54 protein-coding genes, 2 tRNA genes and 1 pseudogene (2 of these 57 only partly in view) are annotated in these 56,742 nt (G+C 61.5%); 16 read left to right on the top strand and 41 right to left on the bottom strand.

Annotated elements, in window-relative coordinates:
* The 3 genes from B7Y43_RS06145 to B7Y43_RS06135 form a co-directional block, all read left to right on the top strand.
* Positions 1-1,696 carry the 3' portion of a glutamine-dependent NAD(+) synthetase gene (locus tag B7Y43_RS06145; protein ID WP_374130738.1) on the top strand. Its footprint begins 362 nt before the window's first position, so 1,696 of the gene's 2,058 nt are visible here — the last part of the coding sequence; its start codon lies beyond the left edge, outside the window; the stop codon is at positions 1,694-1,696.
* A gap of 176 nt (positions 1,697-1,872) precedes the next feature.
* Entirely contained in the window at positions 1,873-2,787 is a 915-nt protein-coding gene (locus B7Y43_RS06140; RefSeq protein WP_374130737.1) for a helix-turn-helix domain-containing protein, read from the top strand.
* A gap of 596 nt (positions 2,788-3,383) precedes the next feature.
* Positions 3,384-3,920: a helix-turn-helix domain-containing protein gene (locus B7Y43_RS06135; RefSeq protein ID WP_374130736.1), complete on the top strand. Its 537-nt coding sequence runs from the start codon at positions 3,384-3,386 to the stop codon at positions 3,918-3,920.
* A 75-nt stretch (positions 3,921-3,995) separates the two neighbouring features.
* Here B7Y43_RS06135 and B7Y43_RS06130 read toward each other — a convergent pair whose 3' ends face one another.
* Entirely contained in the window at positions 3,996-5,024 is a 1,029-nt protein-coding gene (locus tag B7Y43_RS06130) for an LLM class flavin-dependent oxidoreductase (RefSeq protein ID WP_374130735.1), read from the bottom strand.
* Complete coding sequence (locus B7Y43_RS06125) at positions 5,021-5,932, bottom strand: RimK family alpha-L-glutamate ligase (RefSeq protein WP_374130734.1); 912 nt, start codon at positions 5,930-5,932, stop codon at positions 5,021-5,023. Before B7Y43_RS06125 ends, B7Y43_RS06130 begins: the two co-directional genes overlap by 4 nt.
* 286 nt (positions 5,933-6,218) lie before the next feature.
* On the opposite strand from B7Y43_RS06125, the gene B7Y43_RS06120 reads away from it, so the two are divergent.
* Together B7Y43_RS06120 and B7Y43_RS06115 are read left to right on the top strand one after the other, a co-directional pair.
* Positions 6,219-7,367, top strand: coding sequence for a nucleotidyltransferase family protein (locus B7Y43_RS06120; protein WP_374130733.1), 1,149 nt, complete (start codon positions 6,219-6,221; stop codon positions 7,365-7,367).
* Positions 7,368-7,419: 52 nt separating this feature from the next.
* A complete protein-coding gene (locus B7Y43_RS06115) occupies positions 7,420-8,433 on the top strand; it encodes an NAD-dependent epimerase/dehydratase family protein (protein WP_374130732.1) in 1,014 nt (337 codons plus the stop codon).
* Positions 8,434-8,485: 52 nt separating this feature from the next.
* Here B7Y43_RS06115 and B7Y43_RS06110 read toward each other — a convergent pair.
* A tRNA-Arg gene (locus B7Y43_RS06110) sits at positions 8,486-8,562 on the bottom strand.
* 81 nt (positions 8,563-8,643) lie between these two features.
* Here B7Y43_RS06110 and B7Y43_RS06105 point away from each other — a divergent pair.
* Positions 8,644-9,138 (top strand): hypothetical protein, encoded by a 495-nt coding sequence (locus B7Y43_RS06105; protein WP_374130731.1) that lies wholly within the window; start codon positions 8,644-8,646, stop codon positions 9,136-9,138.
* A 1-nt stretch (position 9,139) separates the two neighbouring features.
* On the opposite strand, the gene B7Y43_RS06100 is transcribed toward B7Y43_RS06105, so the two are convergent.
* The 9 genes from B7Y43_RS06100 to B7Y43_RS06060 form a co-directional block, all read right to left on the bottom strand.
* A complete protein-coding gene (locus B7Y43_RS06100; protein ID WP_374130730.1) occupies positions 9,140-11,359 on the bottom strand; it encodes a fused MFS/spermidine synthase in 2,220 nt (739 codons plus the stop codon).
* A gap of 43 nt (positions 11,360-11,402) precedes the next feature.
* A complete protein-coding gene (locus tag B7Y43_RS06095) occupies positions 11,403-11,975 on the bottom strand; it encodes a GNAT family N-acetyltransferase (protein ID WP_374130729.1) in 573 nt (190 codons plus the stop codon).
* Positions 11,972-12,499 (bottom strand): GNAT family N-acetyltransferase, encoded by a 528-nt coding sequence (locus B7Y43_RS06090; RefSeq protein ID WP_374130728.1) that lies wholly within the window; start codon positions 12,497-12,499, stop codon positions 11,972-11,974. Before B7Y43_RS06090 ends, B7Y43_RS06095 begins: the two co-directional genes overlap by 4 nt.
* Before the next feature lie 15 nt (positions 12,500-12,514).
* On the bottom strand, positions 12,515-13,504 hold the full coding sequence (gene hemB, locus B7Y43_RS06085) for a porphobilinogen synthase (protein WP_374130727.1): 990 nt from the start codon (positions 13,502-13,504) through the stop codon (positions 12,515-12,517).
* A gap of 60 nt (positions 13,505-13,564) precedes the next feature.
* Positions 13,565-15,022: an MATE family efflux transporter gene (locus B7Y43_RS06080; RefSeq protein WP_374130726.1), complete on the bottom strand. Its 1,458-nt coding sequence runs from the start codon at positions 15,020-15,022 to the stop codon at positions 13,565-13,567.
* A gap of 2 nt (positions 15,023-15,024) precedes the next feature.
* Positions 15,025-18,141, bottom strand: a complete 3,117-nt coding sequence (locus B7Y43_RS06075) for a valine--tRNA ligase (protein ID WP_374130725.1) — start codon at positions 18,139-18,141, stop codon at positions 15,025-15,027.
* Between the two features lie 68 nt (positions 18,142-18,209).
* On the bottom strand, positions 18,210-18,719 hold the full coding sequence (locus tag B7Y43_RS06070) for a DUF2497 domain-containing protein (RefSeq protein WP_374130724.1): 510 nt from the start codon (positions 18,717-18,719) through the stop codon (positions 18,210-18,212).
* 30 nt (positions 18,720-18,749) lie between these two features.
* On the bottom strand, positions 18,750-20,237 hold the full coding sequence (locus B7Y43_RS06065) for a TolC family outer membrane protein (protein ID WP_374130723.1): 1,488 nt from the start codon (positions 20,235-20,237) through the stop codon (positions 18,750-18,752).
* 38 nt (positions 20,238-20,275) lie between these two features.
* Entirely contained in the window at positions 20,276-20,905 is a 630-nt protein-coding gene (locus B7Y43_RS06060; RefSeq protein WP_374130833.1) for a protein-L-isoaspartate O-methyltransferase, read from the bottom strand.
* Positions 20,906-21,416: 511 nt separating this feature from the next.
* Between B7Y43_RS06060 and B7Y43_RS06055 the strand changes: the two genes are divergently transcribed.
* A tRNA-Cys gene (locus B7Y43_RS06055) sits at positions 21,417-21,490 on the top strand.
* 116 nt (positions 21,491-21,606) lie between these two features.
* On the opposite strand, the gene B7Y43_RS06050 is transcribed toward B7Y43_RS06055, so the two are convergent.
* The 7 genes from B7Y43_RS06050 to B7Y43_RS06020 form a co-directional block, all read right to left on the bottom strand.
* The gene (locus B7Y43_RS06050) at positions 21,607-22,605 is read right to left on the bottom strand and encodes an AraC family transcriptional regulator (protein ID WP_374130722.1); all 999 of its coding nucleotides are present in this window, start codon (positions 22,603-22,605) and stop codon (positions 21,607-21,609) included.
* Between the two features lie 150 nt (positions 22,606-22,755).
* The gene (locus tag B7Y43_RS06045) at positions 22,756-23,148 is read right to left on the bottom strand and encodes a response regulator (RefSeq protein WP_374130721.1); all 393 of its coding nucleotides are present in this window, start codon (positions 23,146-23,148) and stop codon (positions 22,756-22,758) included.
* A 65-nt stretch (positions 23,149-23,213) separates the two neighbouring features.
* Positions 23,214-25,712: an ATP-binding protein gene (locus tag B7Y43_RS06040; protein WP_374130720.1), complete on the bottom strand. Its 2,499-nt coding sequence runs from the start codon at positions 25,710-25,712 to the stop codon at positions 23,214-23,216.
* Between the two features lie 100 nt (positions 25,713-25,812).
* Complete coding sequence (locus B7Y43_RS06035) at positions 25,813-27,219, bottom strand: EAL domain-containing protein (protein ID WP_374130719.1); 1,407 nt, start codon at positions 27,217-27,219, stop codon at positions 25,813-25,815.
* A gap of 452 nt (positions 27,220-27,671) precedes the next feature.
* Entirely contained in the window at positions 27,672-28,835 is a 1,164-nt protein-coding gene (gene argE, locus B7Y43_RS06030; protein WP_374130718.1) for an acetylornithine deacetylase, read from the bottom strand.
* Between the two features lie 37 nt (positions 28,836-28,872).
* Positions 28,873-30,357, bottom strand: a complete 1,485-nt coding sequence (locus tag B7Y43_RS06025) for a flavin-containing monooxygenase (protein ID WP_374130717.1) — start codon at positions 30,355-30,357, stop codon at positions 28,873-28,875.
* A 105-nt stretch (positions 30,358-30,462) separates the two neighbouring features.
* Positions 30,463-31,041: a TetR/AcrR family transcriptional regulator gene (locus B7Y43_RS06020; protein WP_374130716.1), complete on the bottom strand. Its 579-nt coding sequence runs from the start codon at positions 31,039-31,041 to the stop codon at positions 30,463-30,465.
* A gap of 118 nt (positions 31,042-31,159) precedes the next feature.
* Here B7Y43_RS06020 and B7Y43_RS06015 point away from each other — a divergent pair, with 118 nt between their 5' ends.
* Entirely contained in the window at positions 31,160-31,537 is a 378-nt protein-coding gene (locus tag B7Y43_RS06015; RefSeq protein WP_374130715.1) for a VOC family protein, read from the top strand.
* A gap of 103 nt (positions 31,538-31,640) precedes the next feature.
* On the opposite strand, the gene B7Y43_RS06010 is transcribed toward B7Y43_RS06015, so the two are convergent.
* Complete coding sequence (locus B7Y43_RS06010; protein ID WP_374130714.1) at positions 31,641-32,717, bottom strand: phytase; 1,077 nt, start codon at positions 32,715-32,717, stop codon at positions 31,641-31,643.
* 246 nt (positions 32,718-32,963) lie between these two features.
* Between B7Y43_RS06010 and B7Y43_RS06005 the strand changes: the two genes are divergently transcribed.
* The gene (locus B7Y43_RS06005; RefSeq protein ID WP_374130713.1) at positions 32,964-35,750 is read left to right on the top strand and encodes a TonB-dependent receptor; all 2,787 of its coding nucleotides are present in this window, start codon (positions 32,964-32,966) and stop codon (positions 35,748-35,750) included.
* 299 nt (positions 35,751-36,049) lie between these two features.
* Here the strand turns inward: B7Y43_RS06005 and B7Y43_RS06000 are convergent, their stop codons facing one another.
* The 5 genes from B7Y43_RS06000 to B7Y43_RS05980 form a co-directional block, all read right to left on the bottom strand.
* Positions 36,050-38,128 (bottom strand): malate synthase G, encoded by a 2,079-nt coding sequence (locus tag B7Y43_RS06000; RefSeq protein ID WP_374130712.1) that lies wholly within the window; start codon positions 38,126-38,128, stop codon positions 36,050-36,052.
* 73 nt (positions 38,129-38,201) lie between these two features.
* Positions 38,202-38,654: a MarR family winged helix-turn-helix transcriptional regulator gene (locus B7Y43_RS05995; RefSeq protein ID WP_374130711.1), complete on the bottom strand. Its 453-nt coding sequence runs from the start codon at positions 38,652-38,654 to the stop codon at positions 38,202-38,204.
* The gene (locus B7Y43_RS05990) at positions 38,651-39,301 is read right to left on the bottom strand and encodes a YoaK family protein (protein WP_374130710.1); all 651 of its coding nucleotides are present in this window, start codon (positions 39,299-39,301) and stop codon (positions 38,651-38,653) included. Before B7Y43_RS05990 ends, B7Y43_RS05995 begins: the two co-directional genes overlap by 4 nt.
* Before the next feature lie 70 nt (positions 39,302-39,371).
* On the bottom strand, positions 39,372-39,635 hold the full coding sequence (locus tag B7Y43_RS05985) for a hypothetical protein (protein WP_374130709.1): 264 nt from the start codon (positions 39,633-39,635) through the stop codon (positions 39,372-39,374).
* A gap of 69 nt (positions 39,636-39,704) precedes the next feature.
* Positions 39,705-40,058 carry a GIY-YIG nuclease family protein gene (locus B7Y43_RS05980; protein WP_374130708.1) on the bottom strand — a complete coding sequence of 118 codons (354 nt, stop codon included), beginning with the start codon at positions 40,056-40,058 and terminating at the stop codon, positions 39,705-39,707.
* A 282-nt stretch (positions 40,059-40,340) separates the two neighbouring features.
* Here B7Y43_RS05980 and B7Y43_RS05975 point away from each other — a divergent pair, with 282 nt between their 5' ends.
* The 6 genes from B7Y43_RS05975 (at position 40,341) to B7Y43_RS05950 (ending at position 46,021) form a co-directional block, all read left to right on the top strand.
* Positions 40,341-41,141, top strand: coding sequence for a hypothetical protein (locus B7Y43_RS05975; protein WP_374130707.1), 801 nt, complete (start codon positions 40,341-40,343; stop codon positions 41,139-41,141).
* 292 nt (positions 41,142-41,433) lie between these two features.
* On the top strand, positions 41,434-42,522 hold the full coding sequence (gene hppD, locus B7Y43_RS05970) for a 4-hydroxyphenylpyruvate dioxygenase family protein (RefSeq protein ID WP_374130706.1): 1,089 nt from the start codon (positions 41,434-41,436) through the stop codon (positions 42,520-42,522).
* 14 nt (positions 42,523-42,536) lie between these two features.
* On the top strand, positions 42,537-43,076 hold the full coding sequence (locus tag B7Y43_RS05965; RefSeq protein ID WP_374130705.1) for a hypothetical protein: 540 nt from the start codon (positions 42,537-42,539) through the stop codon (positions 43,074-43,076).
* Entirely contained in the window at positions 43,073-44,380 is a 1,308-nt protein-coding gene (hmgA, locus tag B7Y43_RS05960; protein ID WP_374130704.1) for a homogentisate 1,2-dioxygenase, read from the top strand. The genes B7Y43_RS05965 and hmgA overlap by 4 nt, the downstream gene beginning before the upstream one ends.
* Positions 44,381-44,469: 89 nt before the next feature.
* Positions 44,470-44,811 carry a YciI family protein gene (locus B7Y43_RS05955; RefSeq protein ID WP_374130703.1) on the top strand — a complete coding sequence of 114 codons (342 nt, stop codon included), beginning with the start codon at positions 44,470-44,472 and terminating at the stop codon, positions 44,809-44,811.
* Positions 44,804-46,021, top strand: a complete 1,218-nt coding sequence (locus tag B7Y43_RS05950; protein ID WP_374130702.1) for an RNA polymerase sigma factor — start codon at positions 44,804-44,806, stop codon at positions 46,019-46,021. Before B7Y43_RS05955 ends, B7Y43_RS05950 begins: the two co-directional genes overlap by 8 nt.
* Positions 46,022-46,027: 6 nt before the next feature.
* Here B7Y43_RS05950 and B7Y43_RS05945 read toward each other — a convergent pair whose 3' ends face one another.
* From B7Y43_RS05945 to B7Y43_RS05935, 3 genes are read right to left on the bottom strand one after another with little or no spacing between them, the layout of a single operon-like run.
* The gene (locus B7Y43_RS05945; RefSeq protein ID WP_374130832.1) at positions 46,028-47,434 is read right to left on the bottom strand and encodes a coniferyl aldehyde dehydrogenase; all 1,407 of its coding nucleotides are present in this window, start codon (positions 47,432-47,434) and stop codon (positions 46,028-46,030) included.
* A gap of 29 nt (positions 47,435-47,463) precedes the next feature.
* Complete coding sequence (locus B7Y43_RS05940) at positions 47,464-47,937, bottom strand: hypothetical protein (protein WP_374130701.1); 474 nt, start codon at positions 47,935-47,937, stop codon at positions 47,464-47,466.
* On the bottom strand, positions 47,934-48,686 hold the full coding sequence (locus B7Y43_RS05935; RefSeq protein WP_374130831.1) for an A24 family peptidase: 753 nt from the start codon (positions 48,684-48,686) through the stop codon (positions 47,934-47,936). Before B7Y43_RS05935 ends, B7Y43_RS05940 begins: the two co-directional genes overlap by 4 nt.
* 112 nt (positions 48,687-48,798) lie before the next feature.
* Here B7Y43_RS05935 and B7Y43_RS05930 point away from each other — a divergent pair, with 112 nt between their 5' ends.
* A complete protein-coding gene (locus B7Y43_RS05930; protein WP_374130700.1) occupies positions 48,799-49,986 on the top strand; it encodes an acetyl-CoA C-acyltransferase in 1,188 nt (395 codons plus the stop codon).
* On the opposite strand, the gene B7Y43_RS05925 is transcribed toward B7Y43_RS05930, so the two are convergent.
* The 13 genes and pseudogenes from B7Y43_RS05925 to B7Y43_RS05865 all read right to left on the bottom strand — a co-directional run.
* Positions 49,983-50,387, bottom strand: coding sequence for a VOC family protein (locus B7Y43_RS05925; protein WP_374130699.1), 405 nt, complete (start codon positions 50,385-50,387; stop codon positions 49,983-49,985). The genes B7Y43_RS05930 and B7Y43_RS05925 overlap by 4 nt on opposite strands.
* 40 nt (positions 50,388-50,427) lie before the next feature.
* A complete protein-coding gene (locus B7Y43_RS05920; RefSeq protein ID WP_374130698.1) occupies positions 50,428-51,240 on the bottom strand; it encodes an inositol monophosphatase family protein in 813 nt (270 codons plus the stop codon).
* Positions 51,241-51,356: 116 nt separating this feature from the next.
* Entirely contained in the window at positions 51,357-51,920 is a 564-nt protein-coding gene (gene efp / locus B7Y43_RS05915; protein ID WP_374130697.1) for an elongation factor P, read from the bottom strand.
* A 99-nt stretch (positions 51,921-52,019) separates the two neighbouring features.
* A complete protein-coding gene (locus B7Y43_RS05910) occupies positions 52,020-52,193 on the bottom strand; it encodes a type II toxin-antitoxin system RelE/ParE family toxin (RefSeq protein WP_374130696.1) in 174 nt (57 codons plus the stop codon).
* Positions 52,194-52,268: 75 nt separating this feature from the next.
* Positions 52,269-52,460 carry a stability determinant gene (locus tag B7Y43_RS05905; protein ID WP_374130695.1) on the bottom strand — a complete coding sequence of 64 codons (192 nt, stop codon included), beginning with the start codon at positions 52,458-52,460 and terminating at the stop codon, positions 52,269-52,271.
* 32 nt (positions 52,461-52,492) lie between these two features.
* On the bottom strand, positions 52,493-53,179 hold the full coding sequence (gene thiE, locus B7Y43_RS05900; RefSeq protein ID WP_374130694.1) for a thiamine phosphate synthase: 687 nt from the start codon (positions 53,177-53,179) through the stop codon (positions 52,493-52,495).
* Entirely contained in the window at positions 53,176-53,868 is a 693-nt protein-coding gene (locus B7Y43_RS05895; protein ID WP_374130693.1) for an O-methyltransferase, read from the bottom strand. Before B7Y43_RS05895 ends, thiE begins: the two co-directional genes overlap by 4 nt.
* On the bottom strand, positions 53,869-54,777 hold the full coding sequence (locus tag B7Y43_RS05890; RefSeq protein WP_374130692.1) for a class I fructose-bisphosphate aldolase: 909 nt from the start codon (positions 54,775-54,777) through the stop codon (positions 53,869-53,871). It abuts the gene before it with no gap.
* 97 nt (positions 54,778-54,874) lie between these two features.
* On the bottom strand, positions 54,875-55,069 hold the full coding sequence (locus tag B7Y43_RS05885; RefSeq protein WP_374130691.1) for a hypothetical protein: 195 nt from the start codon (positions 55,067-55,069) through the stop codon (positions 54,875-54,877).
* Positions 55,032-55,112 (bottom strand): annotated as a pseudogene (locus B7Y43_RS05880) (cold-shock protein); the annotation flags it as partial. The pseudogene B7Y43_RS05880 and the gene B7Y43_RS05885, both read right to left, overlap by 38 nt.
* A gap of 112 nt (positions 55,113-55,224) precedes the next feature.
* A complete protein-coding gene (locus B7Y43_RS05875; RefSeq protein WP_374130690.1) occupies positions 55,225-55,404 on the bottom strand; it encodes a hypothetical protein in 180 nt (59 codons plus the stop codon).
* 151 nt (positions 55,405-55,555) lie between these two features.
* A complete protein-coding gene (gene pgk / locus B7Y43_RS05870; RefSeq protein ID WP_374130830.1) occupies positions 55,556-56,716 on the bottom strand; it encodes a phosphoglycerate kinase in 1,161 nt (386 codons plus the stop codon).
* A gap of 23 nt (positions 56,717-56,739) precedes the next feature.
* On the bottom strand, positions 56,740-56,742 hold the 3' end of the coding sequence (locus B7Y43_RS05865) for an MOSC domain-containing protein (RefSeq protein WP_374130689.1). It continues 483 nt past the right edge of the window; only the last 3 of its 486 coding nucleotides appear in the window; its start codon lies off the right edge, out of view; it ends in the stop codon at positions 56,740-56,742.

Raw genomic sequence — 56,742 nt, 5'->3', positions numbered from 1 at the left:
CCTGGGCGTCGTGCCCAAGACTTTCCTCCCTAACTACCGCGAATTCTACGAAAAGCGCTGGTTCGCCAGCGGCGCGGGGTTGACGGGCATGGAGATCGACCTGGCCGGCCAGCGCGTGCCGTTTGGCACCGACCTGATTTTCGCCGCGAGCGACCTGCCGCATTTCGTCTTCCATGCCGAAATCTGCGAGGATTTCTGGTCGCCGACCCCGCCCTCCACCACCGGTGCGCTGGCGGGTGCCTATATCTGCTGCAACCTCTCCGCCTCCCCCATTCTGATCGGCAAGGCGCGCGACCGCGCGATGCTGGCGTCGGCACAATCCTCGCGCGCGATCTGCGCCTATGTCTTCTCCGCCTCCGGACCGGGCGAAAGCACCACCGATCTCGCCTGGGATGGGCAAAGTTTGATCTACGAAAATGGTGACCTGCTGAAGGAATCGCAGCGTTTCCGGTGCGAGGCCGACACGATCGTCGCCGATATCGACGTGGCGCGCCTCAGGATCGAGCGGATGCGCAACGGCACGTTCAACGATGCCGCACGGCTGGCGGGCGACCCGGAATATGAGTTCCGCCGCGTCACGTTCGAGCACAAACCCGATTTCGCCGATGTCGGCCTGCAGCGCGACCTGCGCCGCTTCCCCTTCGTGCCCAACACGCCCGAGCGGCTCGATGCCGATTGCTACGAAGCCTTCAATATCCAGGTCGAAGGGCTGATGAAGCGGATCGAGGCATCGCACGCCAAGCGGCTTGTCCTCGGGATTTCGGGCGGGCTCGATTCAACCCATGCGTTGATCGTTGCGGTCAAGGCGGTTGATCGGATGAAGATCCCGCGCGACCATATCCTGGCCTATACAATGCCGGGCTTTGCAACGAGCGACGGCACCAAGGCCAATGCCTGGGCGCTGATGCGCGCGCTGGGCGTTGCGGGCGACGAGATCGACATTCGGCCCGCCGCCAACCAGATGCTCGCCGATATGCACCACCCGCATGCACTGGGCGTGAAGCAATATGACGTGACCTTCGAAAATGTTCAGGCGGGGCTGCGCACCGATTATCTCTTCCGCCTCGCCAACCAGCATGATGGATTGGTCGTCGGCACAGGCGACTTATCCGAGCTCGCGCTTGGCTGGTGCACGTATGGCGTCGGCGATCACATGAGCCATTACGGCGTGAACGCGGGGGTGCCCAAGACGCTGATCCAGTATCTGATCCGCTGGACGATCGCGACCGACTTCTGGGACGCGGAAACCGAGCGGGTATTAGAGGCGATTCTCGCCACCGAAATCTCACCCGAGCTGGTGCCTGCAGGCGACGACGGCCTGATCCAGAGCACCGAAGCGCGGATCGGGCCCTATGAGCTCCACGATTTCTTCCTGCACTACACGATCCGCCAAGGCCTGCCCCCGTCCAAGATTGCGTTTCTGGCACACCACGCCTGGAAGGACGTCAACAAGGGTCGCTGGCCCCGCGGTTTCCCGGCCGGCGGGCGGCACAGCTATGATTTGCCGGTCATCAAGAAATGGCTCGAGGAATTTCTGTACCGCTTTTTCCAGACCAGCCAGTTCAAGCGCTCGGCGCTGCCCAATGGTCCCAAAGTATCCGGCGGCGGCGCGCTCTCCCCACGCGGCGACTGGCGCGCCCCCTCTGACGGCGTCGCAACGGTGTGGCTGGAGGAACTTCGCGCGAACTGCCCCTAATCGCTGCTACGTCGGCAAATTTGTAAAAGGTTGCGGTCAAGTGCCGCTGCGTGCCGTCCGGGGATTGCCCGCCACCCCGTTATTGGGCGAGACTAGCGCATCGTTGCCCTGGATTGGGCAAAGGCGTGGCGGTATACTCTGAAGCGGAGTCTTCTAGGGCCGCCGAGAGGATGGTGATGGTTCAACAAACTACCACAAGCTATCGATCGCAAACGGGCTATGCCCCGATTGATGCCGTCCGCTATGGTCAGGCCGCGCTGGTGGAGCCCCATCACCACAGCGAAACCGATATCTTGATGTATCGCATGTCGGGTGCGGCGGGCGCCACTGGGATGACCGAGGCTGTCCGCATCGGTGACGAGCCCGATCTTTTGTTCTTATCTCGCGGCACCGGTATGGCGGCTGAGGGCAAAGTCGCTGGTACCCGATTTACCCTGCAAGCAAATCGCGATCTGCGCGCAACCTTCGTTCCACGCGGGGTTGACACATCCGTCACCTTCGCCGCTTCTGCCTATTCAAGCAACCTGATGTTCCCCAGGAATTATTTGACCTCACTGCTGGAAGGCCGGAACCGAGACGGATTTCGGCCGATTACGTTCACCGACGAAAAGTGCATCATTCAGCTCTACCAGTTGCTCGAAGCAGAAATCATGGCGCCGGGGTTTGCCTCCCGCCTGGTCGTGGAAGGGCTAAGCCGCGCGATTGCAGCAAAGCTGATTGGCATTGATCCGACAGCCCTGCATCTTGAAGCCGATCGCATCCATCTACCGCCGTGGAAATTGCACCGTTTGCTCGAATTCATTGAAGGCAACCTGGACCGAGAAATTCATTTGAAGGAATTGGCTGACGTCGCGGGTCTGTCTGTGTTTCACTTCTCCCGTGTGTTCAAACACTCGACGGGCGCGTCGCCCTATCGCTACGTCTGTGAAAAGCGTTTGGAACGTGGCCGATCACTGTTGGCAAAAACCGAGCTGGGCATCGCTGAGCTCGCGTTAAGCTGTGGCTTTTCCAGCCAATCCCACTTTACGGCCGCGTTTACAAAAGCAATGGGCGTATCGCCGGGCCGTTTCCGCCGCGAACGCCGCCTTTAGCAATGCCGGGCCTGTGGCGTTCACGCGCATTTTCGGCCTATACTGAGTTTCCCTTTTTTTTGTCGAACATTGCGGTTTCAGTGAATCGCTCCACCTATCCGGGTTGATCGACCAAGCCGACAAGCCGACAATTACAGCGTTGGTTGGGGTGGATGGGCCTATTCGGAAGCATAATCCCACCAACATGGTCAGCGAGCGATTTGGAGGCGGGAGCTTCAATGGTCGAGCAAAATGGCAAGAAAAGCGGTGCCAGCGTCATGCCGCCGCCGGGCCGGGGGCAACCATATGTCCATACCCCAAGCCCAACCTTCCTAAATAGCGAGACAGGCATCACGCTGTTTCGCCTCCCTTGTGCCAATCAATCAAGCGAAAGGCAGATAGCCGAGCGGACCGAATCCAGCCCCGATATGCTGTTAATTTCCCGCGGATCGGGCACATCGGCGTTCGGAAAGATGGCCGGATCACCGTTCAGCGTTCCGGCAACCACTGCCGTCCGCGCAACCTTCACCCCACGAGGGACGGATAGCCACATTATCTACAGTCCCACGGCGCAAACCTTCGGGCTGTATTTTCCCGGCGATTATTTAAAGAATCTGATGACGGACGCTCAACAGCATTGCGCCTTTAACCCGCTCCTATTCCGGGAAGATGCGCAGCTTTGTCATCTGGCCCAGATCATCGAAGCAGAAATAGCAGGGCCTGGCTTTGCCTCGCCAATGGTGATCGAAGGAGTCAGTCGCGCCATCGCCGTGGTCCTGCTGCGCTTTGATCAAAGGCCAATTCTGGCAGAGGCCGAACGGATTAAATTGCCGCCATGGCGATTGCGACGCGTGCTCGATTACATCGATTGCCACCTGGAGGACGACGTCCGCCTGTGTAATCTGGCCGCAGTTGCCGGACTATCGACCTTTCATTTTGCCCGCGTGTTCAAGCAAGAAACCGGGGTAACCCCCTATAATTATGTCCGCGACCGCCGGATTGAGCGGAGCCGGGCCCTGCTGATCGAGGACAAGCTTGGTATCAGCGAGCTGGCGCTGGCGTGCGGCTTTGCAAGCCAGTCACACTTCACCGCAGCGTTCAGCAAGGCGGTTGGGACGTCACCAGGCCGATTCCGGCGCGAAAATCGGACTTAACGGCACGCAACGCCCCCCAGCCAACGCTCATTTATCGAAATCTTGCTATTTCTTGTCAGCGATACGTTGGCCGATTCAGGCAGCGACCAACTTCTTGCGCATAACCTGATCGGCAAAGCGCTCCATCTCTTCCGCTTGCGGGCTCATCTGAAGCAGCAGCAAGTCCAGCCCTGCCGCTTCATATTCCTCGATACGTTCCCGCAGTTGCTCGGGCGTGCCGATCAGGTTGGGGCGCAGGCCTCGGTTCGACACCGAATATTCCTGGATCTTCATCTCGCGCTCCAATTGGGTGCCCGATAGCCATTGATCGAAATTGTCATAGCCAGCCGGCAAATCATTCACCTCGGTGATCCGCTTGAGTTCGCGCTGCGCTTCCGCTTCGCTGTCACGGACGATGGCATAGGCAGCCATGCCATAGTGCATTGGCGGCTTGCCGACCGCCGCACGGCGTTCCGCCATATTCGCAATCTTGGGCGCGATATTCTCCACAGGGTCGCCGTGCATGACATAGGCGTCGCACTGATTGACGATCAGTGTTTTGGCTGCCTCGCTCTCGCCACCGGCATAGGTAACGGGTTTACGCACCGGCTTGGGGCTGCAGATCGCTTTGTCGGTCGAATAGAATTTACCCGAAAAATCAAATTCCTCTTCGGACCACAGCCCTTCGACGACATTCAGCCATTCGCTGGTCCGCGCATAGCGATCGTCATGTTGGTCAAACTGGAGGCCGTAGCGTTTTGCCTCGTCGGCCCACCAGGACGAAACCACATTGAGCGCGAGGCGGCCGCCTGCAATCTGATCGATATTGGCAGCGGCCTTGGCAAAGAGCGCGGGCTGGTGGAAATTGGGGCGGACGGCGACCATTAGCTCGAGCGTCTCGGTGACGGCGGCCACTGCGGCGGCGGTCGACCAGGCATCAAGCGTGGGGGCGCCGACTCCCTTGATGTCGTTCATGTTCAGCTCGGCGATGAGCGAGAGGTCATAACCCCATTGCTCGGACTTGATCGCGAGGTTCTTGGTATAGGCCCAGCTCGCGTCCATCTGCTCGTCGGCAACATTGCGCAGCCATCCACCGAAAACTGGCATCCAGTACCCGTATCTCATGCCCTTGCCTTTTCGATTGCGCGTTCCAGATAGTCGATCAGATTATCGTGCGGGTCCCAGCCGAGAACGTCGAGCGGTTTGGCCACAAAGTTCGATAACGCATTAATATCATAGAAGCGTGGTACGCCGTCACGGTCATCAATCATCACTTCGATTCCGCCGACATCAAGCCCCGCCGCGGCGGCGATCCGCTCCGCTGCCTCGATGATGGCGGGTGCCGGGTCAGCCTTGGTCATCACGATCGGCTTGCCATCGGCGACGCAAGCATCCGCGGGGCAAAGATCAAATTGTCCGCCACCGTCGATATCGAGTGCATAGAGATATTTGCGGTCAAGCGTCTCAATCCGCGTGATCCGGCCATCGCGCGCAGGCACATATTCCTGCACCATCAGCACGCCGTCGATGCTGGTCGGCAGGAACTTGTCGGCAACCGCCAACGCCAGGTCTTCAGGCGTTTCATAGCGCATGATGCCCGCGCCCGATCCGCCGATATTGGCCTTCACCACGATCGGGAAGCGGAGCGCCGCCGCGGCATTTGGGATATCGATCGCGCGGTGGACCACGCGCGTTGCTGGCACCGCATACCCAAGCGCCGAAATCACCGCCAATTGCCGCGCCTTGTTGGCATCGACCGCCAGCACATCGGCCCCATTGATGATCCGGGCGCCCTGCCCCGCCCAATGCGCGTAGAGCGCGGGGGTGTAGAAGATCGCATGATCGGCGCTGCGCAGAAAACTCGACATGGCAAGGCGGCTCAGCACGACCCGCGCGGGCGGTGGCGATCCGGCGGGGTCAAAGCTATGCCCCTCAATCCCCAATTTCACATAGTCGATCCCGCGCCGGTCTAGCGCGGCGAATAGGGGCTCGAACCATAAAGGATGTTCATAGAAAACGGCGAGATCGTGCATGGCTTCCATTCGTTGTGACCGGCCAAGTGTTACACTCTGGTCCGTTGCTTGCTCTACAATAGATTGTCACGCCCGCCAGTCCCCGCCCGATGATGAGACGCGGCGGCGACGCCATCGCACATGCCGACGCGCGATCTTTCCCAGCGACGCAACCAAACCAATGGCTTAATGTCACGGGCAGTAAGGGGAGGAAATACTGGAATCGCGATCAACAGCCCCGCTGCAGCGCGCTTCATCGCTTGATCCGGCGCGCGGGCTACGCGCTCTGTCGGCAGAAGAGCAGCTTGTGCTGGCCTGTTGCCGGCCCGTCGCTAGGCCCAATCGGCTGCCCGCAATCCAGGCGGCAGCGCGGGCGACGATTGATGCAGAGGTCTTACTGCGGCTTGCCACGACGCACCGCATCGAAGGGCTGGTCGAACTTGGACTGCGGGATGCCGGCGTGGTGTTACCGCCCGCAGCACAAATGACGCTTACCAAACGGGCCGACCGACGCAGAAAACAGCTGATGGCGCTTGCTGGCGAAGAAACGCGCTTGGCCAGCGCCTTTGCCGCCGCCGGGCTTGATTGCCTGTTCCTGAAGGGCGCAACGCTGGCGCTGCGAGCCCATGGCAGCTTGGCATGCAAATCGTCCAAAGACATTGATCTGCTGATCAATCCCGGTGCCATTGATGCTGCCGCGCAGCTGCTCCGCAGCCATGGCTATCGCCTCGCCCAGTTCGGTGGCACGCTGGATGACCGGGCGGCGAAACGCTGGCTGGCGGCGACCAAGGAAACATCCTGGATCAACGACGCGCGCCAGATTGAGCTGGAACTGCACATTACCCTTGCCGATGGCCCGAATTTGATGCCCGACATCGGCCTGCGCGCACCGCGCCAGCCGATCGAATTCGTGCCTGGCAAGCCAGTCGAAACGCTGGCTGATGCGGAACTGTTCACCTATCTTTGCGTGCACGGCACCGGCCATGGCTGGGAACGATTGAAATGGCTAGCCGATCTCGCCGCACTGATCGAAGCCGTGCCGATCCCGATCGAGCAGTTGCATCACCGGGCCATCGCCATGGGTGCCGGGCATTGTTCGGGGGTTGCGCTCTATCTGGCCGCAACCTTGCTGGGCACCAAGGTGCCGCCAGCCGTGATCAATGCCGTGTGCCGTGAGCCGTCAGCTCGGCGGCTCATCCGGATGGCGTTGGTCCTGATCCGCGCGGGCGCCGTTCGCCATGAAGAAAAGCGCCGACCGATCAACACCACTGGCGCCCTGCTCTTCGCCAAATACTGGTTTTTGCCCGGCAACCGCTACCGGACCGCCATGTTGTGGCACGATCTGACCTATCCGCATTCACGCGGCCACCTCGCCCTGCCGAAATGGGCACTGCCCGCCTATACCTTGGCCTGGGTTCCGGCGAGGATCTTGTCACGCCCATGGCGGCGACCTTAGCCTTCTGGCAACCTGCACCGCCTAGAGAGCCTGGAAGAGCAAAGGGCATTCAATGGCGACGACGGACAAGAAGATACTCGTAACCGGTTCGGCCGGATTCGTGGGCATGCATGTCGCCAAGGCATTGCTTGACCAGGGCCATCAAGTGCTCGGCATCGACAATTTCTCCGACTATTATGACGTGACGCTGAAAGAGCAGCGCAGCGCCGTGCTGGCGTCCTATGCAAATTTCCGGGTCGCGCGATTGTCGATCGACGACATGGCAAGCTTCGCCCCGGTGTGGGAGGATTTTGCGCCCGATATCGTCATTCATCTCGCCGCCCAGGCAGGCGTTCGCTATTCGATCGATCATCCCGAAACCTATGTCGCGTCGAATCTGGTCGGCAGCTTCAATGTGCTTGAGCTGGCACGCCGCACCCGACCGGCGCATCTGCTCGCCGCCTCAACCAGCTCGCTCTATGGCGGCAATACGGTGATGCCGTTCCGTGAGACCGATCAATGCGCTACCCCGCTCACCTTCTACGCTGCCACCAAGGGCGCGACCGAGCTGATGGGGCACAGCTATGCACATTTGTTCGGCGTGCCGATGACGTTCTTCCGCTTCTTCACGGTCTATGGCCCCTGGGGTCGGCCCGACATGGCGCTGTTCAAATTCACCCGGGCGATCATCAAGGGCGAGGCAATCGACGTCTATAATCGCGGCGAGATGGTCCGCGATTTCACTTATGTCGAGGATCTAGCCGAAGCAGTGGTGCGGCTGATGGCGGCCATTCCCGGCAGCGCCCCCGTCTCGCCAACGGACAGCCTGTCTGCCGTCGCCCCGTTTCGCGTGATCAATATCGGGCAAGGCGATCCGGTGAAATTGCTTGATTATATTGCCGCCATCGAGGCCGCAGTGGGGAAGCCAGCGATCATGAATCTATTGCCACTGCAACCTGGCGAAGTTCTGCGGACCGAAGCCTCAACCGATCTGCTGCACGCGTTGATCGGCTATACGCCGTCCACACCCGTGAGCCTCGGCGTACCGCAATTCGTCGCTTGGTACCGCGCGCACTACGGCTGTTAAGAGCCGCCGCCAGGCAACTCCCACCTGGCAAGAAATATCAGAAAAAGGAAAATGGTGCACCCGGAGCGATTCGAACGCCCGGCCCTCAGATTCGTAGTCTGATGCTCTATCCAGCTGAGCTACGGGTGCACGGAGGCGTGTCCATAGAGGGCAGATTCGGATTACGCAACCCCGTTGCGCACGCTTGTGCAGGCGCATAGAGCAAAGGTCATGAACCGCCCCATTCTTCTGATGTTGCTGCTCGCCCTTTCGGGCTGTGCATCGCCCACCGCCCGTTATCCATCGCTGCTCCCGCGCGCGATCGAGCTGCGGGACGATTCGGAGCCGGTGCGCACGGTTGCTGATGCCGCGCCGGACGCAGCGCTTGATACGAAAATTGCCGAACTGCAGGCCGCACTTGCCGAAAGCAACGCGACCTTTGCTGCTGCCCGCACGCGCGCAGAACCGTTGACCGAAGCGGCGCGCGGTGCCGCGATCGGCAGTGATGCCTGGTTGAACGCTCAACCAGCATTGTCAGGGCTAGACGGCGCGCGCGGGCAAACGCTGGCAACGCTGTCCGATATCGACCGGCTTGCGATTGAGCGCGCGCAGGCGGGGTTGCCGCCCTATCCGAAGCTTACCATGGCACTTGAAGCGGGTAGCGCCCAGGCCGAACGCCAGGCCGCTTCAATCACTGCCCTTCAAAGACAATTGCCCGACCAATAAGTTATTTGAGCAACGGCAGGATTGTCGAATAATCATCGGTCCACGGCGTAAAGCCGTGCCGACGGTCAAGCGGTTGCCATGGTCCGCCCAATGCCTTCAACCGATCAATCGATTCGGGGCTTCGCGACAATGCGACCCAGGCCGACACTGTCTCTCCCTCTTTGAGCTTCGGGCCGGGCAGGTAGGTCAACTTCACCGCCCGCCATTGGCCAGCATCGGCGGCCGCAGCGACGACCGGCTCCAGATCGAGGAAGCGATTCGAAACGTGCACCAGCAGCAAGCCGCCCGGCGCGAGCGCGCGATCATAGCTGGCAAACGCCTCCCGCGTCATCAAATGCATTGGCACTGAATCTGACGAAAAGGCATCAAGCGCGAGCAGATCGAGCGCATGCGGCGTGGCTGCCGCCAGATTGATCCGCGCATCGCCAATGGCAATCTCCGCCCCCGGCAGACAGCGCCGCAGGAAGCTGAACTGGCCGGTGTCGCGCGCGATGCGAACAATGGCCGGGTCAATCTCGTAGAAACGCCACGCCTGCCCGGCATGAGCATAGCAGGCCAATGTCCCCGCCCCCAGGCCAACAACGCCAATCCGCGCCTGTGGCCCGAACAGGCTATCCGCCGCGCGCATCGCCCGGCCAATGCCTGAGCCTGGCACATAATAAGTGGTTGGCGTCCGTTCACGCGCCGGCGATCCGATTAGCTGCATCCCGTGCACCGTCGTGCCGTGCGATAGCTGGCGAACCTTGGCATCACCGTTGATCGTATAGATGCCGAAATAGCTGCGCGTGCGCGCGTCGCCCTGCCAGCTGATCGTCGCCGCCTGAAAGCCGCCAAAGATCACCAGCGCCCCTGCCAGCACAATCGCAAAGGGCAAGCGGCGACCTAGCGCCACCAGGCCCAGTGCGACGATCGCAGCAAACACCGCGCCGCGTCCCTGCCCCGCCTGAAATGCCATCACATCGCGGGTCGCAAACACGATAAGCAAAGCGATCACGAGCGCCACTGCCAGCGTCAAAATCCGTTGCCGCTGTGCATCGCCCTCCCACATCCGCGCAAGCGGCGCGATCAACAGCGCCTGAGGCGCCAGTATGCCGGCCGCCAGGATCAGCAGCGGATATTCCCAGGTCCAGTCGAACAGTACCGGCGCCACCAGTGCGGCAAACACGCCACCAAGCACACCGCCCAGCGACATCATCAGATAGAATCCCGTCAGCCGATCAGGCGCCGGGCGCTTGCGATACATCGTCGTGTGCAGCGCGACCGAAATGGTGAACAGCAAGGTCAGCGCGACCCCCGCATTGAAATAGGGCATGCCCTGAAAGCCGCCGACCATGACGCCGCCGAACAACAGGATCTGGAGGGGCGCGAACCGGGTGATGACATCGGCGAGAAAACGGTTCTCGGCAAAAGCGATCGAGAAGCTGAGGAGATAGAGCCCGAGCGGGATCACCCATAGCAGCGGCATCGCGACAATGTCGGTAGTGATATAGGTCGTCGTCGCCAGCATCATGCCCGAGGGGACAAAGGCGAGCAGCACCCAATGGCCGATGGTTCGACGATCAGGCGCGGGCGAAGCGGTCGCTGCCACGGCGGTCGCCGACATTCGCGGCAAGGCAAGTCCGCAGCCCGCCACCAACAGGATGACGAGCACATAGCCCGCCGTCCACAGCCCGCTCTGCATTTTCAGCACCAGCGCGGGCTCTACCAGCAATGGATAGGCAATCAGCCCACCAAAGCTGCCGAGATTGGAGGCTGCATAGAGCGCATAGGGATCGCGCCCCGGATGGGCGGCGCTGAACCAGCGCTGCAGCAGGGGTGCTTGCGCCGACACCGCAAAGAACAGCGGCCCGATCGACAGGCCAAGCAGCCACGGCACCCATAGAGCAGGCTGGGCATCGGCGGGCAAATCCATTGCCATCAACCCAATCGGCAGCCAGAGGGCGGCGACCAGCAGCACACCCAAATGCACGACGGCCTGTCCCCGCGGTGCCAGCCGGCCCAGCGCATGGGCATAGCCATACCCCGCCAGCAGCAGCGCCTGATAGACGAGCATCGCCGAGTTCCATACCGCCGGCGCTCCACCCAGACGCGGCAGCGCCATTCGCGCGACCATCGGCTGGACGAGGAACAGCAGGAACGAGCCCGAAAGTATCGCCGCAAAGAACAAAGCGGGCGGCGCCCAGCGCTGGCGGTCAGCAGCGATAATCTGTGATTGGTACATATTTTCGAGCCCCCGACCGCCCGAAGGCGCGTGGCGACGGTATTCAGCCAATATGGTTAACAAACAGTCGATTATGGGCGCGATCGGCCGGACGATCGATCCGATAGGTGATATGGCGCTTCAGCGGACTATTATCCTCCACAGCGGGGTGATCAAAGTCCTGATCGATCATGCGCTGCATGCCCAGCCGTTCCATCAACCCCCAGCTGGCCGTATTGTCAGGGACGGTGATCGCAAAAATCGTCGGATCTGGCTTGTGCTCCCAGAACCAGTCAATCACCGCACTGGCCGCCTCGCGGGCATAGCCCTGACGCCAGGCAGATCGCGTCAGGCTCCAACCGATTTCGGGCATGTCGGCAATCGGCGTCGATTCCGGCCCAGGCTTGATACCGCACCACCCTAAAAACGCGCCATCCGCGCGCCCCTCGATTACCAGAAAACAGATGCCATAGCTTTCCAACGTCGCGGTCTGGCGCGTGACGACGTCGCGTGAATCTCCAATTGTCGGCGGCGCTCCCAGATAGCGAACCACGTCGGGATCACTGCACATCGCATGATGCGCTGCTGCATCGTCTTGGCACCAGCCGCGCAAGCGGAGCCGCTCTGTTTCTATCATGGCCGATCAATCGCATAAGTGACCATCGGCCGAAGCGGATCACCGACCGGAATCAGGGGATGATCATAATCGCCATCCGCGAGCCGGCGCATCCCCAGTCGCGCCATCATCCGCTGGCTCTTGATATTAATTGCCGAGGTAATCGCGACGATGCGCGGCGCGTCGAAATGCGCCCAGCCCCAATCGAGTGCCGCGATCATCGCTTCCAGCGCATAGCCCTGCCGCCAATGGGGCCGGTCAATGATCCAACCCGCCTCTATCTCACCCGCGATCGGGTTATGCGCATCGCCGCGCTTCAAGCCGCAGAAGCCAAGCATGGCGCCGTCTGAACGACGTTCGACCACCCAAAAGCCGAGCCCTTCATGCCGATAGCCATCATGCTTGGCGATCACCGCATCGCTCGCCGCTTCGTCCTTCACGGGCCCCAGCTCTGCCATCACCGCAGGATCTGCCCACATCGCGTGGAGTGCCGCCCGGTCGCGCGGCTCGGGAAGGCGAAGGATCAGCCGCTCGGTCGTAATCACGCCGCCGCGCCCGGATCAGCCGCCCATCAGGCGCGCCGCGTGGAGCGCGTGATAGGTCAGCACCCCAGAAACCCCTGCCCGCTTAAACGCCATCAGCGTTTCCAGCACCATCGGGTCGCGCTCCGCCGCGCCTGCAGCGACCGCTGCCTCGATCATCGCATATTCGCCCGACACTTGGTAAGCAAATACAGGAACTTCGAACGCCGCCTTCACGCGAACGATGATGTCGAGATACGGCAGGCCCGGCTTGACCATCACGCTGTCCGCGCCCTCATCAAGGTCAAGCTGCACCTCGCGCAGCGCCTCCTCGGCATTGGCGGGGTCCATTTGATAGGTCTTCTTGTCGGCCTTCAGCAGCCCGCGTGATCCCACCGCATCACGGAACGGCCCGTAAAAGGCGCTCGCATATTTGGCGGCATAGGACATGATTTGAACGTTGACATGCCCTTCGTCCTCCAGCGCGTCACGGATCAGGCCGATGCGCCCGTCCATCATGTCGCTGGGCGCGATGATGTCGGCGCCCGCCGCCGCCTGGTTGAGCGCCTGCGCCACCAGCACTTCGACAGTATCGTCGTTTAGCACATAGCCCTGGCTATCGACCAGCCCGTCGTGGCCATGTGCAGTGTACGGATCAAGCGCGACATCGGTCAGCACGCCGATATCGGGCACCGCGTCCTTGATCGCGCCGATCGCGCGGCACATCAGATTATCGGGGTTGAGTGCCTCTCGCCCATCCTCAGTGCGCAATTCGCGCGGCGTGTTGGGGAAGAGCGCGATGCAGGCAATGCCAGCGGCCTGCGCTTCCTTGGCACGCGCGACGATGCCGTCGACCGACCAGCGCGACACGCCGGGCAGGCTGGTAATCGGCTCCTCAACACCCTCTCCATCAGCAATGAAGAGTGGCCAGATCAGATCGGCGGGGGTCAGCACCGTCTCGGCATGGAGACGGCGGCTCCACGGGGCAGAACGGGTGCGGCGAAGGCGAAGCGCGGGATAATGGCTCATGGCCGGGGTTGTGGGCGATCAAACGTCGCTCGGCAAGAGGCCAATCATGCTCGCTGGCTGCTAGCCCGCCGGGTGCAACGTCGCTGCCGGTTCGCCCACCGCTTGCGCGTGCGCCTGCGCTGCATGATGCGGGGGCGGCACCACCAGCCTGCCCTTGCGCCATGTCCCATAGCGATAGAATAGCGCTGCCATCGCAAAGGTCGCGATCGAGCCGAGCGGGAAGGACAGCCACAGCGCATCGACGCCCAGCATCGGCTTCAGCGCCGTCGCAAAGCCGATCCGCACCGGGAACATCGCCACGAACAGGATGATCAGCGGCCCCAGCACCGCGCCGTTCGCGCGCACCACGCCAAAAAACACCATCGTCATCCCGAACAGCACGAAATTCCAGGTCGCCAGCAACTGGATATGCTGCGCAATCGGCAGCGCGGGGCTCTCGTCGCCCAGGAACAGCGCCATCACGGGCCGGTCAAACACTAGCAACGCCACGACCATTGTCGCGGTGATCGCGGTTGAGAACAACAGCCCCCAGCGCGTCGTCGATTCGACACGGTCCCATTTGTCTGCGCCGATATTCTGCGCCGCCATCGCACTCACCGCAGCCCCCACTGCCATGGCGGGCATCTGCACATAAGCCCAGAGCTGCAGCGTCACGCCGAATGCCGCGGTGGTATCCACGCCTTCCCGATTGACCAGCCCCAACATCGTGAGCCCGGCGAGCGCGATGACGATCATTTGCGCGCCGATCGGCACGCCCTTGGTGACGATCGCCCAGACCACCTCACGGCTCGGGAAAAGATAGCCAAGTTCCGGCCCGCGCAGCCGCAGCGTAAGGTCCTTCCAATAGATATAGCCTACCAGCCCCGCCACTGCGACGACATTGGCGATCAGCGTCGCGGTCGCCGATCCGGCAATCCCCATTTGCGGAAACGGCCCTAACCCGGCGATCAGCAGCGGGTTGAGGATCACGTCGAGTACCGATGCCAGCATCCCGAACCATAACGGCGTCATCGCATCGCCGGTGCCGCGCAGCCCCATCATCATCAGCACCATCAGCATCGACGACGGCAGCGACAGGAAGATGATCCTTAGATAAGTCAGCGCCAGCGGCATCGCCTCCCCGGGCGTCGCCAGCAAATGGAGGATCTGCGGTGCGAAGATCCAGCCGAGCCCGGCCACCACAATTGACGACCAGAAAATCAGCCCGACTGCCGATCCGAACGCGCGCCGCGCGCCATCGATATCGCGGCGGCCAAAACTCTGCCCGACCAGGATCGTCGCGGCCATGCCGAAGCCGAACACCGCAGCGAACATCAGGAACATGATGTTGTTGGCATTGGACGTCGCCGCGAGCGCACTTTCGCCCAGATACCGCCCGACCCAGACCGCGTTGATTGATCCATTCAGCGATTGCAGGATGTTCGACGCCAGCGTCGGCAGCGCGAACACGAGCAATGTCTTGCCGATCGGTCCAGTGGTGAGATCGCGTTGGCCTGGGCGGGCGGGAGGTTTAGCCATTCTTACCCCAACCGCGCCAAAGCCGCCGTCAACCGCTCGGCCTCAGCAGACTTCTCGGCATGGTCAGCCCGCGCCTTCTCGATCGCCTCGGGCTTGGCGCGTTCAACGAAACTGGGGTTGTTAAGGCGGGCGGCGAGGGAGTCGCGTTCCTTTTCGGCAGCAGCGATGCCCTTGGTCAGCCGCGCGCGTTCGGCGTCCAGATCGATCACGCCTTCGAGTGGGAGGACGAACGTCGCTTCATCGACAACAATTTGCGCCGCACCGCCAGCGGGGGCTTGCCCGATCACGCTATCTACGCGCGCCAAGCGCGCCAATGCCGCCCCCTGCTTCTCAAGCCGTGCCTGCGTATCTGAAGACGCATCGCGCACGTGCATCGCCATCCGCGTGCCCGGCGCGATCGTCAGCTCATTGCGCGCGGCCCGAATTTCGCTCACCAGCTTGACCAGCCAGTCGATCTCCTTGCTCGCCTCGGCATCGATCGCGCTCGCTTCGACCACCGGCCATTGCGCCACAATCAGCTCGCCATCGCGCGCGCCCATTTTCGACCACAGCTCTTCGGTGATGAAGGGCATGAACGGGTGGAGCACGACCAAAATCTGGTCGAGCACCCAGCCCGCGACCGCGCGCGTCTCGTCGGCGTGGCTAAGCCCCTCCCCTTCAGGGGAGGGGTTAGGGTGGGGGCTATCCTCAGCCTCGTCGGTCTCGGTGAGACTGACAGCCCCCACCCCCTGCCCCTCCCCTGAAGGGGAGGGGTTAGGAGTCAAAATCGGCTTGATCAGCTCCAGATACCAGTCGCAAAACTGGCTCCAGACGAACTGATAGATCGCATTCGCCGCGCCGTCGAAGCGCAGGTCAGCGAGCGCGGCATCCACCGCTTGCACCGCGCGGATCGTCTCGCCGATGATCCATTTGTTGACCGCCAGCGTAGACACCGGCGCCACGGGCGATGTGCTCGCGACAATGCCGTTGCCCTGCGCGAACCGCGCGGCGTTCCACAGCTTCGTCGCGAAGTTGCGATAGCCCTCGACGCGCTTCTCATCCATCTTGATGTCGCGGCCCTGGCTCTCCATCGCCGCCATGAAGAAGCGCAGGGCGTCCGCGCCATATTTGTCGATCAGGCCGAGCGGATCAACGGTATTGCCCTTGGACTTGGACATTTTCTGCCCATCCGCCGCGCGCACCAGCCCGTGCAGATAGAGTTTGCGGAAGGGCACATCGCCCATGAAGTGCATCCCCTGCATCATCATCCGTGCATCCCAGAAAAACAGGATGTCGAAGCCGGAGATCAGCACATCGTTGGGGTAGCGGCCGTTGAGGCTCTTAAGCCCCTCCCCTTCAGGGGAGGGGTTGGGGTGGGGGCTGTCCCCAAGCGCGTCGGTCTCGGTGAGACTGACAGTCCCCACCCCCACCCCCAACCCCTCCCCTGAAGGGGAGGGGCTTGTGCCGCCATCACCCGGCCACCCCATCGTCGCAAACGGCCAGAGCGCGGAGGAGAACCAGGTGTCGAGGACGTCTGGGTCGCGGCGAAGAAATAATGTCCTTACATTGCTTTGACGACCGCCAATATCCTCGCCGGGGCCAACTCTGCCAACGACCCGATTACCCAATCGAGAGTCTTCTGGTTCGATAAAATCAATTTCGAGATCAATGCCATCTTCGGATAAGTAATGACCTAGGGCAAGTCGACCGGCTTGTTCCTTGGTCTCTGCTACAAAGCATGTTTCGTCTGGCCCATACCAAACCGGAATCCGGTGCCCCCACCACAATTGCCGGCTCACACACCAGGGCTGGATATTTTCCATCCAGTTGAAGAATGTCTTTTCCCAGCTCTTGGGCACGATCTCGATCGCGCCTGAGCGGACCGCCTCGATCGGGGCCTTCGCCAAGGTCGCCGCGTCGACATACCATTGGTCGGTCAGCCACGGCTCGATCACCACGTTCGAGCGATCCCCAAACGGCGTCTGGATCGTGCGGGGTTCGGCGTCGTGCTCCACCCCTTCCTTGTCGATGTGCGGGACGAGGAAGCCATGCTCCTTCATCCACGCGACCGCCATTTCGCGCGCGCCGGGGATGCCGTCTTTCTTGAAGCGGTGGAGGCCGATAAAGGCATCCGGGATATCGCCGCACTGCACGACATTCGCCTTGGCATCGAACATGTTGAGCATGTCGCCCGCCTTAATCCCGGCGCGCTTGCCAACCTCGAAATCGTTGAAGTCGTGGCCCGGCGTGATCTTCACCACGCCCGAACCAAGCGCCGGATCGGCATGATCGTCCGCCACGATTTCCAGCAATCGCCCGGTAATCGGCTGGATCACGAATTTACCGATCACTGACTGATAACGCTCATCCACGGCGTTCACGGCAACGCGCATATCGGCCAGCATCGTCTCGGGCCGCGTCGTCGCCACCACCAGATGACCGGTGCCGTCGGGCAAAGTCACGCCATTCGCGAGCGGATAGCGGAAGTGCCAGAAGCTGCCCTTTACCTCGTGCGTCTCGACCTCAAGATCGCTGATCGCGGTGCCGAGGCCCGGGTCCCAGTTCACCAATCGCTTGTCGCGGTAGAGCAGGCGGGTGCCGTCTTCCTTCTTCGTGTTGTAGAGATCCACGAAGACCTTGATCACAGCTTTGCTGAAATGCGGGTCCATCGTAAATTGACCCTGATACTTACCATCCAGTCCGCGCTCGTTTGCACGGTAGTCCCACGCCATCGAGCAACCGAGCCGCCGCAGCTGGCCGGTAATCTCCCCGCCGCTCTCACGCTTCCAGTCCCAGACTTTTTCGACGAACGCCTCGCGCGTGTAATTGGTGCGCTTGTCCTGTTTGGCGGCGAGCTGCCGCTCGACCACCATCTGCGTCGCGATGCCGGCATGATCGGTGCCGACCACCCACAGCGCATCCTTGCCCTGCAGCCGGGCATGCCGCGTGAGAATATCCTGCAGCGTGTTGTCCAGCGCATGGCCGATATGCAGCGATCCCGTCACATTGGGTGGCGGGTTGACGATCGTCCACCGTTCCGCACCCGGCCGGTCGGGATGGAACAGGCCGTTCTCCTCCCAATGCGCGTACCAGCGTTGCTCGATTTCGGCGGGGTCGAATGTCTTGGGAAGCTCGCTCATGCCCCTGCCCTTAACTGGCAGTGGCGCGCTTCGCTAGCCTGATGCTGCGCTGCGTCAGACGGGAGCGCTCAGCGGCCCCGGGTAATGCGCGCGATTTCGCGGGCGACCATCTCTTCAACCATGCCGGGCAGCTTGGCATCGAGCCATTCCCGCAGCATCGGCCGCAACATTTCGCGGACAAGGCCTTCCAGCGTTTCAGGGGCCGGGGCTTCGGGTGCGGCAGCCGCAACAGGCTTTACGACCAAACGCGACAGCGTATCCAGCGATCCACGGCTTGCCTGGGCCGCACTTTCAGACAGAATCGAATCGGTCGACAAGGCAGCCTCCACGCGTTCGATCAACGTAGCGTCATCCTCAGCATCATCGGTCACCGGATTGCTGAGTTCCAGAATGTCCGCAGGATCGGCCAACCGGGCCCGCGACGACAGCGGCGATGCAACTGCTGGCGCGGGCTGCGGCGGGTTACGGGGCGCACGACGCGATCGCACGGCGCCGCCATTGTCGCCATCTTCCGCAATGATCCGCTTGATGGAGGAAAGAATGTCTTCCATCGACGGTTCGGCGCTAATGTCCCCCATGATTGCCGTCCCTTGCCTCAGTAATCGCCGTTAACGATCCTTTGGAGCCGTACCTGCGGGATTAGGGGTGGCACTGTCAACCGTGGGTGCGACAATTGCGGTTTGTGCGGGGGTCTTCGCCGTGCTGGTCGAGACAGCTTCTGCCGGGCGACCATATGTCCAGTCCAACAAGCTATTATGGACGCGATCGTAATTGGCGACCGGGTCATAAAGCGGGCCTGCATCAAGCCCCAGATCCTTCGCCTCTGCATGCCCCGTCGCGGCGAGCAGCGCGAACCCAGCAACATAGGCATCGCGCTGCGCCGTCACCAAGGTGACGCGCGAATTGAGCAATTCCTGTTCGGCGTTCAGAATTTCCAGGATCGTGCGGTTGCCGACGCTGTTTTCCGCCTTCACGCCTTCCAGCGCGAGCTTATTGGCCTCTACTGCGATCTCGGCTGACTTGATGACTTCAAGCGACGACTGCCAAACGGCAAAGGCCGATCGAACCTGCGCAACAACACCGCGCTCTGCTTCGGTGAGCTGTTCAAGCGCTTGGCTGCGCCGCGCCTGTGCCTGACGGACGCGCGCAGCCGGGCCGCCGCCCTGATAAAGCGGCAATGTCATCCGCAGGCCAAGCTGAGCCGTACGGTCAAACTGCGGGAATGAAACCCCTGAGATGCCGGCACCAAGCGTGCCTAGAAAATTGGTATATGTCCCTTGGACAAAGGCATCCACGCGCGGCAGCCGTTCAGATTTGGCAACACGAATATCATATTTGGTCGCATCGCGGGCTTTCTTGGCGGCGAGCAACGTCGGGTTGTCAGCCAGCGCGATTTCAACCGCCATATCGGGATCGCTCGGTAAACTGGGCAAGGGCGGCGGCGTCTGAAGCGTTCCGGGGGGCGATCCGACCAAACGAATGTAGGATTCACGACTGGAGATCAGCCGCGCCTCGGCACTTTGCAGCTGGCTGCGCGCCAGCGCCAGTCGCGCGTCCGACTGGGCGACATCGGTGCGGGTCAGGTCGCCGACCTGGAAGCGGTCCTTGGACGCCTGCAAATTGACTTCGAGGACACTGGCATTTTGCTGGTTGAGCCGTACGACGGATTCGTCGCGGATCACATCCATATAGGCGCCAACCACGCTGGTGAAGAGATCAGCTTCGGTCCCCCTGAGCGACGCCCGTCCCCCTTCCACCCGGGTATTGGCCGCCGCAATAGCATTCTTGATCGCTCCACCGGCATAAACCGGGACGGTGAAGCTGCCCTGCGTGTTGGTCAATCTCGACGGCGCGGTAAAGCTGGAGACGGACGTAACGAAGTTTTCGCTGTAAGTGCTTTGGAGCTGAACAGCCGGCAAACCGGGGGCACGTGCAAGCGGTACATTTTCGTCGAGCGCCCGAACATTGTCACGCTGCGCGGCAAGGGTCGGGTTCGTCTTATATGCCTCAACAAGCGCCTCTCGCAGCGTTTCAGCAGACGCTGGCATCGCCAGCGCAATCAGCGCCACCCCCGCCAAAATCCGAGACTTGACCATAGAAACATAAGGCAGAGAGACCATAACGAGAGGCTTCCTCAAAAAACAAAATCCTGGGGAACGGCGAAGCCTGGCAAGGCGACGCAATCAATATCCGCGAAATCGATCAGCCCAAAGCCTCCGGCACTGCGCTGGCCCATGGCAAGCCTAGTCACACCGCGATCGATAATGCCGCTCACCGCGCGCCCACCAATTGCCAATTGATCGATCAACGTCTGCGGCAATTTGGGCACTGCGCCATCAACAACCAGCACATCATAAGGAGCGCCATCGGCATAACCACGCTCAAGTGGCCCGTCGATGAGCTGAACGCGGGCATTGCCTTCCAAAGCCCGTCGCGCAATCGCCATCAATGCCGGATCGCATTCAACTGCGACGACGAAGGCCGCGATTTCAGCGAGCACAGCGGCTGTATAACCGCCTGCTGCGCCGATCAGCAGCACCCGATCGCTCGGGCTAACCGCCGCTTCATTCAGCAATCGCCCCGTCGCGATCAGCACATTCGCCGCGCGGCCAGCGCCGAGTGGCAGCGCGGTATCACGATAAGCCAGGCCCGCAATTGTTTCCGGTAGATAGGCTTCGCGCGGTACCCGGCCCATCGCCGACACCAGCCGCGCATCGCTGACCGAATTGGTGCGAAGCTGGTTCGACACCATTGCCTGGCGCATCGCCGCAAACTGGCCCTGATCAGCTATCGTCACCACACAACCCCCTTGGCACAACCGTTTTATATATGCAACACACCTTCGCCGCTGACCGGCTTGTATATCGGGCGAGCGCTACCGCCAAGCCGGAGTGGAATTTTACTCGAACACGGTTGGCCGCCCCTAATCATTGGCCCTTAATCATTGGCACAGAAGCAACCTTGTCGGCGCAATGACGGCAACCCAGAAAAAAAGGCCCCGCGCATAGACAGCGATTTTTGAACGTTTCGGATCAGACACAAAAGTGCCAATGCCCATTCTGGCCGAATTTGTCTATGATTTTACAGTGTTTTGTGGGAAGTTTTACAATTGGATTTCTCCGAACATTGCTTGCTTCGGTCGCCTGATTGTCTGGATTGCCGGGCGATCGGCAGCCGAAGAGCTGCAGAACAAAGCATGATCATCGACTTTCCAAGGGTTGGCGCGAAAACCCGATGTTGACGGCGTCGCAAAAACCCAGCAAACGCGCCGCCTTGGCCCGATGGCGGAGTGGTGACGCAGAGGACTGCAAATCCTTGCACCCGGGTTCGATTCCCGGTCGGGCCTCCATCCTTTTTGTTATCCGTCGTGACTGGCGCTCGCGCAAATTGGCTGCGCGGCCGCCAAGCAGCGCCGGCTGGCGTGGATTGGCAAGCAGCGCAAAGCCGATACCTGCTAAGGAAGAATCAGGCCTGCGCGAGATCCCCGTGCCGCGCCATAGTTTCGGACATCGGCTCGCGCCGTCGCGTTGTCGCACGACGTGCACCCTGTGCGATTGCGCGGCGGTAGGAACTGGGATCAGTCCCATAGCCATCGCGGAAGGCCCGGCTAAAATGGCTCCGGCTGGAAAAGCCGATATGCGCCGCGATAACCTTGACTGGCATATTGGTGGATCGCAGTAGCTCGGCTGCATGGTGCAACCGCGTCTTTGCGACAAACTCCATCGGGCTCATTGCAAAGGCGTGCGAAAACTCCCGCGCAAACGCCGATCGGCTCATCCCAGCGGTTGACGCCAGCGCTGCGACGCTATGACGCGATGCAGGCTTATCGAGCACCGCCGTCACTGCTTTGCCTAACCTGGGGTCTCGTAGCGTGCTGAGGAGGCTGGTTTCGTGTTCGCTGCGGCTGAAATGTTTGCGGAGAAGCAACAAAAGACAGGCTTTCATCAACGCACCGGTCAGCGCGCGCGAGCCAAGATCGGGCTGCGCCAATTCCGCCGCCATCAGCCCATAGCTTGCATTGACGATAGGCTCCGCCGCCAAATCTTCAACGATTGGCTTGCGAACTGTATCAAGTAAACCAAATGAACCAGAAATATTGGCGGTGATGAGCCCGCAAATAAAGCGCAAATCACCGTCACCGCCGCCAGTAGCGTCAAATCTTACCATGCCGTTATTTGACTGCGAACAATGATCCATCGCGACCAATTGCCGACCGGGGCAATCATCCGCACCAATAGTTTGAGCCATATGTGGCGGCACCAAGACAACGCTACCAGGCCCACAAATAATGGATGGTTGCCCGGGCACCATCAGATGCATCGTTCCTGATAGGATGTAATGAACTTCTATTTCATCACCGGGGCGTGCAACGAGTTGAATGCCACGATCAACTTCGCAAATCGCAAAAGCATCGACGGCAACATCCAATGTCATCAACAACCGATCGAGCATTCGTTCGGCCATGATATTACTCCTTACACAAATCTTTCTAGACGATGACACATAGACACAAGTCTGCTGTCACCGAAACTAGGTGCTCCCACGGAAGCACTATCGCAAGACGATAAGGCACCTAAGCCGCAGTTTGCAGCAATAATGCAATAATTTCGGCAATTAGCGGATAGCGCCGCCACCCTGGGCACCGCGCGCTAACAAGCGACCGATGGCATCAAACAGGGAGTCCATCGCCACCGGCTTGAACAGCACTTCATCGGCGCCGTCGCGCAGGCAACGGTCGCGCAGATCGACTGCCGTGTCGGCTGTGACGACAATCACGGGCAAGCCCGCTTTGGCGTCGGTACGGGCCCGAATATGGCGAATCGCCGTCATTCCATCCATGCCGGGCATCCGCAAATCCATCAGCACAATGTCATAATCATGCGCATCGATCAGTTGCAAACCTTCTTCAGCGCTGGGCGCGCCCGTCATGGTCGCCCCCGCCACGTCGAGCATGTCTTTGACAACGCGCCGGTTCATCGGATCGTCTTCGACGAACAGCACGTTCACGACCGCGTGCTCGCGGCAAAACCATCAATTTTGAGAGTATCGATCATGTCAGATGCCATATCGCGTCAAGCCGAACGCGATACAAGGCATTGCGTAACGGCAGCGTCAGAACCCTCATCAAACACATATTGTCCGGGCAATTGTCCAGATAATTGTCCAGACTGGGGATAGAGCAGCTCCACCAGCGCATCGCCGCCAATCGGCTTGGCGATAACCAAGGCGAGCCCAGTCGATTCGAGCCGCGTGCGTTCGGCGTCATCGGGCGATGGCCAAAGCAATGCGGCTTGCGTGCCCTTCACCAGGGCCACCGCAGCGACCAGGCGCAATGCCCGATCCATATCCGGTTCAGCGCGGATCGTCGCATCGTCGATCAAGACCTGTTTTGGTGCCTGGGCCGAAATCAACCTTACCGCCTCGTCCGCCGATGCAGCAAACGCCACCTCGCCCGCGCGCGGGGCCAGCAAAGCGCGCAACATGCTGCGCGAAATCGGGTTGCGATCGACAATCAGCAATGCAGGCCCAGGCATTTCGCCACCATCGTCAGCTGTCACTTCGGCGAGGATGAGCGGCAGCGATACGGCGAAGGTAGACCCCTCACCCGCGACGCTCGTAACCTGCACCTCTCCATCCATTGCCCGCGCAAGATTGCGACAAATTGACAGGCCAAGCCCGGTCCCACCAAATTTGCGCGTGGTGCCAGCATCGACCTGACGGAACGATTCAAAGATTACCTCCAGCTTGTCGGCCGGGATGCCAATACCGGTATCGCTGACGGCAATGGAGAGCCGGCCATCCTCGGTCGCCTCGGCGCGCAATGTAACGGATCCTTCGCTGGTGAATTTCAGCGCATTCGACAGCAGATTGAAAACAATCTGGCGTACCCGCGCGGCATCCCCAACTATCATCGCTGGACAGCGATCGAGTTCGACCATGAAGGCGATCCCGCGCGCGCGCGCCTGTTCTTCCCACAAGCGCGATACTTCCCGCAACGTGACGCGCAGGTCCATCGGCACCGCCTCTAGCGTCAGATTGCCCGTTTCCATCTTGGCGACGTCAAGAATATCGTCGACCAGCGCCCGCATCGTCAGCCCTGCGCCCTGCACGACGCTCAACCGATCGCGGGTAGCCGGTGCCAGTTCCTGATCGGCCAGCATCACCTGAGTCATCCCCAGAATGCCATTGAGCGGGGTGCGAATTTCATGGCTTGTGGTCGCCAGAAATTCGGTTTTGGCAGCCAGCGCCTTTTCAAGCGCGACATTGCTGGCACCGAGATCGACGTTGGCGGCCCGCACCTCGTTACGGCTACGTCTAATGGTCACCAACCCAAAGATCAGCATCGCCACGCCAACCGAAGACGCCAGCACGATGCCGATAAAGACAATCCGCTGCTGGCGCGCCCGCGCTTTTTCGAAAGCGACGCTTTGCATCGCTTCGCTTGCCTTTAGCATCGCAATCTTTGCGTCTTTGTTCGCATCGTCAAATCGCGCGGCCATCAATGCCGTGTTGGTCGACGCAGCGAGTTTGGCGGTTTGGTCATCGAGCCGCTTCAGCGCTTCGAGATGAACCAGGGCCAAGGCGGCACGCCCCATTTTGCTATAGGTGAGATACGCCGTTTCATGGGCATCGCGAAAAGAAAGACTGGTTTCCGCGAGGTTTACGCCAGTAAAAGTATGCGAGACGAGATCAGCGGCCTTGCCCAATTGCCCGCGCTGTAATGCCGCCTGGGCTGCAATCGCCAACATTTGATCAAGCCTGGCCTTGCCCTCCCCCTTTGACGTCAGCCGCAGGCCAAGCGCGATGGTTTTATCAGCCTCATCGAGTTGATTGGCCTTTAGCTGGGTACGCGCGATGTTGCGGAGAAAGAAGGTTTGCTGCGCAACGCTTTTCAGCTTGCGAACGATGGCAAGCCCGCGACGATATTCAGCGATCGCCTCGGCATAGCGACCATTTTGCACGAGATAATTGCCGCGATTGTTGAAGTTCGACACTTCAAGCCCGGCATCGCCCTTGTAGATTTCCGCTGATTGGGAATCATATTTCATTGCCGTTTCGAAATCGTCAGCCTCGCGATAGAGCGAAGCGATCTGCTGCAAGGCAATCGCCTGACTGCGCGTTTCGCCAAGCTCGCGGAAGATATTGTGGGCGGTTTGAAAGTCAGCAAGCGCGCTGCCGACCTTGGCGCGTAAAGTGTCTAATTGTCCGCGCGAAACCAGAATATCGGCATGCAATTTTGTCGATTTGCGCTCACCGACGATCGCGGCAAGTGCCATTTCGATCAGAGGCTCTGCTCGATCCACATCGTTTAGGCGAAGATGCGCCTCCCCCTGCAGCCAACGGGATTCAGCAAGACCAAGCACCCGGCGTTCATCAGCAGGGGTCGCCAAAAGCAGTTTCTCAGCCTTTTGGGCCTTAACGAGTGCTGCTGCTGGATCGCCCCGCATCTCATCCTTGGCGGCACCTAGGAGCGCTGTCGCAACCGGTGAGGCGGTCAATGTAGACGCGGACGCAGGTGCCATCACGGATGTCAGCAGCGCAGCGAGCACCAGCAAACCATGGCAAAGCATGATGCGCAGCCGATTTGCGGATTCGCCGCGCCCAAGTCGAACCCCAATCATCGGGCCGTTATCGCTCAAAGCCGTTAAACGAAACCTAAGGCCGCCTAATTCAGGCACTCTTCCAAAAACTCGCCGGGCGAAAGAAGGAAGCGCGCGGATCTGCTGCCGCAATCAAGTGCCGCTCCTCTTCCAGAAACTGCTGAAAGGCATCGATGGAGATTGGCCGGCTGATCAAGAAGCCCTGGACCATATCGCATCCCATCACGCTCAGCAGGGCCATTGCCGCCTGGGTTTCAACGCCCTCTGCAGTTACTTCCATGTCCAGCGCATGCGCCAGATCAATGGTCGATCGCACGATCAGGGGATCGCGGTTGCTGCTCGTCAACTGGGTGACGAACAGCTTGTCGATCTTCAATTCTTTAGCAGGCAGCTGTTTGAGATAGGCGAGCGAGGAGAGCCCTGCGCCATAATCGTCAATCGCCAACGTGATGCCGGTTTCGGCAAATACCTGAAGATGCGCGATGGCGGTCTCAGGATCCCGAATCACCGATGTCTCGGTAATTTCAAAGCCGATACGCGCGCCGCCCGACTGCACCATCTGGCAGGCGCGCGCCACAAAGGTGGAATCGCAGAGCAGCTGGCCGGAGATATTGATGAAGAGCAACAGATCATGCCCGGCGGCGGCCAGCATCTTTTGATCCGCAATGACCTGATCAAGCGTCCAAAGCGTCAACGGGCCGATCGCGTTGGATTCCTCCGCCGCTGGGATGAAGTCCCCGGGCAAAATCAAACCGCGCACGGGATGCTGCCAGCGCACCAGCGCTTCGGCACTGGATATTTCCTGCCGACGCAAATGGACCTTGGGCTGATATTGCAGGAACATCTCACCGCGATCGACGGCTTGTTTGAGGTCGCGAACCAGGCTGACACGATCAAAGGCAGGGGTCCCAAGCGAGAGATCGCGGATCGTCATTCGGTTATCATGGCGCGCCTCAGCCAGCGCCTGTTCGGCCTCTTCGACCAGCCGAACATCTTCAGCCGTTGCAATCGGTGCTGCGGCACCACCAAGGACCAGTTCGATCCGGTGCGGTTCACCGTCCAGATCAATGGCTTCGGCAAAGACGTGCTGCAATCGATCAAAAGCGTCCTGGACATCCTGAATATCGTCGCCGCCGAAGCCAAATTCCAGCGTGGTTCTGCCAACTACCGCCAGGCGCGCGTCAGGCAGATGTTCAGAAACCCGATCGGCAACATCCATGATCAGGCAATCCGCACGCGGCGCACCAAGATGCCGCCGCAAGGGCACGAAGTTCATGATTTCTGCAAAACACAGGAACCGCCAAGGGGCGATCATCGGTAAAGCGTCCGACAAATCGGCAGCCAAGTCGTCCAGGGCAGGCGGCAAGCTTTTGACAATGAACGGCATATCGAGCTGCAGCCCAATATCGCCCGACGCAGCGAGCCCAGACGCGGAGGCGGACGCAAAAAGCGATCGTCGCGTGAGGCGGTCATCCATGTGACCGAGGCCATGATCAGCAGCACGCATCATTCACCTTGGGTTGTACGGCTCAGCCTTGAAAGAAAGGTTAAGCGCCGCTTTCGGGCGCCAAAGCCGTTCAGCGATCTCCGCGCTTTGGCACCGTCGCATTGCATCATGGTTAAAAAAGTTTTAATAAAACAGCGCGTTCGTCATGGACGTAGTCTGGGAGACAAATGATGTTGGATCTTTTTGTATCGCTGTTCCACCAGGAAGAAATGAAGCCCTGGTAAACGCATAATCGGTCCGATTCCCTCATAACAAACTGATATTTCAGTAAAATTTGTTGGAATCGGGCCGATGACACCCGCCCAACAATTGGCAAGCGTTCAATTGTCGCGCTGGTGTACCAATTTGAAACGGTCTCCCGAATCGGGACATATTGCGATTCGTAAACCGCGTGTTTTACGCAGAAATCCCTCATTCAGCGCTTAGCGAAGCGCCTCAATCAGCCGCTCCATAAAGCCAGCGCCGCGCACCCATTGGGCGATTTCCAGATATTCATCAGGTTGATGCGCCTGCTCGATCGAGCCAGGTCCACAGATAATCGTCGAAAATCCCGCCTCCTGAAACTGCCCTGCTTCCGCGGCATATGGGACCATCCGGGGCGGGCCGTTGTCACCGGCCAAGCGGCGCGCCAAATGTTCGGCAGGGCTATCGGGATCAGGCACTAAACAGGGTGTCTTCGATCGCCGCACCACCGAAACGCCTGCGTCCCCAAATTGTGCCTTGATCCTGGCATCCTCGCTTGCGGCCAGGGCGAGAAATGGCGCAACGATCGCCTCCGGATTCTGCCCCGGTGGCGTGCGCAGATCGAACACAAAGCTGCATTTGCCCGCGAGAATGTTGACGGCGGTCCCGCCCTGAATCTGGCCGATCGTGAGCGTGGCGTGTGGCGGCACGAACCCGGATTGTGGATCGCCCTGTCGTTCAAGCTGATCGGCGATATCGGCGAGTTTCTGCATCAATCGCACCGCCACCATATTGGCCGACACACCCAGATGGGTGAGGCTGGAATGCGCTTCATGCCCGGTGACATTGACGATCCAGCTTGAAATGCCCTTATGGCCGGTAACAACCTCCATATTGGTGGGTTCACCGACGATGACCGCCATCGGCGCGGGCAGATTCCGCACGAGTTCGCGGATCATCGACGGGGCGCCGAGACAGCCGACCTCCTCGTCATAGGAAAAAGCGAGGTGAACCGGACGCTCGAGTCGCGCGGCAAGGATATCGGGGGCGGCTGCCAAAGCGAGCGCGAGAAACCCCTTCATGTCGCAGGTGCCGCGCCCATAAAATCGATCGCCACGCTGCGTCAGCGTCCAGGGATCGCTGGTCCAGTTCTGTCCATCGACCGGGACCACATCGGTATGGCCGGAAAGGACGACACCGCCCGCGGCCATTGGTCCCAGGGTCGCATACAAATTCGCCTTGGTTCCCTCCGCATTCATCACCCGATGCGACGCGATACCCAGACCACCCAGCAACGCCTCGACATGGCTGATCAGCGCAAGGTTTGACACACGCGACGTGGTATCAAAGGCGATGAGCTGTTCAAGGATGGCGGTTGCGCGCGTGACGAGGTCAGTGGTCATGCGCCTACCCTAGGCGACTGTGCGGTGCGCGCCAAATTTAGGCCGAAACCGGCTCCCGTCGCACCGCACCAACCGCCGCCTTTGGTTCAGGATTGGAAAACACCATCTCGTCATCCACCGACCCAAAGCGCAGCGCGGTCAAGTCTTTCAGATAATTCTGATGCACTTGCCAGGGTTGCTTGTCGCCCTGTTTGGGGAAACGTTCCATCGCGCGGGTGACATAGCCCGAGGTAAAATCAAGGAACGGCGCTGCCTCCAGATCGCCCGCGATGCGCGGCGTGGCTTGCCGCAGGCCCCGCTTTTTCATCGTATTGAGCAAGCGACAGACATAGGCGCAGGTCAGATCAGCCTTCAGCGTCCAGGAGGCATTGGTATAGCCGAAGGACGAGGCGAGATTGGGCATGTCGCTATACATCATGCCCTTATAATTGAATGTCTTGGCGAGATCGCGCGGTTGCCCGTCAACGGTGAAGGCGACGTCGCTCAGCAATTGCAGCTCCAGCCCGGTCGCGGTGACGATGATGTCAGCATCCAGCCGCTTGCCCGACGCCAGCGCCACGCCCGCGGTGTCGAAATGCGCGATCGTGTCAGTCACGACCGACGCGCTTCCCGCCTTGATTGCATCGAACAGGTCGGAATCGGGCACCAGGCACAGCCGCTGGTCCCAGACATTGTAGCGGGGTGTGAAATGCGCAGCGATCGTCTCGCTTGGCAAATGTTCACCGAGCATCGTCAGCACGCGCTGCTTGGCCCGGACCGGATGCTTGCGGGCCGCGTTGTAGAAATACATGCCGAACAACACGTTGCGCCAGCGCACCAGCGCATAAGCGAGCTTTGAGGGCAGCAATTTCCGCAGGCGATTGGCCAGCGCATCCTCTGACGGGCGCGAGACGACATATGTGGGCGAGCGTTGCAGCATCGTTACATGAGCGGCGGTCTGCGCCATTTCGGGCACGATCGTAACGGCGGTCGCGCCAGAGCCGATCACGACAACATTCTTGCCGGCATAATTGAGCGTGTCGGGCCAGAATTGCGGGTGGATGATCTGCCCGGCGAAATCGGTCGCGCCCGGAAAATCGGGCATATGGCCCTTGGCATAGTTGTAATAGCCCGAGCACATGAAGAGGAAATTGCAGCTATACTGTACCTCGCGCCCCTCGGTGACGGCGGTCACCGTCCAGCGCGCGTCTTCGGTCGACCAGCTTGCAGCGGAGACGTGGTGGTTGAAGCGGATATGCTTGTCGATGCCGTATTTGGCGGCGGTGCGCTTGACATAGTTCAGGATGTTCGGCCCGTCAGCAATCGCCTTCGCCTCGGTCCACGGCTCGAAAATATAGCCGAGCGTGTACATGTCCGAATCGGAACGAATACCGGGATAGCGAAACAGGTCCCAGGTGCCGCCCATGTCAGCGCGGCCTTCAAGGATCATATAGCTGCGGTCAGGGCTTTTGTCCTGCAGGTGATAGCCTGCCCCGACCCCGGAAATCCCGGCCCCCACCACGATTACGTCGACATGATCCATTGTGGCACCTCCTGTGCCCATACCTGATATTCGATTTTCCAGCAGGGTGCAAAGGGAAGCGACGTCAAACCTGCCGTTTCCTCGGTTATTGTGCTGCCAACCCTGCTATTGCGGCCACAACCCAATGCGGCCAAATTGCGTACTCATCGCATCAAAGCGCGAGACATCGCCCGCTCCCCTGGCGATCATCATCGCTCCTTCTAGCGCGGCGAACAATGCCATCGCGTGGTCCCGCATCACATCGCTATCGGTTGGCGCGCTGGCGGCGCGCCCGAGCATCGTGGCAAGCCAGGTCACATTGAGATCGATGAAGCGGCGTACTTCGGCTTTGACCTCGGGCGGAACAGCATCGGTTTCTGCGGCCAGCATGCCGCAAAGACACATCTTGCCATCCTGTTCCAGCGTAGCCCGGATCGTAGCGACATAAGCAGCAAGCGCCGCACGCGGATCCGGTCGCTTCTGGTCGATTGCATCAAAGTGCGCGACCAGTCGATCCGTATAGCGGCGCGCGACCGCCGCCGCCAAATGCCCCTTGGTCGGGAAATGATAATGCACGCTCGCGCTCTTGATCCCGACGGCCGAGGCCACGTCACGAAAACTGAGACCGTTATAGCCGACAGCCTGCATGATCTGCTGTGCAGCATCGAGAATAGATGAGGCGGTGGCCGCCGGAGCAATGGTCATTCAGATAATTCTACCTATCGTTAGATAGCCGTTGACGGGCTGGGACATTGAGGCCACAAAGGCCCGCCTATCTATCGATAGGTAACAAGCCCCGTAATTGCAACCAACAGGAGAGCCCATGTTTTTCCATGTCATGGTGGGTGCCACCGATCTTGAAGCCTCAAAGACATTCTATGATGCAACCCTTGCAACGCTCGATATCCCGAGCAAGGGACAGTTCCGCGCACAACCGCAAGCCTATATGTATGGCGATCCCGCAACTGGCCTGTTCTTCATCACTGACACGATCGACGGCAACCCGGCCACCCATGCCAATGGCGGCACGATCATGTTCAGCGCCAAATCCAAGGATGCCGTTGACGCGTGGTATGCCGCTGGCCTCGCCAATGGCGGCACGGCCGAAGACGCTCCTGCCCCGGCTGGTCTGCCGGGCGCGACCATCGCGCGTTTGCGCGACCCAACGGGCAACAAGATCGGCGTGATCACCTTCGCCTGATCCGCCACCTGGCGACGGTCGCGATCGGCGCGACCGTCGCTTGCGGCAAGCCGGATCTGCGCGCCTTCGAATAGCTGCGCGCGTACCGCATGAGGCCGATGGCTTATTTCAGCCGCAGCGCTGTCGCTATATCGGCCCAACGGACCAATTTGAAATTTTGCGCTTTCGGGGCGTTGTCGCCGTCTTGGGCGATCATCAGGCCGTGTCTGAAATCGCCGCCATAATTGGCAGTCGAAATTTCAATGCCGTCGGTTTCGCTGGTGCCGCCAATCGCGCCATTGGCCGTGATCCGGAAGCGACCGACATAGCGGTAATCGGGCAAGCGCCAGGCCGCATAGGCCGAATCGCCCTGGCTCGACGCGATCAGCCAGCCGCGATTGCGTCCCTTTGCGGCAATCGCTAGCCCCTCGACATCGGCGATCAGCTGCACGCCATCGACGCCGGCGAGCTTGATCGGCGTGATCGGCGCATCGGGCGCGGCACCAAAGCGCCAAATGCCGACATCCTCCTCCGCGACATAGAGCGCCGCGGTACGATCATCAGCCACACAGCCTTCTGATTGGGTGGCGAGCTTCATCGTGCGGACCGGGATGGCCGTTGCGGTGGCACCGGCGGTGTCGATCCGCAATTGGATGATAAGCCCGTCCTTGCCGACGACAAAGGCATAGAGCCTGCGGCCAGCGCGATAGAGGCACAAGCCATAGGGCTCCGCCATCGCGATCGGCACGCGCGCGATTTCGGTCAGCGTCGCGGCTTTGCCATCGAGCGCGAACAGCGCCAGCCGCCCGTCGCCGATGACGTTGCGGTCACTGGCCGCGACCAGGATCGCGCGCTTGCCAGCGATCATGACATTGCTGCGCAGATCGACATTGTTGACTCGCCCGGCGGCGATGGTCGAGCGGAGATGGCCATCAAGGCCATAGACGTTGAGCCCGGCCTTTTTGTCGGTTGCAACGATCAGGCTCTTTGCTGGATCGGCCGGGTTGCGCCAGATCGCAGGATCATCGGCGGCATCGTCGATACTGGCAACGGCATCGGTTTCGCGCAGCGCGGGAACCGAGCGGGTGAGGTCAGCGCCGCCTGTCTGCATGGCAGCTGCGGGTCCGGATCCCGCCAGCAGCATCGCCGCCAGCCCCGCCACCATCATCGCCGCCAGCGGCGTCCATCGCATACCCAGCATCACTTAATTCCCCCGCCCCCATGTCGCCCCCTTGGGTGGCGGTGATGGCAGCGCGATGACAGGCAAAGTGAAATGTTCGATCGAGCGCACCGCACCGCCCTTCAGCAACAACATGTTACAAATGATTCACCAAACGATCTTCCAGACGTCATTCAGGCGTAACCTGCCGACGCCAAGGGACCGCTGCGGTGCAACAACGGGCACCAGATCAATACAGAATCACACACGATCGTCGGGGGACTAATAATGTCGGGGAATACAGTTGGATCGCCGCTGGTGTCGGCGATGGCTTTGGCGTGGGCATCGGTTTTCCTGCCAGTTGCGGCACAGGCCCAACAAGCAGCTTCGCCCGAAAGCGCTGACGACATCATCGTCAATGGCGAGCGTCCGATTGCTGAATCGGAAGCCAGGGCACTGAAGATCCAGAGAAATTCTGATTCGCTGGTGACCGTGTTGTCGGCAGACTCCGTCGGCCGCCTGCCCGACCAGAACATCGCCCAGGCGGTCGGTCGTCTGCCGGGTGCTGCGGTTGAACGCGATCAGGGCCAGGCGCGCTATATCTCGCTGCGCGGTCAGCCGAATTACTGGACGACGCTGTCATTTGACGGAATCAACGTCGTCAGCCCCGAAGGCCGCGACGCACGCTTCGATTCGATCCCGTCGGCAATCGCATCGCAGGTCATCGTGTCCAAGGCCGTGACGCCGGAAATGCCCGGTGAAACGGTTTCGGGTAACGTCAACATCGTCACGCGGTCAGCGTTTGATTACGCTGGTGCACATGTGATCGGCAAAGCCGGGTTCGGCGTCGCCCAACTCGGGAGCCGCAACCAGTATGAGGCGTCACTGGTCGCTTCAGACCGGTTCAAGATCGGCGAAGGCGAGCTGGGCGTGCTGGTATCGGGCAGCTATTTCGAGCGTGGCCAGATCACCGACAATTTCGAAGTCGATTATGAGCGCGTTGCGCAGGATCAGCGTCCCGGCAACCAGTCCCGCTTTTGGGCGCATGAGGCCGAGAACAAGCTGTATCGCCTGACCCGCAAAAACTGGTCTCTCACGGGCCGGCTCGACTACAAGCCTGATTCGGACAACACCATTTCGCTGCGGTCGATCTACACGATCTTCACCGACGATGAGGCACGCGACAATTACCGCTTCGATCTCGACGATCGCCAGGGTGATCTGGTCGCCAATGCCGCCGCCTGCACGCCGACCTTCAATCCGACACCAACGACCAGCGGTTATGCCGATATCTGCATTGGCAACACCCCGCAGGTTGGGACCGTCTACGGCGTTGACATTCGCCAGCGCGCGACGCTGCGCGCCTTCCGGCAATCAATCTCCACCAGCACGCTGTCCGGTGATCATGACTTTGCCGATGGCTGGCACCTGATGTGGTTGGGCAACTATACCCAGTCGAGGGACGATCGCTCGGTCGTGGGTGAAGCGGCCTATGATAGCCCGACCACGCGCAACCTGCGCCCGACGATCAGCTATGATTTCAGCAATCCTAATCGTGGGGGCACTCAGCTGTTCACCACGACGCAGCTGACTGGCCCGACCCGCTTTCAGGCTGGTGCGCGGGTGACGGCAATCGACAGCTTCGCCAAGGCACCGGTTTCCTTCACCGTGCTCGACGCGGTGGACACGACTGACGCCTATACCGGCAAGCTGGTATTGTCGCGGGAAACCACTTTCCTGGGGAGCAACGCGACGTTCAAGGCGGGCTTCCAGTTCGATCAGCGGACCAAGGTCGCGAACGAAAACAACATCGTGCTCAACACGGCAGCACAATTTGCCACGATCGGCCTGCCCGCGAATTACAACCAGTTCTCTCTGGAACAGCCTTTTCTCGGCAAGATCCCATTGGACTATACGTTCCGCTATTTCGATACCAACCAGATGCGCGCTGTCGCTGCCCAGGCGCGCGCCAACTTCACATTGGCGCCTGTCACGGGGAACAACTATAATGTGCGCGAGCGGGTCTTTGCCGGCTTCCTGATGGGCACGCTGAAATATGACTGGGGTTCGATCCTCGGCGGCGTTCGCATCGAAAACCTGCAGAACCGTGGCATTGCACAGGCAACAATTGGGGCGACCAGCGGCCTGGTCACCGCCGGATCGAGCCAGACGCTGTTTTTGCCCAGCCTGCACATCAACTATAATGTCGATGAAACCAAGAAACTGCGCCTGTCATTCAACTCGGGCGCAGCGCGCGCCGATTATGACCAGCTGCGGCCCAATGTGGTCATCAACGACCCGAACCAGACGATCTCAGGCGGCAACCCTTCCGTGAAGCCCGAACGTGCCTATGGCATCGACGCCTATTTCGAATGGTATCTCCGCCCGCAAGGCTATCTGAGTGTCGGCTTCTTCTACAAGAAGGTGGAAGACGTGCTGTACACCCAGCGGCGGAGCTTTGGGTCCAATGCGCTGGACACCAATGGCATTGATCGGTCGGCCTATCTCTTTTCCGGCATCACCAATGGCGGCGAAGGGCGCTTGTTTGGCGGCGAAGCGGCGGCGCAGCTCCAGCTTGAACCCTGGACCAACGACCTTGGCCTGCCTGACTGGATGGGCGGCTTTGGCGTCACCGCCAACGTCACCGTCAACGACAGCCAGGTCACCAAGCCGGCCACCGGGACCATTCCAGCCCGCCGGGTGCGGTTGCCGGGTACGTCGGACGTGGTCTACAATATCGGCGGCTATTACGAGAAATACGGCCTTTCGTTCCGCCTGCAATATCAGAAGCGCACCAACTGGCTCGATACCATCGCCGATGACCTGACCGATGGCGGCGACACCTATTGGGCGACCGATGACGAAATGGATTTCTCGGCGCGCTATGCGATCAACAAGAACTTCGAAATCTATTTTGATGCCACCAACCTGCTCGACCAGCCGGGGCGGCGTTTCTCCGAACCAGGCAATTTGCTGACCGCAACGGGCACCCCGACGCGGTTCGCAACGGGGCAGACAATCGAATGGGAACGCTTTGGCCGTCGCTTTGCGGGGGGTTTCCGCTTCAACTTCTAACCGTTGTCACGACGGATCATCGAGACGGAAAGGGCGTCCCCAAGCAATTGGGGGCGCCCTTTTTTTGTCATGCTATGTTTAAGTAGCTCAGACTCATTTTCGTAAGCCCCTCCCCTTCAGGGGAGGGGTTTGGGGGTGGGGCGTCTCAGTCTCACCGAGGCTCGGCCCTGCGGATAGTCCCCACCCCAACCCAGCATCAGGTCGGTCAGGCCCCGGCCTGACCTAAACCGTGCGGGGCACGGTTTACCTGATGCTCCTGAAGGGCAGGGGATAAAGGTTATGTTTCATGAGACGCGGTGTCAGCCCGCCTTTGCGCGCGCGCGATAGGCATGCAGCAGCGGTTCGGTGTAGCCGCTCGGCTGACTGACGCCTTCGAACACCAGCGCCCGGGCGGCTTGCAGCGCGATGCTATCCGGACGCCCGGCCATGGGTCGATAAAGCGGGTCGCCCGCGTTTTGCGCATCGACCTTTGCCGCCATCCGCTCGAACGCGGCATCGACATCGGCTTTGGTGGCGACGCCGTGGAGCAGCCAGTTGGCGATGTGCTGTGACGAAATGCGCAATGTGGCGCGATCTTCCATCAGGCCGATATCGTGGATGTCGGGCACCTTCGAGCAACCAATGCCCTGATCGATCCAGCGCACGACATAGCCGAGAATCCCCTGCGCATTATTGTCGAGTTCGCGCGCGACTTCCTCGGCGGTCCAGTTGCGGCCGCCGGCGAACGGGACGGTGAGCAGGCCGTTTAGTGCGGGGATTGCCTCGCCCGCAATTTCCTTCTGGCGGGCGAACACATCGACCTTGTGATAATGCATCGCGTGCAACGTCGCGGCGGTGGGTGACGGCACCCAGGCGGTATTGGCGCCGCTCATCGGGTGGCCGATCTTCTGGTCCATCATGTCGGCCATCCGGTCAGGCGCGGCCCACATGCCCTTGCCGATTTGTGCGCGGCCCGACAGCCCGTGGGCGAGACCGATGCGGACGTTGCGGTCCTCATAGGATTTGATCCAGGCGCTGGTCTTCATCTCCGCCTTGGGGATCATCGCGCCGCCGTGCATGGCGGTGTGCATCTCGTCGCCGGTGCGATCGAGGAAGCCGGTGTTGATGAAGACGATGCGGTCCTTCACTGCGTTGATGCAGGCCGCGAGATTGGCCGAGGTGCGGCGCTCCTCATCCATCACGCCCACCTTCACCGTGTGGCGCGCGAGGCCGAGCAGATCCTCGACCGCGTCGAACAGCGCGTTGGTGAAGGCAGCTTCCTCAGGCCCGTGCATCTTGGGCTTGACGATATAGACGCTGCCGGTGCGGCTGTTCTTGAGCGTGCCGAGGCCGCGCAGATCGTAGAGCGCGATCGTCGAGGTCATGATCGCATCTAGAATGCCCTCGGGCGCCTCGCTGCCATCGCCGAGGTGAATCGCGGGCGTCGTCATCAGATGCCCGACATTGCGCACGAACAGCAGCGAGCGGCCGGGGAGCGTGATGCTGGTGCCGTCAAGCGCGGTGTACGTCCGGTCGGGGTTGAGCTTGCGGGTAAGCTGTTTCCCGCCCTTCTCGAACGTCTCCTCCAGATCGCCCTTCATCAGGCCAAGCCAGTTGGTGTAAGCCGCGACCTTGTCCTCAGCATCGACCGCCGCGATTGAGTCCTCAAGGTCACAGATTGTGGTCAGCGCGGATTCGAGGATCACATCGGCGATGCCCGCCGGATCGGTCTTGCCGATGGCCGAGGTGCGATCGACAACGACCTCGATATGCAGCCCATTGTGGCGGAAGAGCAGCGATTCCCCTGCCCGCCCGACCAGCTGCGACGGATCGGCAAGCACAGGCTCACCACCCGCAAAATCCACCCAGCTGCCCGAGGCCAGCGGCACCGCCTGATCAAGAAACGCCTTTGCCGCCACAATTACCTGCGCGCCGCGTTCGACATCGTAACCGCCCGACTTGGCCGCGCCCGGCAGCGCATCGGTGCCGTAGAACGCGTCATACAGGCTCCCCCAGCGCGCATTGGCCGCATTGAGCACGAAGCGCGCGTTGAGGATCGGCACGACCAATTGCGGCCCCGCCATCGTCGCGATCTCAGCATCGACATTCTGCGTGCCGATCGTGAAGGGCGCTGGCTCGGGCACCAGATAGCCGATCGCGCGCAGAAACGCCTCGTCGACCGGCTCACCCGCCTTGTAGCGCGCATCGATCTGCGCCTGCAGCGCCTCACGCTTGGCGAGCAATGCAGCATTCTCCGGCGCGAACTTGGCGAAAATGGCCGCCACGCCCTGCCAATAGCCGTCCGTTGCAATGCCCAGCCCCGGCAGCACGGCGCCCTCGACAAAATCGGCAAGCTCGGCAGCGACCTTCAGGCCGGCGCGATCGACGGTAACGGACATGATTCCTCCTTGAGTGGGCAAGATGATCGGCCTGGGGAGGCGCGTGTCGCTTAGGCCAAGCGGCCCACCGGCTTCAACCCCGTTCGGGTGCCAAACGCGCCGCCGCTGCCTCGATCCGTTCGAGCATCGCGGCGAACTGCGCCATTTCCTCGCCCGAAAACCCGCCGAAAACCGCTGCCTCCAGCGCCAGCGCCTTGGGCGCGACGCTTTCGTACAGCGCTTGCCCCTCCGCACTCAGCGAAAGCAAATGTGAACGCTGGTCATCCGGATTGGCGCTGCGCACCACCAGCCCGCGATCGACCAGCGCAATCGCCGCGCGGCTGACCGTCACCTTGTCCATCTGCGTTGCCACACCCAGCGCCTGCTGCGTCATCGCCTGCCCTTCAGCGATCACTGCGATCAGCCGCCATTCGGGGATTTTGAGGGCGAAAAGGGCCTGATACGCCGTCGCCACCGCGCCGGACACGCGATTCGACGCGATCGACAGGCGATAGGGCAGGAATTTGTCGAGCTTGAGCTGGGTCATGCGGGCGGTGGTGCCACCGCCATGGGCTTCCTGGCAACAACCGCGATCACCAGCGCCGCCGCCGCCGCGATCCACAGTGCATCGCTGCCGACCAGGATGAACGCCACCGCCCCTGCCGCCCCACCACCGAGCAGCCCGCTCCACAGCAGGACATGCGGGATCCAGCCCCAGCGGTCCTCCCCCGCCAGCGCCGCCGCGAGCATCTGCCCGATCTTGACCAGCCGCCCGGTCATATAGGTGAGCCCGATCCGCACCTCGGTCCCCTCCGAGAAGAAGATATTTTCCACCCCCATCGCCACCGCCATCAGCACCGCGGCGGGCCAGAGCAGCTGAAAATCGCCCAGCAACGCTGCCCCGCCGAGCAGCCCGGCGAGCAACAACGGAACGACCTCCCGATGCCGCCGCCCCGCCACCCGCCCGATCAGCGAGCCCGCTATAACGCCGACCAGAAAACTGCCGATCAGCATCGCGGCAATCGCAGCATTGCCCGACATCTCCGCAATCCCCACCCCCAGCCGCGTCGAATTGCCGCTCATGAAGGAAACGAAGAACCCGCCGGTCGCGAGGAAGCCGACGGCATCGACATAACCGGCGAGTGCGGACAGGCCGATGGCGAGGAGCCGGTCGTGGCGGTCGAAGGATTTCACGAGGGGGGTTTAGGGGGTGTGGGGGCGGATGGGAAATGTTGGAATTGGACGCGCGAGGTGTTTGAAAAACTCAGACGAGAGGATCGTGCGCGGCGTCGCCCCCGGCCTGCCTTACTTTGGCAACTGCATCCTTCCAATCCTGCCACATCGCCGGGTCGAGAGGTCCCCCAAAGGCCCCGCTACGATTCAGGCTGCCGAGCAGGATTGCAAGTTCATCATCACTCTTCGAGCCTCGCTCCCAATAAGCTTCAAGGAAAGCGCGCATGGCGTCGAACGCCATCAACTGGTCCAAATCTGGCGACAGTTCGCCGGTCCAAGAAGATGCTTCGGTCATCGCAAGATTGTGCCTGCACTTCCAACTAACGGCAAGTGGCGGGCCGCTGTCGCTACTGTGCGCTACCCGTCACCCCGGCCTCGTGCCGGGGCCCACCGCACCGCCCGGCGCTGCCGTCAGCGGCTCCAGCCCGAGCCCCACCGCAAGATCGTTCCACGCCAGGTTGTCGCGCTCGATCAGATTCCGTTTCCAGTCGCGGCGATGGCGCTTCAATTGCTTTTCGCGGGCGATGGCGGTTTCCATGTCGTCGTAGGTTTCGACATAGACGAGGCGTTTGATGCCGTACTTCTTCGTGTGGCCATCAAAGGTGCCTTCGCGATGCTGGACGATGCGCGCGAACAGATCGGAGGTGACGCCGACATAGACCGAGCCGTTGTAACCGCTGGCGAGAATGTAGACGCAGGGTTGGCTCTCTGGCTTCATGACGCTTTTCTTTGCGGCGAGGTGGGCCCCGGCACAAGGCCGGGGTGACGGTTGGGCTGGTGGAGAGATGCTGCCCCGCTCCAAACTTACCTAGGCATCACCTCAACCACTTTTCGCAGGCGGCGGGGCACACTGGCACGCGCACCCACAACCGCGCCGGCATTGGCAGGCGCGCGGCGGCATGCAGCAGCACATCGCTGGCGCTGGCGCAGGCGGCGCTGGCGCGGGTGGCACCGGCACCGGCGCTGGTGGCAACACGATGGGCTGGAGCGGATCGCGGGCATGATGGCGATGCTGTGCGGGCGGACGCTTGCAGCAGGGGCAATCATGCTCCTCTGCATCGGCATCGCCAGTGCTGCCCTTTTTCTCCTTGGCTTTCTTCAATACCTCGCGCGCGACGGCACAAAATTGATACGCGCAGCCCATCAATTCTTCGACACGCCGATCCAGAAATGCCTGTTCGGTATGATATCGATGGACGAGCATCGCATCGCGCTGCTTGTCCACCGGTTCGCGCAGCACGGGATAGGTAATCGACTGGTGCAGATCATCGAGTTGCTTCGACATCGCCGCAACTTGCGCGCTCCAGTTCGTATACGCCTTGAAAACATTGCTGCCGTGCCAGTGATCGGCAGGCTGGTTGCGCATCTGTTCGACAAAATTCATCGGAATGCTCAGGTCTTCGCGCAGCATACGTACCAATATGCCCAGCCCGACAATATCGCTCGGCGGCGTGCGCAACCGCTGGGCGAAAACGGTGGAAATGCGATTGGAACACCCCCACACCTGATCACACAACATCTTGATGAATTCAGCGGCACGATCCTTATCGGGTTCAGGAAGCCGATCCCTAACTCCCACGATGCCAATCATGATGCGCGTGCCGAGTCCCAAACCGATCGCCGCGAAGAGCAACTGGAGCCAATCAGGAACATCTCTCCAACTGAAAGACGGCACAACCGAAACGCCGTCGCCCGGCGCAGAAGCTGCGGCATTTGCTGCCACGAGGCAGATCGCCCCGCAAAGACTGGTTGCCCCCATCACCACCCCTGCTCCAACCGCGAATCGATCGGCAAACGTTAGGGGTAATGGTTAACAGGCGTAGAGATTTTGTCCTATCCAAATACTTTACCCGAACCAACTTGATCGACGCGCCTATTTGGTAGGATCGATTTTCGGCGTTTATGAGCAACTCGGTAGCGACCTTAACTGCCCGGCTTGGTTCTCTGGTTTCATAGCATCTGATTTTGCCGCGCGGTGGGCCCCGGCACGAGGCCGGGATGACGAAGGGGGGAGCTGGAACGGCTGGACCGCGCGCCGCTCATCCGCTATATAGTTTCATCTGATACCATCTGCCGCCACGGAGACCCCTGCCATGACGACCGCGACCGCCCCCCTCGCCGACACCGCGACCGACAACCCCATGGGCCTCAACGGCTTCGAATTCGTCGAATTCACCTCGCCCGATCCGGAGGCACTGGCCGATTTGTTCGTCAAGATGGGCTTCACCCATGTGGCCAATCACCGGTCGAAGAATGTCCGGCGCTATGCGCAGGGCGACATCAATTTCCTGCTCAACATGGAAAATGCCGGCCAAGTCGCCGGTTTCCGCGACACCCACGGCCCGTCCGCCAACGCGATGGCGTTTCGTGTCGCGGATGCGGCGAAGGCAGTGAAGCTCGCCACCGAACGCGGTGCGGTCGCGGTCGAGGGCAAGGTCGGCCCAGCCGAGCTCAATATTCCAGCGATCGAAGGCATTGGCGGCGCGAACCTCTATCTCGTTGATCGACGCGGCGACACGACCATCTACGACATTGATTTCGAGCCCGTCCCCGGCGCGACCCCCGATGACAACAGCGTCGGCCTGCACACACTCGATCACCTGACGCATAATCTGATGCGCGGGCGGATGAATTACTGGGCGGATTATTACGAGCGTATCTTCAACTTCCGCGAAATCCGCTTCTTCGACATCGAGGGCAAGGCGACCGCGCTCGTTTCCAAGGCGATGACCGCGCCCGACGACAAGATCCGCATTCCCTTGAACGAAAGCCAGGACGAGCATTCGCAGATCGAGGAATTCATCAAGGATTACAAGGGCGAAGGCATTCAGCATATCGCCATGGCGACCGACGACATCTTCAAGACCGTGGATACACTGCGCGCAAACGGCATCCGTTTTCAGGACACGATCGACACCTATTTCGACCTGATCGACAAGCGCCTGCCCGGCCACGGCCATGACGTGGCGGAAATGCGCAAGCGCAAGATCCTGATCGATGGCTCGCCCGAAACCGGCGGCGGGCTGCTGCTGCAGATCTTCACCGAGAATATGGTCGGCCCGATCTTCTTCGAGATCATCCAGCGCAAGGGCAATGACGGCTTTGGCGAGGGCAATTTCAAGGCGCTGTTCGAGAGCATCGAGCTGGATCAGATCCGGCGCGGTGTTATTCCCGCGATCTAGATCCAAGGTGGTTGATGATGCTGGCTTTGCCCTTTTTGATTGCCTTGACCGCCAGCGATCCTGTCGCGGCTGCATTACCACCCGGCGCATGCCGGTTCGCCGCCTTCAAGCGCGTTGCCGAGGGCGAGTGGCGCGTCGTCCGGACCGCGCGCGAGAGCGATGGCACGTTGGTAACGACCAACCGACCGTTCAAGGCAAGCATTCCCAAGGCTGGCGTGATTGAAATGCGCGATGCCGGGGGCAAGCTGTTCCTGCGCATGACACAGACTGACGCAGGCTATCGCTATGAGGAGCCGGATGTCAGTGGCACTTTTGCCGGGGGCGACATCCGGGTCACGTCCTGCAGCGTGCCCGACGCCAACGGCACCCAGACAATCGTCGAGGTCGGTGCCGAGGCAGGAGGCGACGCCAGCGCGCCAAACCGTGTCGACGATACGCTGACCATCGTCAGCGCTGGAGCCGATTCCGTGACCATGACCGGGAGCCTGCGGCCATTGGGATCGCCGGCACCTTATCGCTGGGCGACCACCATGACGTTGATTAAGACGCGATGACCCGCACCGTCCCGCCGCTGACGATCGGCATGACCGGCTTCGGCAACCACTTCGCGACCGAAGCGATCCCCGGCGCGCTGCCCATCGGGCGCAATTCGCCGCAGAAGCCCCCCTTCGGGCTTTACGCCGAGCAACTCTCCGGCACCGCTTTCACCGCGCCGCGTGCCGAGAACCGTCGGTCATGGCTGTATCGCCTGCGTCCCTCCGCTGCGCATCCTGCCTTCACACGATATGATGGGGCGTCGAATTTCTCCCCCGCGATCCCCGATGCCCCGCTCGCCCCCAACCGGCTGCGGTGGGGGCCGATCGATGCGGTGCCCGGTACCGACTGGCTCGACAGCCTGACGACGATGCTCATCGCGGGGGCGGGACCCCTGAGCCAGACCGGCGTCGCGGTGCACCTCTATGCCTGCGACATCCCGATGAAGAGGCGCGCCTTCGTGACGGGGGATGGCGAACTGGTCATCATCCCGCAGGCGGGCCGTCTCTCACTCCTGACGGAAATGGGCCGTCTCGACGTCGCGCCGGGGCATATCGCGCTCATCCCGCGGGGGGTGCGCTTTCGCGTCGAGCTGCCCGACGGCAACGCGCGCGGCTATGTCGCGGAGAATTACGGCGAACCCTTCCGCCTGCCCGATCTCGGGCCGATCGGCGCCAACGGCCTCGCCAATCCGCGCGATTTCGAAACCCCCGTCGCCTGGTATGAAGATGTCGAGGGCGATTTCGAGCTGGTGCAGAAATTCTCTGGCAGCCTGTGGACGACCAACCTCGGCCGATCGCCGCTGGACGTCGTCGCCTGGCACGGCAACCTTGCCCCGTGCCGCTATGATCTGGCGCGCTTCAACACCATCAACACCGTCAGTTTCGATCATCCCGATCCGTCGATCTTCACCGTGCTGACCAGCCCGAGCGACATCCCCGGTACGGCGAATGTCGATTTCGTGATCTTCCCGCCGCGCTGGATGGTGGCGGAGGATACGTTCCGCCCACCCTGGTTCCACCGCAACGTTATGTCGGAAGCGATGGGGCTGATCACCGGCGCCTATGATGCCAAGGCCGATGGCTTCGTCCCCGGTGCGCTGTCGCTCCACAATCAGATGAGCGGGCACGGCCCCGATGTCGCGAGCTGGGAAGCCGCGAGCAAGGCCGATCTCAAACCCCACAAGATCAATGACACGATGGCGTTTATGATAGAAAGCCGCTGGGTGTTCCAGCCGACCGAGCAGGCGCTCAAATCCGCCACACTCGATCCTGATTACGATGCGGTCTGGGCCGGGTTCCCAAAAGCGCAGCTACCCAAATAATTTTCGCGTCGCTGTCGATTCCGCTCCCCTTCGACCGTCTCCTGGGTACGATCGCGGTAGGCGCGGTCGCCTTAGGGAAGGATAAAGCGATGCAATACCTCATGATGATCGTTGAAGACGAAGCCCATTATGCAGCACCCGGCGCCTTCGAAGCGATTGTCGCCAAGCATATGGCGTTTGGCCAGAAGCATGGCGCGTCGATCGTCGGCGGCAACGGGCTGCAAATGAGCACCACCGCCACGACCGTCCGCACCGAAGGCGGCAGCACGAGCATCCATGACGGCCCATTTGCCGAGAGCCGCGAGCAGCTGGGCGGCTATTATGTGATCGAGGCCGCCGATCTCGACGCCGCGATCGCCATCGCCAAGGATGTCCCGCTCGCAGCCGACGGCGCCATCGAAATTCGGCCAGTCCTCGCCCAGGGTGGTTGATCCGCTCGATCGGGCGGCGCGCGCGGATGGCGGCAAGATTATCGCCGCGCTCGCCGCCCGGTTTCGCAATCTCGATATCGCCGAAGAGGCTTTTGCCGAGGCGTGTGCCCGCGCCGTTGCGGCCTGGGCAAACACGCCCCCGCGCGATCCGGCGGCGTGGCTCTATCGCGTCGCGGAGCGCGTGGCGCTCGACCGGGTGCGTCAGGCCACCGTCCGCACGCGCGTGGTTTTGCCCGAACCAGAGCCCGACCCTACCGCGGAGGAACTGATGCTCGACGCGAGCCCGATCCCCGATGAGCGGCTGAAGCTGATCTTCGTCTGCTGCCACCCGGCAATCCACCCCGAAGCGCGCGCCGCGCTGACGCTGCGGCTGGTCTGCGGCCTCAGCGCCGAGGAGATCGCCCGCGCCTTCCTGATCAGCGAACCGACGCTGGCGCAGCGGCTAGTGCGCGCCAAGCGCAAAATCGCGCTGGCGGGGATTGGCTTTGACGTGCCGGGGCCAGAGGCCTGGGTTGACCGGCTCGATGCCGTGCTGAGCACGATTGAGGTCGCCTATGCCCACGCTCATGCCGATGGCGCGGGCAGCGGGCGGCATGCCGATTATGCGACCGAGATGCTGGGCATCACCGGCACGCTCGCCAAAATGCTGCCGAACGAGGCCGAAGTGCTGGCGCTTGCCGCCATGGTGCGCTTTGCCGAGGCGCGTCGCCCCGCACGAGTCAATCAAGACGGGGTTATGGTGCCGCTGTCCGAACAGGACCCGTCGCTGTGGGATGCCGCATTAATTGCAGAAGGGCGCGGCTATTTCGCGGTCGCTGCCCGGCTCAGTCCCCGCGCGCCGCGCGTCGTGGCGGCGCTGATTCACGCCGAATGGTGCGCCCGCGCATCGCTTGCCGAGCCACCGCCTTGGGCCAATATCCTGACTATCTATGACGCGCTGCTCACCGTGCGCGACGATGCGATTACGCGGCTGAATCGAGCCGTCGCACTTGCCGAGGTCGCCGGCTATGAAGCCGCGCTCGACGCCGTCGATGCGCTTGATGTGCCGGGGCTGGCGCAGTTCCTACCCTATCACGCGGTGCGCGCCGGGTTGCTCTATCGGCTTGGGCTGAACGCAGCAGCAAGGGAGGCATATGACGCGGCAATAGCGCTCGGTCCAGGCGAGGCCGAACGGCGCTGGCTGGCGCAGCGGCGGGCCGAAATCAGCTGAGCCGAGTTACTTCAGCTGCCGCTTCACGCTCGCCAGCGTTGCCTTGCCATAAGGCGGCTTGATGCCCGCAAGCTTGGCCACATCGATCTTGGGCTGCTGGTATACCGCCTTGGCATGGCTGAAGGTCTTGAAGCCGTCTGGTCCATGATAACTGCCCATCCCCGATGGGCCGACCCCACCAAAGGGCAGTTCTTCCATCGAGACATGGAAGACGACGTCGTTGATCGTCACCCCGCCGGAAATCGTCCGGTCAGTCACGCGGGTGCGCTCGGCCACATCGGTGCCGAAATAATAGAGGCCGAGCGGGCGATCCTTCGCGTTCACTTGGGCGATGGCGTCGTCAATGCCGTCATAGCGGCGGATCGGCAGGATCGGCCCGAAAATCTCTTCCTGCATGATCGTCATGTCATCGGTAACGTCAGTGACGATGTGGAGCGGCATTTTCCGCGCGTTGCTGGCACCGAAATCCTCATTAGCCGGATTGACCGTCTCGATCGTCGCGCCCTTTTGGCGGGCATCATCGAGCCAGTCGGTGAGCCGCTGAAAGTGCCGATCATTGACGATCGCGGTATAATCGGGATTGGCGAGGACCGTCGGGTACATCGCGCTGGCGGCCGTTTTTAGCCCCTCGACCACCGCGCGCTCCTGATCTCCGGGCACGATCATGTAATCCGGCGCGAGGCAGATTTGCCCGGCATTGAGCATCTTGCCGAGCGCGACCCGCTCGGTCGTTTGTTTGATATCGGCCGATTTGCCGACGATTACCGGCGATTTGCCGCCCAGTTCCAGCGTGACCGGCACGAGATTGTCGGCCGCTGCATGCAGGATGTGCTTGCCGATGCTGGTCGCGCCGGTGAACAGCAAATGATCAAAGGGCAGCGAGGCAAAGGCCTTGCCGATTTCTGGTCCGCCGGAAAGAAAAGCGAGTTCCTCCAGCGCGAAAAATTTCGGGCAAAGCTCCTCGAACAACGCCGCGGTGGCGGGCGTGAATTCGCTGGTCTTGACCATGGCGCGATTGCCCGCGGCAAAAATGCCAGCGAGCGGGCCCATCACCAGCTGAACCGGGAAGTTCCACGGCGCGATCACGCCGATCACGCCTTTGGGCTGATACTCAACCCACGCCCTTGCGCCCAATAGCCCGAGCGGAAACTGCACCGCCCGTGGATCTCGCCGCGCCCATTTGTCGAGCGATTTGATCGCGTGCCGGATCGGCGCGACCGAGCCGCCAATATCGGTGACCATCGATTGTTCGCGGCTGCGATGGCCGAAATCTTCGCTCAGCGCGTCGCAGAAACGATCGGCATTGTCCGCGATCATCGCGGCGGCGCGGTTCAACCGATCCTTGCGGATTGCGATTGGCACCGGCAGTTCCGCCATGAAGGCGGCGCGCTGTTCGGCCAAGATATCCTGCATCGTCGCCATCGCGATTTCCTTCCGTAAGTTCAGCCGCAGCCAATCAAGCCCGCCACCGGCACGATCACGCTGTCATGCCCTTCGTGATCGACGCGCATCGTTGCGGACGGGATCGCTGCGCCATCAGTCAAATCGCCGCGCGTGACGATTTCCATTTCGATCCGCACCCGGTAATCACCGCCGACATAATCGGTCGCTGAAACAAAGCCGCGCTCGCCTGGCCCGGATTGCCCGACGCGCACCAGATCAATAACGGTGCCACCCGGCGCAAAGCGGATCTGCGCCGGGTCGCTGGTCATCATCGCCACCAGCGCGCGGGTTTGGGTTTTCGACCAGAGAAAGGCCGCGCACCCGCTTGGCGGCAATTCCTGTTGCGGGATCGCGCCGATGGGCAGGCCATCAATCGAGATGGGCAATGGCTTTGCGGCGGTCGATTGCGGCGGGGCCGCAGGGGCGATGCTCGCCATGCCGGCCAGAGTCGCCACGATCAGAAGCTTTTTCATGAAGGCAACATTAGCATGGCGATGGCCGCCGGGTAAGCCGCAACCGCCAGCAGCGCACCGAATGGCAGGCGATCGTCGCGCTGCACGCCGCGCCCGCTGAGCATCCAGAACAGCGCGACGCCTAGCCCGATCATGCCCGCCAGCAGCACCACCACCGGCAGCATCTGCCAGCCCAGCCACAGCCCGATGGCGCCGAGCAATTTGGGGTCGCCGCCGCCCAGCCCTTCCTGCCCGCGATAGGCCCTATATCCCGCTGCGATCGCCCACAGCGCGGCAAAGCCAGCGACACCACCGATCAACCGATCCATCAACGGTGGCGCGATGCCGATGAGCCCCGTCGCGATCCCCACCAGCGCCAACGTGAGCGTCAACCGGTCGGGCAGCCAGAAATCAGTGATATCGAGCGCCGCCAATGCCAGCAGCAGCCAACCGAACAGCGCCACCGCAATAGCTGTCGGCCCTGCGATCAATGCGCCTGCCGAGGCGCCGATGGCCAGCGCCGCCAGCTCGATTTGCCAATGCAGCGGATCAATCGGCGCGGCGCATTGGCGGCAGCGGCCGCGCATCGCCAGCGCGCTGAGCAGCGGCACCAGATCGACGGGCCCAAGCACCGCATCGCATGCATCGCAGTGCGAGCGCCCGGCCAGCACCGATCGATCCTGTGGCCAGCGGATGACCAGCGCGGCGATGAAGCTGCCAAGGATCGCGCCCAGCAGTCCCAACAGGCCTGCCCATTCCCATGCGGGCAGCGCTGATAAGGAGGCGGCGAGTTGATCCACGCGCCGTCGATAGGCGATTTGTATTCCGCCCGCCACGGGCCTAAATCGCGGCCAACCCAGTCATTCCAGCGGAGCTTTCCCTATGGCCACCGATCCAGTCGTCATCGTCTCTTACGCCCGCACGCCAATGGGCAGTTTCCAGGGGGCTTTGTCGGGCGCATCGGCAACCGAGCTTGGCGCGGCGGCAGTCGGTAGTGCGGTCGAGCGCGCAGGGCTGTCGGGCGCGGCAATCGAGCGGATCTATATGGGCTGCGTGCTGCCCGCCGGTTTGGGCCAGGCCCCTGCCCGCCAGGCGGCGCTCAAGGCTGGGCTGCCCGATCATATCGAGGCGACCACGGTCAACAAGATGTGCGGCAGCGGCATGCAGGCGGCGATCATGGCGGCGGATGCGCTGGCGGCGGGCTCAGTCGATTTGCTGATTGCAGGCGGTATGGAGAGCATGACCAATGCGCCCTATCTGTCGATGAAGCACCGCCAAGGCGCGCGGATCGGGCATGATGTACTGAAGGATCACATGTATCTCGACGGGCTCGAGGATGCCTATGAACCCGGCAAGCTGATGGGCAATTTCGCCGAGGATACCGCTGCTGCATACCAGTTCACCCGCGAGCAGCAGGATGACTATGCGATTGCGTCGCTGACGCGCGCGCAGAAGGCGCAGGATTCGGGCGCGTTTGACCGCGAAATTACGCCGGTCGAGATTGCCGGACGCAAAGGCAATGTCACGGTCGACAAGGATGAGCAGCCCCTTAAGGGCGATCCCGCCAAGATCCCAACCCTCAAGCCCGCTTTCTCGAAGGACGGCACGGTTACCGCCGCCAACGCCTCGTCGATCTCGGACGGGGCGGCCGCTTTGGTGATGACGCGGCTATCGGTGGCGGAAAAGCTGGGGCTCACCCCCATCGCGCGGATCGTCGCAACGGCGGGCCATGCCCATGCCCCTTCCCTGTTCACCACCGCGCCGGTCTTCGCGATGCGCAAGGCGATGGAAAAGGCCGGCTGGACCGCGAGCGACATCGACTTGTTCGAGGTCAACGAGGCCTTTGCCGTCGTCGCGATGATCGCGATGCGCGACCTGGGGTTATCGCATGACGTGATCAACATCCACGGCGGCGCCTGCGCGCTCGGCCACCCGATCGGCGCCAGCGGCGCACGGATCATGGCAACGTTGATTTCGGCGCTGCAAACGACGGGCGGGAAACGGGGGATGGCCTCGCTGTGTATCGGTGGTGGCGAGGCGACGGCGGTGGCGGTGGAGATGCTGCGCTAGCTACGGAAGCAGAGATCGTAGCCGTCCGGGTCACGTAGCGATAGCTCGCGCGGACCATGCGGCGACGTGCGGGGCGGCTCCAGCGCCATTCCCTTTGCAGTCAGTTCGGCATAGACGGCATCCGCATCGGCGCAGCCCAGCGATAGGCTGACATCGCTATGCCCTGCCCAGCGAGCGGCATCGGGCACTGGTGGCCGCTCGTTCGAATCATAAGCCGTATTGAGCATCAGTTCTACCGCACCATTGCGCAGCCAGCACCAGTGGAAGAAGCGCCCCTCGGTCGTTTCGACCTCAGGGGAATGCTGATAAACCTCGAAGCCCAGCATATCGCGATAGAAATGGATCGATGTCGGCATATCGAACACTTGTAGCAGCGGTATTGCTCCAGTCATGAAAGGCATATGTAGCTCCGATACTTTGGCGGCGATACCACCATACCTGTTACCGCAACGCCCCCGCCACCAGCTTGTGCAGCTTGTTATGCAGCGCATCGTTCGCCGCCAAAAACTCGTTGCGCTCCATCATCTTGTCGCCGCCGCGGAAATCGGTGACGTAGCCGCCCGCCTCTTTCACCAACAGAATTCCCGCCGCGACGTCCCAGCGGCTGAGGCTCGATTCCCAGTATCCGTCGAAGCGCCCCGCCGCGACCCAGGCCAGATCGAGCGCCGCCGAGCCCAACCGCCGGATGCCCGCCACCCCCGGCGCGACCGCGCCGAAGATGCGGGTCCATTGCGCAAAATCGCCATGGCCGAGGAAGGGGATGCCCGTGGCGATCAGCGATTCCGACAGGTCGTTGCGCGCCGATACGCGCAGTCGCTGGTCGGTCAGCCAAGCGCCGCGCCCGCGTTCAGCCCAAAAGCTTTCGTCGGTCAGCGGCTGATAGACCAAGGCCGATACCGTATCCCAGCGGCCATCGGGGCGGGGTTCCTCGACCGCGATCGAGATCGCGAAATGCGGGATGCCGTGGAGGAAATTGGTCGTGCCATCAAGCGGATCGACGACCCAGCGCGGTTTGTTGGGATCACCCGCAATCTCGCCGCGCTCCTCCATGATGAACGCCCAGTCGGGGCGGGCATGGCTCAGCTCTTCATAGATCGTCTGTTCGGCACGCTTGTCGGCCATCGACACGAAATCGGCCGGCCCTTTACGGCTGACCTGGAGCTGCTGAACCTCGTTAAAGTCACGCCGCAAGCGTGGCGCTGCCTTGCGCGCGGCGCGTTCCATGACGGTGAGAAGGCCGGAGTGGGAAACCATTTTTATCTCCTCCCCTCCCGCTTGCGGGAGGGGTTGGGGGTGGGCGTGTCCGCCAGCGGTGTGTGGGAGGAAGGGGTAGCCCCACCCCTAGCCCCTCCCGCAAGCGGGAGGGGAATTCAGTCAGCCCGCTTTACGTAAGTCTGCTCGTACACATCGACCACGATCCGCGTGCCAGCACCAATGTGCGGCGGGACCATTACGCGCACGCCGTTTTCGAGCAGCGCGGGCTTGTAAGAGGACGAGGCGGTCTGCCCCTTCACCACCGCATCGGCCTCGACGATCAACGCCTCGATCGTGTCGGGGAGCTGCACCGAAATCGGCCGTTCGTCGTAAAGCTCCATCACCACGTCCATCCCGTCCTGCAGGAAGGCCGCCGCATCGCCCAGGATCCCCGCGTCGAGGGTGATCTGGTCATAGGTCTGCTTGTCCATGAAGGTCAGCATGTCGCCGTCCCTGAACAGGAACTGGAAATCGGTGGTGTCGAGCCGTACGCGCTCAACCGTTTCAGCCGAACGGAAGCGGACATTGTTTTTGCGCCCGTCGATCAGGTTTTTCATCTCGACCTGCATATAGGCGCCGCCCTTGCCGGGCTGGGTGTGCTGGATTTTCACCGCTTTCCAGATGCCGCCTTCATATTCGATGATATTGCCGGGGCGAATGTCGACGCCGCTGATCTTCATGGGTGTGCCTGTGATGTTGAAAGAGCGAAGGGGACGCCCTTAGCGGCCATGTGCGGTTCCGGCAAGCTGGTGGGCGGGGCAAGCACGCGGCGTGCCCGGTCAGGGATATTGCTGGCGAGCGTGGATGACGGCGAGGATGGTTATCGTTGCAGCCCCTACCGCATAGACGATGATGTAGTTGGGGTGCACCACGGCCTCGCGAGTCCCCGGAACACGGCCCGGTCGATGCGCATAGGGATGATTGGGCAAACGCTCGGCTGCGTCTTCGATCAATATCCGGATTCGCTCGGCCGACGCAAATTTCGATCGCCGATATAGTCGGTGATCAGATCGAGATCGTCGAGACCTCTATTCCTCCAGCTGACGCGCAGCACGCTTGGCTTCCATCTTGCGCTTTATGAACGCCATAGCTTCATCATGCGGGATACACGGCTCCTTGCTGTCGAGCGCCGCCTGCACCTTGGCGCGGAACCAAGCGTCATAGGCCTCCGCCTCTTCAGTGGTGGCGAATTCGGACTCGATGGGCGACAATTTGCTCATGTCGTCCCTATAACAAAAAACAGCGTGCGCCGCTACCGGGCGAGCACCGCGGCAAAGGCCTTGACCGCCGCTTCCTCGTCCCCGCCCCACACCGCTTGCGAGACGGCCAGGAAATCAGCGCCAGCCTCGACCAACGGGCGACCATTGGCAGGCGTAATCCCGCCGATGGCGACGCAGGGAATTTCGAACATTGTCGACCACCAGCTGAGCAGCACCGGCTCGGCATGGTGCTCGACCTGTTTGGTGGTGGTGGGAAAGTAGCTGCCGAACGCGACATAATCCGCGCCGCGCTCACCCGCCTCCATCGCGAGGTGGCGGCTGGCGTGGCAGGTCACGCCGATCTGCGCGCCAGGCCCCAGCTCAGCGCGCGCCTCACGCGGGTCACCATCGCCCTGCCCCAGATGCACGCCGTCCGCACCCAGCCGCTTGGCGAGCGCGATGCTGTCATTGATGATGAAAGCAACGTCATGCTCCGCGCAGATTTTCTGCAGCGGCTCGGCAAGCGCAGCGGCCGCATGCTGGTCAATGTCCTTCGCGCGGAACTGGAAGGCGGCGACGGGCCCTGCCCCCAACGCACGCCGCAAGCGATCCGGGAAGCCACCGCTCACATCGAGCGGCGAAATCAGGTAGAGCTGGCAGGCGGGCCGACGGTCATCGCGTTTGAACTGCGCGGCGAAATCGGGGTCGAGCGGGCCAAGGGGATCGTCTTCGTCTATCATGACGCAGGCCCTACTATAGCCAGCAGGAAACCGTCCCATTTTTTTGCGCCGACCGTTTGCACTGCGGTGGCGGTCAGTCGGGGTTCTTGGCTTACCATGTCGAACAGCGCGCGCGTGCCGATAATGCGCGGGTCATCGCTCGTGGCATCAAGCACCCCGCCCTCGCGCACGACATTGTCGACGATGATGGTTGTCCCTGGGCGTGACAACGCCAATGCAGCGTTCATATAGCCGACATTTGAAGGCTTGTCGGCGTCGATGAAAACCAGGTCGAACGGCCCCTCGCCCGCGGCGATCATTTGGTCCAGCGTCTCCAGCGCCGCGCCGGTGCGGACATCGACCATTGCCGCCAACTCCGCTGCAGCGATATTGGCGCGGGCGATATCGGCATGATGCGGATCAATTTCGAGCGACACTAGTCGCCCGCCGTCAGGCAGGGCCCTGGCAAGGCAGATGGTCGAATAGCCGCCAAGCGTGCCGATCTCCAGGATTCGCCTCGCCCCCGCCATCCGCGCCAGTACATGCAGCATGCGGCCCTGCGCGGGCGATACGTCGATATCGGGCAGCCCGGCGGCGGCATTGGCAGCGAGCGTGGCCGCCAGCACTGCATCCGCGCCGAGCAGCTTGTCGCTGATATAGCTGTCGACCGCCGTCCAAGCAGGGTCCGGCTCGGCGGTCCGCTCGACCATTTATTCCTCGTTTTTGTAGATCGCGACCAGCTTGCCGAGCATCGCCAGTGCGTCGCCGCGGGGGCGCTGGAAGGTGTTGCGGCCGATAATCGACCCGTTGCCGCCGCCGTCACGAATGTCGCGCGCGTCCTGATAGACCGCGTCCTCACCCTTGGCGGCACCGCCCGAGAAGACGACGATACGGCGACCGTTGAAACAGGCATCGGTAACATGCGCGACCCGATCGGCCTGTTTCGACCAATCCTTGCCCTCATACGCCTTTTTCGCGTCTGCTTGCTCGATATGGTCGCTGGGCAGCTTCACCTTGATGATATGGGCGCCCATCAACGCGGCGATATGCGCAGCATAGGCACCGACATCGAGCGCGAGTTCGCCACTCTTGGGCAATTTGCCGCCGCGCGGATAGGACCAGAGCACGGTCGGCAAGCCAACCGATTTGGCCTCGGCAGACAGCTCTTTAATCTCCTCCATCATGTCGAAGACATCGTCCGAACCCGGATAGATGGTGAAGCCGATCGCCGCACAGCCAAGCCGCAGTGCATCCTCAACGCCGCCCGTCAGCGCCTGATTGGCAGCCCCTGCCCAGCTGTTCGAGCTGTTGCATTTCAGGATCGTCGGGATCTGGCCGGCAAATGTGTCCGCCCCCGCTTCGAGCATGCCGAGTGGCGCTGCATAAGCCGAAAGCCCAGCGTCAATCGCCAGTTGATAATGATAATGCGGATCATAGCCCGCCGGATTGACGGCAAAGCTCCGCGCGGGGCCGTGTTCGAAACCCTGGTCGACCGGCAGGATAATCAGCTTACCCGTACCACCAAGATGACCTTGCATCAGGATTCGCGCGAGATTGGATTTCACACCGGGATTGTCAGACTCGTAATTGGCAAGAATAGCCTTCACGGTCGGCGTCATCGATGTTCCCCCTTGTTTGCATCACCAAGCCCCTGCGGCTGTTAGCGGCGCGGCAACAAAGGGGCAACGCCCCAAAAGCGGAAAAAAACAATGGTCTTTAGGCGGGTTCCGCCGCCATTTTGGCGTCTTCGTTGACGGCACGGCGCTCTGCGGTCTTTTCAGCGCGGCTCGCCATCTCATCCCATGCCTTGGCAGCGCGCAAATAGCGGTCGCGAACATTGTCGAGCGTTGCCGTGGCAGCATCGGCGGCAGCCTGCGTCGTTGCCGCCGTCTTCCGGTGCGATGAAGCCATAGCCCTTGTCGGCGTTGAAAAATTTCACGGTGCCAATCGGCATAGTCGTAGTTCCTTGAGTAGATCCGGCGGCACGTTTCAATCATGCAAGCCGGTTGGGGCCGATATAAAGAAGACGGCGCATCGCCCGGCCCCGGCCGATGCGCCGAAGCGGATTACCCGGCCAGCGGCTTCACTGGCGCCTTGCGAAAACGATAAAGCCCGTGGCGCGTCGCGATTTGCGCCGCATAGCCGCGGGCCAAAGCCGCATGGGCCGCACGGGCATTGCGCCCGTTCGCGCGCTGGGCATTAACGAGCGAAATCTGCTCGCGCCGAAAAAGATAATTGAGGTCCAAAGGCGCCGCTCCAACTGGGCTTGTTACGGGAGCGCGCAGGTCTCTCAGTCACGGGAGAAAAAGAAGGGGTACTCGAGTGATGCGGAGGCAATAGCACAGTTGGCGGGATTTGTCGCATCAATAGTCATATGAATAATGGCAATGCCACTGATCAGTGCTTCAACGCCGCCACGCCGGGGAGTTGCTTGCCCTCCATCCATTCCAGAAACGCGCCGCCGGCGGTCGAAACGAAGCTGAAATCATCCGCCACACCTGCCTGATTAAGGGCCGCCACGGTATCCCCCCCGCCTGCGACCGAGACGAGCGACCCATCCTTGGTCAGGGCGGCTGCCGTTTTCGCCAGCGCCACCGTTGCAGTATCGAAGGGCGGCGTCTCGAACGCGCCGAGCGGGCCATTCCAGACCAGGGTTCGGCAGGTCTTGAGCACATCGGCAAGCGCTTCGGTCGCAGCAGGGCCGATATCAAGGATCATCTCATCGGCAGCAACTTCGTGGACGTTGCAGGTCCGCAGACTCGGCGGGTTGGCCGCGAACTCTTTTGATACAACAACATCATAGGGCAGATGAATCGTGCAATGCGCGCGGTCGGCGGCGGTAAAAATCCCCTCGACCGTCGCGATCAGATCATGTTCGCACAGCGACTTGGCGACATCGACGCCGCGCGCCGCGAGAAAAGTATTGGCCATGCCACCGCCGATGATGAGGTGATCTACCTTATCGACCAGATGCGTCAGCACATCGAGCTTGCTGGACACCTTGGCCCCGCCGACCACCGCCGCAACAGGGTGGTCAGCGTTGCCAAGTGCCTTTTCCAGCGCATCAAGTTCTGCCTCCATCGCGCGCCCGGCAAAGGCGGGCAGGACATGTGCCAGTCCCTCGGTTGATGCATGGGCGCGGTGCGCCGCTGAAAAGGCATCGTTCACATAAAGATCGCCCAGCGCGGCGAAGCGCGCGACAGTCGCGGGATCATTTTTTTCCTCACCGCCAAAGAAGCGAGTATTCTCAAGCACGGCGATATCGCCCGGCTGCAGCGCGGCGACGGCGGCGGCATCGCCTTCCCAATCGATGTAGTTGACCGGGCGGCCAAGCACAGCGGCATAGGCCGGCCTGACCCGCGCAAGCGAAGTGTCGGCGCTCGGCACCTTTGGACGACCGAAATGGGAAAGGACCAGGACGATCGCCCCGCGATCTGCCAGCTCGGTTACCGTAGGCAGGGTCGCGCGCAGCCGGGTGTCGTCGGTCACCCGATCACCCTCCATCGGCACGTTCAAATCCTCGCGCACCAGCACGCGCTTGCCGGTGATATCGCCCATGTCATCCAGCGTGCGGAACGGTTTCA

The organism is Sphingomonas sp. 28-62-20 (assembly GCF_002281505.1).
The sequence above is the reverse complement of the archived record's forward strand: the minus strand, read 5'-3'. Positions and strand labels throughout refer to the sequence as shown.

What these genes read in the sequence shown, in the direction of transcription:
- B7Y43_RS06075 (WP_374130725.1), bottom strand. Translation starts at nt 18,141, where the DNA reads ATGAGCGAGCTTCCCAAGACATTCGACCCCGCCGAAATCGAGCAACGC.
- B7Y43_RS06050 (WP_374130722.1), bottom strand. Translation starts at nt 22,605, where the DNA reads ATGGCCGAACGAATGCTCGATCGGTTGTTGATGACATTGGATGTTGCC.
- B7Y43_RS06040 (WP_374130720.1), bottom strand. Translation starts at nt 25,712, where the DNA reads ATGCTTTGCCATGGTTTGCTGGTGCTCGCTGCGCTGCTGACATCCGTG.
- B7Y43_RS05920 (WP_374130698.1), bottom strand. Translation starts at nt 51,240, where the DNA reads ATGGTTTCCCACTCCGGCCTTCTCACCGTCATGGAACGCGCCGCGCGC.
- B7Y43_RS05965 (WP_374130705.1), top strand. Translation starts at nt 42,537, where the DNA reads ATGATGCTGGCTTTGCCCTTTTTGATTGCCTTGACCGCCAGCGATCCT.
- B7Y43_RS06140 (WP_374130737.1), top strand. Translation starts at nt 1,873, where the DNA reads ATGGTTCAACAAACTACCACAAGCTATCGATCGCAAACGGGCTATGCC.
- efp (WP_374130697.1), bottom strand. Translation starts at nt 51,920, where the DNA reads ATGAAGATCAGCGGCGTCGACATTCGCCCCGGCAATATCATCGAATAT.
- B7Y43_RS06060 (WP_374130833.1), bottom strand. Translation starts at nt 20,905, where the DNA reads ATGCGCCAGGCAATGGTGTCGAACCAGCTTCGCACCAATTCGGTCAGC.
- B7Y43_RS06125 (WP_374130734.1), bottom strand. Translation starts at nt 5,932, where the DNA reads ATGCACGATCTCGCCGTTTTCTATGAACATCCTTTATGGTTCGAGCCC.
- B7Y43_RS05890 (WP_374130692.1), bottom strand. Translation starts at nt 54,777, where the DNA reads ATGACGCCGACCGTGAAGGCTATTCTTGCCAATTACGAGTCTGACAAT.
- B7Y43_RS06000 (WP_374130712.1), bottom strand. Translation starts at nt 38,128, where the DNA reads ATGTCCGTTACCGTCGATCGCGCCGGCCTGAAGGTCGCTGCCGAGCTT.
- B7Y43_RS06015 (WP_374130715.1), top strand. Translation starts at nt 31,160, where the DNA reads ATGTTTTTCCATGTCATGGTGGGTGCCACCGATCTTGAAGCCTCAAAG.
- B7Y43_RS06135 (WP_374130736.1), top strand. Translation starts at nt 3,384, where the DNA reads ATGACGGACGCTCAACAGCATTGCGCCTTTAACCCGCTCCTATTCCGG.
- B7Y43_RS06130 (WP_374130735.1), bottom strand. Translation starts at nt 5,024, where the DNA reads ATGAGATACGGGTACTGGATGCCAGTTTTCGGTGGATGGCTGCGCAAT.
- B7Y43_RS05940 (WP_374130701.1), bottom strand. Translation starts at nt 47,937, where the DNA reads ATGAAAAAGCTTCTGATCGTGGCGACTCTGGCCGGCATGGCGAGCATC.
- B7Y43_RS06095 (WP_374130729.1), bottom strand. Translation starts at nt 11,975, where the DNA reads ATGATAGAAACAGAGCGGCTCCGCTTGCGCGGCTGGTGCCAAGACGAT.
- B7Y43_RS06010 (WP_374130714.1), bottom strand. Translation starts at nt 32,717, where the DNA reads ATGCTGGGTATGCGATGGACGCCGCTGGCGGCGATGATGGTGGCGGGG.
- B7Y43_RS06115 (WP_374130732.1), top strand. Translation starts at nt 7,420, where the DNA reads ATGGCGACGACGGACAAGAAGATACTCGTAACCGGTTCGGCCGGATTC.
- B7Y43_RS06080 (WP_374130726.1), bottom strand. Translation starts at nt 15,022, where the DNA reads ATGGCTAAACCTCCCGCCCGCCCAGGCCAACGCGATCTCACCACTGGA.
- pgk (WP_374130830.1), bottom strand. Translation starts at nt 56,716, where the DNA reads ATGGGCGATATCACCGGCAAGCGCGTGCTGGTGCGCGAGGATTTGAAC.
- B7Y43_RS05885 (WP_374130691.1), bottom strand. Translation starts at nt 55,069, where the DNA reads ATGGCTTCATCGCACCGGAAGACGGCGGCAACGACGCAGGCTGCCGCC.
- B7Y43_RS05980 (WP_374130708.1), bottom strand. Translation starts at nt 40,058, where the DNA reads ATGAAGCCAGAGAGCCAACCCTGCGTCTACATTCTCGCCAGCGGTTAC.
- B7Y43_RS05945 (WP_374130832.1), bottom strand. Translation starts at nt 47,434, where the DNA reads ATGCAGGATATCTTGGCCGAACAGCGCGCCGCCTTCATGGCGGAACTG.
- B7Y43_RS05995 (WP_374130711.1), bottom strand. Translation starts at nt 38,654, where the DNA reads ATGACCCAGCTCAAGCTCGACAAATTCCTGCCCTATCGCCTGTCGATC.
- B7Y43_RS06035 (WP_374130719.1), bottom strand. Translation starts at nt 27,219, where the DNA reads ATGGATGACCGCCTCACGCGACGATCGCTTTTTGCGTCCGCCTCCGCG.
- hemB (WP_374130727.1), bottom strand. Translation starts at nt 13,504, where the DNA reads ATGAGCCATTATCCCGCGCTTCGCCTTCGCCGCACCCGTTCTGCCCCG.
- B7Y43_RS05895 (WP_374130693.1), bottom strand. Translation starts at nt 53,868, where the DNA reads ATGGTCGAGCGGACCGCCGAGCCGGACCCTGCTTGGACGGCGGTCGAC.
- B7Y43_RS06020 (WP_374130716.1), bottom strand. Translation starts at nt 31,041, where the DNA reads ATGACCATTGCTCCGGCGGCCACCGCCTCATCTATTCTCGATGCTGCA.
- B7Y43_RS05905 (WP_374130695.1), bottom strand. Translation starts at nt 52,460, where the DNA reads ATGAGCAAATTGTCGCCCATCGAGTCCGAATTCGCCACCACTGAAGAG.
- B7Y43_RS05955 (WP_374130703.1), top strand. Translation starts at nt 44,470, where the DNA reads ATGCAATACCTCATGATGATCGTTGAAGACGAAGCCCATTATGCAGCA.
- hppD (WP_374130706.1), top strand. Translation starts at nt 41,434, where the DNA reads ATGACGACCGCGACCGCCCCCCTCGCCGACACCGCGACCGACAACCCC.
- B7Y43_RS06025 (WP_374130717.1), bottom strand. Translation starts at nt 30,357, where the DNA reads ATGGATCATGTCGACGTAATCGTGGTGGGGGCCGGGATTTCCGGGGTC.
- B7Y43_RS06005 (WP_374130713.1), top strand. Translation starts at nt 32,964, where the DNA reads ATGTCGGGGAATACAGTTGGATCGCCGCTGGTGTCGGCGATGGCTTTG.
- B7Y43_RS05930 (WP_374130700.1), top strand. Translation starts at nt 48,799, where the DNA reads ATGGCCACCGATCCAGTCGTCATCGTCTCTTACGCCCGCACGCCAATG.
- B7Y43_RS05975 (WP_374130707.1), top strand. Translation starts at nt 40,341, where the DNA reads ATGATGGCGATGCTGTGCGGGCGGACGCTTGCAGCAGGGGCAATCATG.
- B7Y43_RS05985 (WP_374130709.1), bottom strand. Translation starts at nt 39,635, where the DNA reads ATGACCGAAGCATCTTCTTGGACCGGCGAACTGTCGCCAGATTTGGAC.
- B7Y43_RS06100 (WP_374130730.1), bottom strand. Translation starts at nt 11,359, where the DNA reads ATGTACCAATCACAGATTATCGCTGCTGACCGCCAGCGCTGGGCGCCG.
- B7Y43_RS05925 (WP_374130699.1), bottom strand. Translation starts at nt 50,387, where the DNA reads ATGCCTTTCATGACTGGAGCAATACCGCTGCTACAAGTGTTCGATATG.
- argE (WP_374130718.1), bottom strand. Translation starts at nt 28,835, where the DNA reads ATGACCACTGACCTCGTCACGCGCGCAACCGCCATCCTTGAACAGCTC.
- thiE (WP_374130694.1), bottom strand. Translation starts at nt 53,179, where the DNA reads ATGATAGACGAAGACGATCCCCTTGGCCCGCTCGACCCCGATTTCGCC.
- B7Y43_RS06105 (WP_374130731.1), top strand. Translation starts at nt 8,644, where the DNA reads ATGAACCGCCCCATTCTTCTGATGTTGCTGCTCGCCCTTTCGGGCTGT.
- hmgA (WP_374130704.1), top strand. Translation starts at nt 43,073, where the DNA reads ATGACCCGCACCGTCCCGCCGCTGACGATCGGCATGACCGGCTTCGGC.
- B7Y43_RS06070 (WP_374130724.1), bottom strand. Translation starts at nt 18,719, where the DNA reads ATGGGGGACATTAGCGCCGAACCGTCGATGGAAGACATTCTTTCCTCC.
- B7Y43_RS06065 (WP_374130723.1), bottom strand. Translation starts at nt 20,237, where the DNA reads ATGGTCAAGTCTCGGATTTTGGCGGGGGTGGCGCTGATTGCGCTGGCG.